General features: G+C 60.1%; 51 protein-coding genes (1 of these 51 running past the window's edge). 34 read left to right on the plus strand and 17 right to left on the minus strand.

The genetic code is table 11. The features are described 5' to 3' along the window. The coding region (locus tag E4K09_RS24395; protein WP_134497181.1) for a 4Fe-4S dicluster domain-containing protein at positions 1-130 on the plus strand (130 nt) is incomplete at its 5' end. On the opposite strand, the gene E4K09_RS29480 is transcribed toward E4K09_RS24395, so the two are convergent. Both E4K09_RS29480 and E4K09_RS24400 read right to left on the minus strand, forming a co-directional pair. Then, positions 120-272, minus strand: a complete 153-nt coding sequence (locus tag E4K09_RS29480) for a hypothetical protein (RefSeq protein WP_166802495.1) — start codon at positions 270-272, stop codon at positions 120-122. The genes E4K09_RS24395 and E4K09_RS29480 overlap by 11 nt on opposite strands. Before the next feature lie 762 nt (positions 273-1,034). Further along, positions 1,035-1,412, minus strand: a complete 378-nt coding sequence (locus E4K09_RS24400) for a hypothetical protein (RefSeq protein WP_134500241.1) — start codon at positions 1,410-1,412, stop codon at positions 1,035-1,037. Between the two features lie 585 nt (positions 1,413-1,997). Here E4K09_RS24400 and E4K09_RS24405 point away from each other — a divergent pair. Next, on the plus strand, positions 1,998-3,572 hold the full coding sequence (locus E4K09_RS24405) for a peroxidase family protein (protein WP_134500242.1): 1,575 nt from the start codon (positions 1,998-2,000) through the stop codon (positions 3,570-3,572). Positions 3,573-4,066: 494 nt separating this feature from the next. Here E4K09_RS24405 and E4K09_RS24410 read toward each other — a convergent pair whose 3' ends face one another. The 3 genes from E4K09_RS24410 to E4K09_RS24420 all read right to left on the minus strand — a co-directional run bounded on the left by E4K09_RS24410 (position 4,067) and on the right by E4K09_RS24420 (position 9,512). Then, entirely contained in the window at positions 4,067-4,369 is a 303-nt protein-coding gene (locus E4K09_RS24410; RefSeq protein ID WP_134500243.1) for a sensor histidine kinase, read from the minus strand. A 136-nt stretch (positions 4,370-4,505) separates the two neighbouring features. Continuing rightward, positions 4,506-7,727 carry a hybrid sensor histidine kinase/response regulator gene (locus E4K09_RS24415; RefSeq protein WP_134500244.1) on the minus strand — a complete coding sequence of 1,074 codons (3,222 nt, stop codon included), beginning with the start codon at positions 7,725-7,727 and terminating at the stop codon, positions 4,506-4,508. 381 nt (positions 7,728-8,108) lie between these two features. Next, positions 8,109-9,512, minus strand: coding sequence for an aminotransferase-like domain-containing protein (locus E4K09_RS24420; protein ID WP_134500245.1), 1,404 nt, complete (start codon positions 9,510-9,512; stop codon positions 8,109-8,111). Between the two features lie 116 nt (positions 9,513-9,628). On the opposite strand from E4K09_RS24420, the gene E4K09_RS24425 reads away from it, so the two are divergent. From E4K09_RS24425 to E4K09_RS24485, 13 genes are all read left to right on the plus strand, one after another. Next, the gene (locus E4K09_RS24425; RefSeq protein ID WP_134500246.1) at positions 9,629-10,489 is read left to right on the plus strand and encodes a DMT family transporter; all 861 of its coding nucleotides are present in this window, start codon (positions 9,629-9,631) and stop codon (positions 10,487-10,489) included. 405 nt (positions 10,490-10,894) lie between these two features. Continuing rightward, positions 10,895-11,911 (plus strand): ABC transporter substrate-binding protein, encoded by a 1,017-nt coding sequence (locus tag E4K09_RS24430; RefSeq protein WP_134500247.1) that lies wholly within the window; start codon positions 10,895-10,897, stop codon positions 11,909-11,911. A 64-nt stretch (positions 11,912-11,975) separates the two neighbouring features. Beyond that, positions 11,976-13,055 (plus strand): ABC transporter ATP-binding protein, encoded by a 1,080-nt coding sequence (locus tag E4K09_RS24435; RefSeq protein WP_134500248.1) that lies wholly within the window; start codon positions 11,976-11,978, stop codon positions 13,053-13,055. Between the two features lie 137 nt (positions 13,056-13,192). Next, a complete protein-coding gene (locus E4K09_RS24440) occupies positions 13,193-13,909 on the plus strand; it encodes an ABC transporter permease (protein WP_166802496.1) in 717 nt (238 codons plus the stop codon). A 2-nt stretch (positions 13,910-13,911) separates the two neighbouring features. Further along, positions 13,912-14,712, plus strand: a complete 801-nt coding sequence (locus E4K09_RS24445; RefSeq protein WP_166802497.1) for an ABC transporter permease — start codon at positions 13,912-13,914, stop codon at positions 14,710-14,712. A gap of 7 nt (positions 14,713-14,719) precedes the next feature. Beyond that, positions 14,720-16,063: an NAD(P)/FAD-dependent oxidoreductase gene (locus E4K09_RS24450; protein WP_204985786.1), complete on the plus strand. Its 1,344-nt coding sequence runs from the start codon at positions 14,720-14,722 to the stop codon at positions 16,061-16,063. 106 nt (positions 16,064-16,169) lie between these two features. Beyond that, entirely contained in the window at positions 16,170-16,529 is a 360-nt protein-coding gene (locus tag E4K09_RS30785) for a cupin domain-containing protein (RefSeq protein WP_134500250.1), read from the plus strand. A gap of 627 nt (positions 16,530-17,156) precedes the next feature. Next, entirely contained in the window at positions 17,157-18,251 is a 1,095-nt protein-coding gene (locus E4K09_RS24460) for a carbohydrate kinase family protein (RefSeq protein WP_134500251.1), read from the plus strand. Positions 18,252-18,255: 4 nt separating this feature from the next. Then, positions 18,256-19,113 (plus strand): amidohydrolase family protein, encoded by an 858-nt coding sequence (locus tag E4K09_RS24465; RefSeq protein ID WP_166802498.1) that lies wholly within the window; start codon positions 18,256-18,258, stop codon positions 19,111-19,113. Then, positions 19,110-19,541 carry a secondary thiamine-phosphate synthase enzyme YjbQ gene (locus E4K09_RS24470; RefSeq protein ID WP_134500253.1) on the plus strand — a complete coding sequence of 144 codons (432 nt, stop codon included), beginning with the start codon at positions 19,110-19,112 and terminating at the stop codon, positions 19,539-19,541. The genes E4K09_RS24465 and E4K09_RS24470 overlap by 4 nt, the downstream gene beginning before the upstream one ends. Before the next feature lie 40 nt (positions 19,542-19,581). Next, positions 19,582-20,358, plus strand: coding sequence for an ATP-binding cassette domain-containing protein (locus E4K09_RS24475; RefSeq protein ID WP_134500254.1), 777 nt, complete (start codon positions 19,582-19,584; stop codon positions 20,356-20,358). Continuing rightward, on the plus strand, positions 20,345-21,376 hold the full coding sequence (locus E4K09_RS24480) for an ABC transporter permease (protein ID WP_134500255.1): 1,032 nt from the start codon (positions 20,345-20,347) through the stop codon (positions 21,374-21,376). Before E4K09_RS24475 ends, E4K09_RS24480 begins: the two co-directional genes overlap by 14 nt. A gap of 86 nt (positions 21,377-21,462) precedes the next feature. Then, on the plus strand, positions 21,463-22,470 hold the full coding sequence (locus tag E4K09_RS24485; protein WP_166802499.1) for an ABC transporter substrate-binding protein: 1,008 nt from the start codon (positions 21,463-21,465) through the stop codon (positions 22,468-22,470). Between the two features lie 439 nt (positions 22,471-22,909). Here E4K09_RS24485 and E4K09_RS24490 read toward each other — a convergent pair whose 3' ends face one another. Then, a complete protein-coding gene (locus E4K09_RS24490; RefSeq protein WP_166802500.1) occupies positions 22,910-23,752 on the minus strand; it encodes a sugar phosphate isomerase/epimerase family protein in 843 nt (280 codons plus the stop codon). Positions 23,753-24,023: 271 nt separating this feature from the next. Continuing rightward, entirely contained in the window at positions 24,024-24,755 is a 732-nt protein-coding gene (locus E4K09_RS24495; protein WP_134500296.1) for a UTRA domain-containing protein, read from the minus strand. 286 nt (positions 24,756-25,041) lie between these two features. Here E4K09_RS24495 and E4K09_RS24500 point away from each other — a divergent pair, with 286 nt between their 5' ends. The 6 genes from E4K09_RS24500 (at position 25,042) to edd (ending at position 32,128) form a co-directional block, all read left to right on the plus strand. Continuing rightward, complete coding sequence (locus E4K09_RS24500) at positions 25,042-26,055, plus strand: SIS domain-containing protein (protein WP_134500258.1); 1,014 nt, start codon at positions 25,042-25,044, stop codon at positions 26,053-26,055. Positions 26,056-26,126: 71 nt separating this feature from the next. Beyond that, the gene (locus tag E4K09_RS24505) at positions 26,127-26,945 is read left to right on the plus strand and encodes a PfkB family carbohydrate kinase (protein WP_134500259.1); all 819 of its coding nucleotides are present in this window, start codon (positions 26,127-26,129) and stop codon (positions 26,943-26,945) included. A gap of 108 nt (positions 26,946-27,053) precedes the next feature. Next, a complete protein-coding gene (locus tag E4K09_RS24510; protein ID WP_134500260.1) occupies positions 27,054-27,911 on the plus strand; it encodes an SIS domain-containing protein in 858 nt (285 codons plus the stop codon). Positions 27,912-28,052: 141 nt separating this feature from the next. After that, positions 28,053-29,534 (plus strand): glucose-6-phosphate dehydrogenase, encoded by a 1,482-nt coding sequence (gene zwf / locus E4K09_RS24515; RefSeq protein ID WP_134500261.1) that lies wholly within the window; start codon positions 28,053-28,055, stop codon positions 29,532-29,534. Next, positions 29,527-30,216: a 6-phosphogluconolactonase gene (pgl, locus tag E4K09_RS24520; RefSeq protein ID WP_166802501.1), complete on the plus strand. Its 690-nt coding sequence runs from the start codon at positions 29,527-29,529 to the stop codon at positions 30,214-30,216. Before zwf ends, pgl begins: the two co-directional genes overlap by 8 nt. Before the next feature lie 79 nt (positions 30,217-30,295). Then, complete coding sequence (edd, locus tag E4K09_RS24525; RefSeq protein ID WP_134500263.1) at positions 30,296-32,128, plus strand: phosphogluconate dehydratase; 1,833 nt, start codon at positions 30,296-30,298, stop codon at positions 32,126-32,128. Between the two features lie 114 nt (positions 32,129-32,242). Here edd and E4K09_RS24530 read toward each other — a convergent pair whose 3' ends face one another. Beyond that, complete coding sequence (locus tag E4K09_RS24530; RefSeq protein WP_134500264.1) at positions 32,243-33,526, minus strand: extracellular solute-binding protein; 1,284 nt, start codon at positions 33,524-33,526, stop codon at positions 32,243-32,245. Positions 33,527-34,072: 546 nt separating this feature from the next. On the opposite strand from E4K09_RS24530, the gene E4K09_RS24535 reads away from it, so the two are divergent. After that, positions 34,073-34,918, plus strand: a complete 846-nt coding sequence (locus E4K09_RS24535; protein WP_134500265.1) for a sugar phosphate isomerase/epimerase family protein — start codon at positions 34,073-34,075, stop codon at positions 34,916-34,918. Between the two features lie 23 nt (positions 34,919-34,941). Here E4K09_RS24535 and E4K09_RS24540 read toward each other — a convergent pair whose 3' ends face one another. From E4K09_RS24540 to E4K09_RS24575, 8 genes are all read right to left on the minus strand, one after another. Next, a complete protein-coding gene (locus E4K09_RS24540; protein WP_166802502.1) occupies positions 34,942-35,823 on the minus strand; it encodes a DMT family transporter in 882 nt (293 codons plus the stop codon). Positions 35,824-35,878: 55 nt separating this feature from the next. Continuing rightward, on the minus strand, positions 35,879-36,976 hold the full coding sequence (locus E4K09_RS24545) for an ABC transporter ATP-binding protein (protein ID WP_134500267.1): 1,098 nt from the start codon (positions 36,974-36,976) through the stop codon (positions 35,879-35,881). 81 nt (positions 36,977-37,057) lie between these two features. After that, on the minus strand, positions 37,058-38,056 hold the full coding sequence (locus tag E4K09_RS24550; RefSeq protein ID WP_134500268.1) for a carbohydrate ABC transporter permease: 999 nt from the start codon (positions 38,054-38,056) through the stop codon (positions 37,058-37,060). Beyond that, on the minus strand, positions 38,053-38,850 hold the full coding sequence (locus tag E4K09_RS24555; protein ID WP_134500269.1) for a carbohydrate ABC transporter permease: 798 nt from the start codon (positions 38,848-38,850) through the stop codon (positions 38,053-38,055). Before E4K09_RS24555 ends, E4K09_RS24550 begins: the two co-directional genes overlap by 4 nt. Positions 38,851-38,959: 109 nt before the next feature. Further along, positions 38,960-39,610, minus strand: a complete 651-nt coding sequence (locus E4K09_RS24560; RefSeq protein WP_134500270.1) for an HAD family hydrolase — start codon at positions 39,608-39,610, stop codon at positions 38,960-38,962. Next, positions 39,607-41,100: an FGGY-family carbohydrate kinase gene (locus E4K09_RS24565; RefSeq protein ID WP_134500271.1), complete on the minus strand. Its 1,494-nt coding sequence runs from the start codon at positions 41,098-41,100 to the stop codon at positions 39,607-39,609. Before E4K09_RS24565 ends, E4K09_RS24560 begins: the two co-directional genes overlap by 4 nt. Positions 41,101-41,126: 26 nt before the next feature. Further along, positions 41,127-41,927 carry a BtpA/SgcQ family protein gene (locus E4K09_RS24570; protein ID WP_134500272.1) on the minus strand — a complete coding sequence of 267 codons (801 nt, stop codon included), beginning with the start codon at positions 41,925-41,927 and terminating at the stop codon, positions 41,127-41,129. 5 nt (positions 41,928-41,932) lie between these two features. Beyond that, a complete protein-coding gene (locus E4K09_RS24575) occupies positions 41,933-42,784 on the minus strand; it encodes a DeoR/GlpR family DNA-binding transcription regulator (RefSeq protein WP_134500273.1) in 852 nt (283 codons plus the stop codon). Between the two features lie 133 nt (positions 42,785-42,917). Between E4K09_RS24575 and E4K09_RS24580 the strand changes: the two genes are divergently transcribed. From E4K09_RS24580 to E4K09_RS24600, 5 genes are all read left to right on the plus strand, one after another. After that, positions 42,918-43,697, plus strand: coding sequence for an SDR family NAD(P)-dependent oxidoreductase (locus tag E4K09_RS24580; RefSeq protein ID WP_134500297.1), 780 nt, complete (start codon positions 42,918-42,920; stop codon positions 43,695-43,697). Between the two features lie 452 nt (positions 43,698-44,149). After that, positions 44,150-44,500 (plus strand): MerR family DNA-binding protein, encoded by a 351-nt coding sequence (locus E4K09_RS24585; RefSeq protein WP_342211371.1) that lies wholly within the window; start codon positions 44,150-44,152, stop codon positions 44,498-44,500. Positions 44,501-44,802: 302 nt separating this feature from the next. After that, the gene (locus E4K09_RS24590; protein WP_134500274.1) at positions 44,803-46,188 is read left to right on the plus strand and encodes a cytochrome c; all 1,386 of its coding nucleotides are present in this window, start codon (positions 44,803-44,805) and stop codon (positions 46,186-46,188) included. Then, positions 46,179-46,667 carry a (2Fe-2S)-binding protein gene (locus tag E4K09_RS24595; RefSeq protein WP_134500275.1) on the plus strand — a complete coding sequence of 163 codons (489 nt, stop codon included), beginning with the start codon at positions 46,179-46,181 and terminating at the stop codon, positions 46,665-46,667. Before E4K09_RS24590 ends, E4K09_RS24595 begins: the two co-directional genes overlap by 10 nt. After that, positions 46,667-48,919, plus strand: a complete 2,253-nt coding sequence (locus E4K09_RS24600; RefSeq protein ID WP_134500276.1) for a xanthine dehydrogenase family protein molybdopterin-binding subunit — start codon at positions 46,667-46,669, stop codon at positions 48,917-48,919. Before E4K09_RS24595 ends, E4K09_RS24600 begins: the two co-directional genes overlap by 1 nt. Before the next feature lie 185 nt (positions 48,920-49,104). On the opposite strand, the gene E4K09_RS24605 is transcribed toward E4K09_RS24600, so the two are convergent. Next, positions 49,105-50,097: a phasin family protein gene (locus tag E4K09_RS24605; RefSeq protein WP_134500277.1), complete on the minus strand. Its 993-nt coding sequence runs from the start codon at positions 50,095-50,097 to the stop codon at positions 49,105-49,107. Positions 50,098-50,559: 462 nt separating this feature from the next. Between E4K09_RS24605 and E4K09_RS24610 the strand changes: the two genes are divergently transcribed. From E4K09_RS24610 to xoxF5, 7 genes are all read left to right on the plus strand, one after another. Next, positions 50,560-51,066 carry a hypothetical protein gene (locus tag E4K09_RS24610; RefSeq protein ID WP_244610667.1) on the plus strand — a complete coding sequence of 169 codons (507 nt, stop codon included), beginning with the start codon at positions 50,560-50,562 and terminating at the stop codon, positions 51,064-51,066. A gap of 192 nt (positions 51,067-51,258) precedes the next feature. Beyond that, positions 51,259-51,765, plus strand: a complete 507-nt coding sequence (locus E4K09_RS24615; protein ID WP_166802503.1) for a DUF3280 domain-containing protein — start codon at positions 51,259-51,261, stop codon at positions 51,763-51,765. Between the two features lie 225 nt (positions 51,766-51,990). Further along, positions 51,991-52,962 (plus strand): ABC transporter substrate-binding protein, encoded by a 972-nt coding sequence (locus tag E4K09_RS24620; protein WP_134500279.1) that lies wholly within the window; start codon positions 51,991-51,993, stop codon positions 52,960-52,962. Beyond that, on the plus strand, positions 52,959-53,729 hold the full coding sequence (locus E4K09_RS24625) for an ABC transporter permease (RefSeq protein ID WP_425293883.1): 771 nt from the start codon (positions 52,959-52,961) through the stop codon (positions 53,727-53,729). The genes E4K09_RS24620 and E4K09_RS24625 overlap by 4 nt, the downstream gene beginning before the upstream one ends. Next, entirely contained in the window at positions 53,692-54,456 is a 765-nt protein-coding gene (locus E4K09_RS24630) for an ABC transporter ATP-binding protein (protein WP_134500280.1), read from the plus strand. The genes E4K09_RS24625 and E4K09_RS24630 overlap by 38 nt, the downstream gene beginning before the upstream one ends. A gap of 39 nt (positions 54,457-54,495) precedes the next feature. Continuing rightward, a complete protein-coding gene (locus tag E4K09_RS24635) occupies positions 54,496-55,452 on the plus strand; it encodes a quinoprotein relay system zinc metallohydrolase 2 (RefSeq protein WP_134500281.1) in 957 nt (318 codons plus the stop codon). Between the two features lie 446 nt (positions 55,453-55,898). Continuing rightward, positions 55,899-57,671, plus strand: partial view of a lanthanide-dependent methanol dehydrogenase XoxF5 gene (gene xoxF5, locus E4K09_RS24640; protein ID WP_425293884.1) — the 5' portion only. 12 nt of this gene lie beyond the right edge of the window; only the first 1,773 of its 1,785 coding nucleotides appear in the window; its start codon is at positions 55,899-55,901; its stop codon lies beyond the right edge, outside the window.

Consider the following 57,671-nt stretch of genomic DNA (forward strand, 5'->3'; position numbering starts at 1 on the left):
GGGCGTGCGCTTCCAGATCAACGCCCAGAACTGCGTGCACTGCAAGACCTGCGACATCAAGGATCCCAACCAGAACATCACCTGGACCACCCCCGAGGGCGGCGGCGGGCCAAACTACGTCAATATGTAATGGCCGGCGGCAGGGCGGACGTTCGCACGTTGTCGATGCTGTTGGTGTCCTCGCTGACGAGATTGGAAGCGATGGTGGAGCAGGTGGCAAAGCGCCCGTCGGCCGAGATCAAAGGGTTCGAGCCGGTGAGTATGCGGCTCATCGCTCCCGCTGCTTTCTCATCCGCTCTCTAAATGGCGGGCATAGCGGGGTGACGGATCGAGTTCATTCCTCACATATGGCAGCATCCGGTTGCCCCTGGGCCCAGGCGAGGATGTCGGTCAGGGGAACTCTGTAAGTGCTTCGGCCCATACGGTTTGACTCCAATACGGAGCTTAGCCAACGATCGAGCTGATTTCGGGGGTATGGGATGGTCGACTGGCGGCACGATTGACCTATCCAGCCATCTCTGACGCCGAAACAGCCGTGGCTAAAACTCTCTCACGCCACATAAATTCAGGACAAATCCGCTTGTTTGTTCTTTGCCGTCGGAGGCCTCGACTGACCCTTTCGCTTGCTGCCCGAGCGTTTGTGGACCAGCCAGCTCAGTCCCGAGACAAGAGCCGCAAGAACGACCCAACCCGTGCTGGGATAATCCCGAAAGCTGATGCGCTCTCTTATGCCAAGCTCGTCACCCTGAACAGGCTCGGGTTTGTCATCACTGTTGGACATTGAGGATCCCTCATCATGTAAGCCCTTATGTAGTGGCTCTCCCGCGATCTTAGGAGCGCGCAGCCAGCTCTGGACCGAAATGTCGGTGACACAGATAAAAATACTGAGTGGATCGTGCGGATAAATGTGGCCATCCTACCAGGCGACGGAACGGCATCATCGGCATTAGTGCCATGTCGGTGACGCAGCCCTTTTATGAGGCATGTTGCATTGCAAATAGGTCGAATGCGGCCGATATGAGCATTGGCTGATTTCAACGCGGCAGCGCTTTTCTTCCTCCCGGCGATGCCGTGTCGGCCGTTCCCTCTGGAAGGTTTTGACTCAATTGTCGGACCTCTACTTTAGCCGGGCCTTTGGCCCGGCTTTTTCTGTTCCGGTCCATCCCACCGGGGACTGCTTGTAATAGAATTAGGTTCAACATCATAGCGGTTTCAGCCACAGCTCTCGCATCTGTTGAAGCTCTTGACGGTACCGGATCTATCTCTACCAGGCCGCCCACGATCCAGCCGTTGCCGCCGCTGCCGTGCAGCGTGTCGTCGTCGGCACCGAGCACGATCGACTGATTGGCGCCGTCGCTATAGACAACCTGCGAACCTGCGCCTCCGGTGCTCGTCATCGGAATGTCCGGCATGTGCAGTCGATCACGATCGTAGCGCTGTCGGAGGCGGAACAGGTATTGCCAGTCCGGTCGATGGCTCTGGCGACGAATGTATGCGTGCCTTCGAGCAGCGTGCCGATGGTCACAGATCAGCTGCCGGCGCCGGCAGCCGTGGTGGTTGCGGTCACATTAGTGTTGCACAGCGGGATCGTTGCGCCCGGAGGAATGTGTTTCCGCGCCTAGCCCGGAGGAGGTATTTGCCCTCTCGGGTGAAACTCTATGGGGGTATATTCGCTCGCATCCCCTTCGCGAAATAGTCTATGAGCAAGCAGGGCTGGAAGGCGTTCATTGACGTAACAGGTTCCGCAATTCATACTTCTGCGATCGTCTAGCACGCTGTTAAATTGTAGATTGCTTTTGTTGGAGCGATACAGCTCTCGCGTAACCAAGACATGCCGACGTATCAAGCCGCTGGTACTCACCTGAGTTTTCTCAGGTCGATGTGTATGTGCATTTTCGCGCGTCGACGTACAGTTCATCACTGAAAATAGGGTGGTTCATAGCCACTACCCGCCTATGTCGGCGGCGGTCAGACGTGGCGAATCGAGAGGTTCAAACATGACAAAGCATGTGAAACCGGAAGTCATCGTCGACGTAAATATTCAGCCCGGCCACGGTAAAGCCGGTCGTCATCCAACCAAGGATTTTCTTGATACACTTTCGGGGCACAAGGATCCCGGCATGTTTGGCCGGATGTTCCCCAAGCTCAAGCCTCTTTCTGTGCCAGATAAGGCGCTTGAGGAGCTTGCCGACGCGATGATGGACGATGATGATCCTTCGATGGACAATCCAAATGTTCCAGCCGGTTTCACCTATCTGGGCCAATTCGTCGACCACGACATCACCCTCGACCTGACATCCCTTTCCGAGAAGGAGAAGGATCCTCTCGCCACTGAGAACTTCCGCACACCGAGCCTTGACCTGGACTGCATTTATGGACTGGGCCCGGATGGAAGTCCGCAACTCTACGCACGCAATCCCAAGGAGACCAGCAAGCACGGCCCCAAGTTCCTTCTCGGGAGGTGCATCGATATCGGCGGAGACCCGCCCGGAGAATTCCGGAATGACCTGCCGCGCAGTCCTGAAGGTTTCGCGCTGATCGGCGATCACAGGAACGATGAGAATCTGCTGGTCGCCCAAACCCATCTCGCATTCCTGAAGTTCCACAACAAGGTTGTAGACATGCTGTCGGAAGACTCTAATCCGCCAGCAGATCTTTTCGCTGAGGCACGCAAGATCGTGACGTGGCATTACCAGTGGATGGTGCTGCACGACTTTGTCGAGCGGCTCACCGAACCCGGCATCGTGGACCGAGTTCTCGAGGAGGGGCGCAAATTCTATCGATTCAAGCGGGTTCCATACATGCCTGTCGAGTTCTCCGCCGCTGCTTACCGACTCGGCCACAGCATGGTCCGGCAGAGATATAGCCACAACCGCATCTTCGACGACTTCCGGTTCCCGATCGGTTTCAAGCTGCTGTTCGACTTCTCGGGACTTTCGGGTGGCATCATCGGCGATCTGGCTCCCAATCCACACCCAGCAGGCGGGCCTCCGACTCCGGTATCGCACCTGCCGAACAACTGGATCATCGATTGGCGTCGGTTCTACGACTTCAAAACCGACGCGGCATCAATCCAGAATTTCCGCCTGAACCATGCGCGCCGTCTCGATCCTATGCTGGCGAAGGAGCTTCATGATCTTCCCGGTGGAGGTGGCAATCTGGCCGAGCGCAACCTGAAACGTGGCGTGAGGCTCGGCCTTCCCTCGGGCCAGGATATCGCTGAGGCGATGAGGATCAAGAATCCGCTCACGCCTGATGAGATCGCCACCGGGCCAGACGGCGATATCGCCAAAAAACATGGGCTGCACAAGAAAACGCCCCTTTGGTACTACATCCTCAAGGAAGCCCAGGTGCGCTGCAACGGCGAACGCCTTGGGCCCGTGGGCGCACGCATCGTGGCTGAGGTTTTCATCGGACTCGTTCACGGAGACCACCAGTCTTACCTGTGGATGGCCAAGGACTGGAAACCAACTCTTCCGTCCCGGAAAAAAGGCACTTTCTACATGACAGACCTGCTGAATCTTGTTGGGGAGGTGAGTCCGGTCGACAACATCAGCACAGTCAGTTCCTGATCGAGCCATAGATCGTGATGTGACCTGACTATGAACGGCGGTTCTGCCGTAAGCCATTTGTTTCGGGCCTCCATGGGCTCGGCTCGAAGTCTCAGTGGCGCAGGGTGCCACGTTCAACGGCAGGCCGCTTGATCGGCCCGTGATCCAGCCTGTCTCCTGAGACCGGATCAGGCTGCCCTTCGGAAGTGATCTACTGTGTACCGGGGGGCTGGATAAACGGCACATCCAAAGGCACAGCAGGAGGCTCTCCCTCTGGGGCATCACTCTCGGATGGATTCAAGGGATCAAGCGGCGGAATGTCAGGTGCAGGCTCAGGCGCAGGATTTTCCGTCGGAGGCAGCGGCGGAATGTCAGGCTCTGGCATATCGGACATGGATCATCTCATCCGTTGATCTGTCCTATGGCAAAGCATCGACAGGCACAAAGTGTTCCACATGCGTGGGTGGACGAGTTGCGGACCCATATCGGGAGGAGTGGCAGAAGCCTGTCGCCGTTCAGGCAGCCTGCCATTCGGCTGATCCGACCGGGACCGTGATGGTGCAGCACACCCCCTCACGCTTGAACCGGATGTCGAGGTACCCGCCGAACTCCTGGGTAATCGCCTGCCGCAGCAAGCGTGAGCCGAACCCAGGACGCGGCGATGCCTCCACCGGAGGTCCACCGAGCTCGGACCAGGCGATCGCCAGGGTGACATCATTGCCGTGTCCATTGATCGTCCAGTCAGTATGCACCCGACCGGAAGCGTATGACAGGGCGCCGTATTTGGTGTCATTGGTGGCGAGCTCGTGGAAAGCCATTCCCAACACCACTGCCGGCTTGGCGGTCAGATGGATTGTAGGTCCGCTTAACCGTCTTTGTGCGTGAACTGGCTCTCAGCATGACCATCAACCGTCTCAGAAACATCGTGACCGCGCGAGCAAGCCGCAGCCCCGATCAGGTTAGGCCGCCTCCCGTTGACCTTCGCTCCTCACTGATGATCGATCGGATCTTCTGCGCGAGCGCATCGACGGCGAAGGGCTTGGTGATCATCTGCATGCCAGCATCCAGAAAGCCTGCGGCCAAAGTCGCATTCTCCGCATAGCCCGTAATGAAGAGAACCTTGAGATCTGGACGCTTTTCGCGGGCCGCGTCCGCCAGTTGGCGACCGTTCAGTCCGGGGAGGCCCACATCGGTGACGAGGAGGTCGATCCGCCGTCTGGATTGCAGGAGCTTCAACCCTTCAGGGCCGTCAGCAGCCTCCAGGGTGCGGTATCCAAGATCTTCCAGTACTTCAATGATGAGGCTGCGCACAACGGGTTCATCCTCAACCACCAGGACCGTCTCGCCGGACTCCGCTCGCGGCGCCTCAGCCAATGTGGCAGCTTCGATTTCGGCTTCCGTGTCTCCGCGATAACGCGGCAGGTAGATCTTGATCGTCGTGCCCTGGTCTACCTCGCTGTAGATCTTAGCATGACCTTCCGATTGTTTCGCAAAACCGTACACCATGGACAGGCCCAGCCCGGTGCCTTGCCCGATCGGCTTGGTCGTGAAGAACGGGTCGAAGGCGCGCTCGATCACGTCGGGCGGCATGCCGGTTCCAGTGTCCGTCACGCAGATGCAGATGTATTGCCCAGGCTTCACATCCCGCTGAGCGGCGATATAGGCATCGTCCAAATGCGCGTTGCAGGTCTCGATCGTCAGTTTGCCGCCATCCGGCATCGCGTCGCGCGCGTTGATGACGAGGTTGAGCAGCGCGCTTTCCAGTTGGTTCGGGTCGCACAAGGTCGGCCAGAGGCCACCTGCCAGCACGACCTCAAGGGTGACGGTCTCGCCGACCGTGCGTCGGAAAAGATCCTCCAGGGAGGCCACCAACGCGTTGGCTTGGACAGGCCTGGGGTCGAGCGGCTGCCTGCGGGCAAAGGCCAGCAGGCGGTGCGTCAAGGCGGATGCACGATTGGCGGACGTCGTCGCCGCCGTCATGTAGCGGTCCACTGTATCCAGCCGCCCCTGAGAGAGTCGGGTCCGAAGCATGTCGAGGGAGCCCACGATCCCGGTCAGCAGATTGTTGAAGTCGTGGGCAATGCCGCCGGTGAGCTGTCCCACCGCTTCCATCTTCTGCGACTGACGCAGTGCTTCTTCGGTTTGGCGTAGGGCTTCCGCGGCTTCTCTCTCGGCGGTGATGTCCCGTCCGATGGCATAGAACAGTCCCTCCTTGGGGACGGCTGTCCAGGAGATCAGGCGGTAACTTCCGTCCTTTGCCCGGAAACGGTTTTCGAAGCGATATGTCCGAGTGCCTTCATCAAGTCTCGACAACTCTGCGATGGACGCCTCGACATCATCAGGGTGGATCAATCCGAGGAAGTTGCGCGAGAGCAGTTCCTCCTCGGTCCAGCCTAGCATCGTCGTCCAGGCCGGGTTGACGGCAACCAGCGTTCCGTCCGCTCGGCACACGTCCATCAAATCGGTGCTCAAATGCCAGATCTGGTCCCTCTCGCGGGTGCGCTCCTCGACCTGGGCTTCGAGGTTCTCGTTCAGCTTGCGGAGCAGTTCCTGCGCCCGCTTCTGCTCGTCGATGTCGACGATGACGAGAATCGCCCCGATGATCTTACCCTCCTGGTTCCGGAGAGGCACGCTGCTGAACCGCGTCCATGTTTCCCTGCCATTCTCCGCCCGGTGCAGGAATTCGATGTCGGGTACGGTTTCTCCCCGAAGAGCTCGTGGGGCGGGAAACTCGTGGGCGGATAGCTGTTTACCGTTTTCGTCCCAAGCGATCCACCTGTCCTCAGCATCGGGCAGGCGGGACGGAATGGTGCCGTCTGGAATGAACTCCCGAAATGCAGGATTTGAAAGGAGGGATTGGCCATCAGGGTCGATGAAGCACACACCGACAGGGAGGCTATCGATGAGTGTGACGAGGCGGGTGTGCTGGTCCCTGAGCAAAGCCTCATTTTCCTTGAGGCTCTGCTCGGCGACCTTGCGATCATGGATATCCTCAACGACGCCGTACCACCGGATGATTTCACCGTCTTCGCTTAGCCGCGGGTAGGCTCGCGCCCGCATCCAGCGATATTCACCCGTCGCGGCGATGCGGATGCGATACTCGACATCAAGGGCATCTCTTGAGGCGAGACTGCTGGAAAAGACCCCAAGTGCTGGCGCCACATCATCCGGGTGCATGGCATCGACCCAGCCGCTGCCATAAGGTTCGTCCGGGCCTTGTCCGGTCATCTCGAGCCAGCGGGTGGAGAAGGAGGTGATGTTCCCCTGCGGATCGCAGGTCCAGGGCACCTGCGGATTGAGCTCGACCGTATGGCGGTAGTGATCCTCGGCCTCCCGGATCCGCGCTTCGGCCTGCCTGCGCTCGGTGATGTCACGATAGAACACGGCCAGACCATCGGGAGCGGGATAGGCGCGGATCTCGATCCAAGCCTCATGGCCATCAGGCCAAGCATACCTGTTCTCGAACGTGACGGGCACCCGCTCGGCCATGGCCTTCTTGTATAACTGCCCGACGGGCGAGTTCTCCGTGTCCGGCCAGACCTCCCAGTGCGTCCGTCCGATGATCTCCTTCTCCAGGCGCGTCTCAAGCCGCAGTCCTGCCGTGTTGATCTGAAGAACGCGGAAATCCCGGTCGAGCAAGACAAACGCTTCATCCATCCCATCGAGCACGCCTTGTGCGCGCTCTTCGCTCTGACGCAAAGCCCGTTGGCCGAGAATTTTGTCTGTGGTTTCCGTGCAGGCGCAGAACATCCCGGCAATCACGCCGCTCTCGTTCCAGACCGGGTTGTAGGAGAAGCTGAACCAAGCCTCCTCCCGGTACCCGTTCCGTTCCATGGGAATCAGGAGGTCCTCGTGCCAACTCGACCGACCTGCGAGGGTCTCGTCGACGAGTGGTTTGATCTGCTCCCAGATGTCGGACCACACCTCTGCGAAGGGACGCCCGAGCGCACCCGGATGTTTGGCGCCGAAGATCGGAGCGTAGTCATCATTATAAAGGAAAGCGAGTTCCTGCCCCCAGGCGATGAACATCGCCTGCTTGGCGTTCAGCATCAGCCTCACCAAGGTGCGGAGGGATCCAGGCCAGGTCTCCGGCTGCCCCAAGGGGGAGGTTGACCAGTCGTGGGCGCGCATCCTGGCACCCATCTCTCCCCCACCGGAGAGGAAGTCGCGATCCATGGGTGCGGCTGCGCGCGTATCTCTATCGTGCATCGGGGTTCCGGGCATTAATCGGCTTGTTCGACCCATAGCCTGCGCCCATGAAGCGGCTGGCATGCAAAACTTTTAGGATGACCCCAGGGGCGAACAGAATAGACGTCATTGCTGGTCAGACTTGGCCGCAGGGGCCTTGGGACGGCGCGATCGGGGCATTCTGGCGTGTCGAATGAGAGCGGCAATAAACATGGGGTGGGTGACCGGCAGGCGATCTAGGGCAGAGGTCCGGCAATCTCAACGTGTATTTTGTCGCTGCTGGATTCCGGGCGAACAACGTTCTCGGCTGGATATTGATCCGCTGGCGCTGAATGGACCCTCCTGGTGGCTTATAGTCTCGGGGGGCCTTCACTCGGCCTGACGGGAAGCCATCGCTTGCCGAAGAACGGCCAAGATACGGGGATCATGCGACTGCGCCACGTTGAAGCGGAGGAACGACGTGGCCGTCTGAGAGACGCTGAATACGTTGCCAGGAGCAAGAACGACGTTGTCCTTCACGGCTCTGCGAGCAAGCGCAGCGGAGTCTTGTCCCTCCGGCAGGCGGCACCAGAGATAAAAGCCGCCGCGCGGCATGAGCCAGGGCCGGATGCCCAGGGGCTCCAGCCGCGTTGCCATTTCGTGGCGGGCTCGCGCAAGGCGCTGGCGCAATCCCTCCATGTGCTTGCGATAACCGCCCGAAGCGAGAACGTTGGCGATCAGCTCGGTCGTGACCGGGCTCGGTCCACCGAAACAAGTGGCAACCTGGAGATCAGCCAAGCCCTCGATCCAATCCGCTCGTGTGGCGATGTAGCCGCAGCGGATCGAGGCAGACAGCGTCTTCGAGAAGCTTCCGATCCGGATGACACGGTCGAGCCCGTCTAGCACCGCAAGGCGCGGCGAGGGTTCTGGCTCGAAATCGGCGAAGATGTCGTCCTCGACGATTGTCAGATTATGAGCCGAGGCCGCGTTCAAGAGCCTGTAGGCGGTCTGCGGCGAGAGAGTGGCGCCGGTCGGGTTATTGAGCGCGGAGTTGGTGATGTAAAGGCGCGGTCGCTCTGCAGTCAGGATCGTCTCGAAGGCGGCTACATCGGGACCGGATTGGGTATATGGCACGCCGACGATCCTGGCTTGATGCGCTCGAAGCAGCGCCTGAAAGTTGAAGTACCCCGGATCATCCACCACCACCGTGTCGCCGGGCCTCAGCAGGAAGCGGCAGACCAGGTCGATCGCCTGCGTCCCCGAACTTGTGAGTATGATCTGGTCGGGTGAAGCCTCGAGGCCTTCTTCGGCAAACCGGCGCAAGAGCAACCGACGCAGGAGAGGCGAGCCATGCGTGCTGCCGTAGTCGGAGAGAATTGCATCCTCGCCCCGTGCAACCGTCCGCAAAGCCTGGCGGAGCGCGGCATTCGGCATCCAATCCGCCGGGAGCCAGCCACACCCGGGCTTCATCACCATGGGATCGGCATCGAGCGACTGGCGCGAGATCCAGAACGGGTCAACGGCCCGCTCGCGTCTCGGCTCGGTCTCCGATACCATCAGCGGTGGCAAACTCCTGGCCGCGACATAGAAGCCGGAACCACGTCGGGCATAGATCAGGCCCTCGGCAGCAAGACGGTCATAGGCCTCAACGACCGTGGACGGCGATACGTCCATGGTCACGGCAAAGCTCCGGATCGAGGGCAGGCGATCGCCGGAAACGAGAGCTCGGCTTGAGATCCGCGTTCGAATCGCCGTCATGACCTCACCAATGCGCGTCTGTGCTTCGTTCCTCATTCCTGTTCCACCGATTGTATGGCAGCGCGTGCCCATACAGTTTCTAACAATTGTACTATACTGTCTCTGTTCGAGTCAGAAGTGGAATCCTAGGATGCCTTAGAAAGAGGGGTTCCATGGACCGAACAATGCGCGGGTGGGGCAGTGGCCTCGTGGGTGTCATCATCTTCAGCGGCTCGTTGCCGGCGACGCGGGTCGCCGTCGGGGACTTCTCGCCCTTGTTTCTGACGTCGGCGCGCGCGGTGATCGCCGCGCTGCTTGGAGCAGCCTTCCTTGTTCTCCTTCGTCAGGCGAAGCCGGGGCGTAGGGATCTCGCCTCGCTTGCGATGGTCGCGCTCGGTGTTGTCGTTGGTTTCCCGCTGCTGACGGCGCTCGCGCTTCAGCACATCACGTCGGCGCATTCCATCGTTTTCATTGGCCTCCTGCCGCTCGCGACCGCCATCTTCGGCGTCTTGCGCGGCGGCGAGCGGCCGAAATCTGTCTTCTGGCTGTTTTCGGGCTTCGGGGCGGCAACGGTTGCCGGATTTGCCCTTTTCAACAGTGGCTTAGGTTCTCTCACGGGCGATCTGCTGATGGTGGCCGCCGTCCTGCTTTGCGGTTTCGGCTATGCCGAGGGAGCTGCGCTCTCGCGAAGGGTCGGCGGCTGGCAGGTCATCTCTTGGGCCCTGCTCCTGTCGCTGCCCATGATGGCCACAGTCGCGTTGGTCACGATGCCCGAATCCTGGAGCGGGATCGGTGCTCCGGCTTGGCTCGGGCTCGCCTATGTTTCGGTTTTCAGCATGTTGATCGGCTTCGTTTTCTGGTATCGCGGCCTCGCGCTCGGTGGCATCGCAGGCGTCGGGCAGCTGCAACTGCTTCAGCCGTTCTTCGGCTTGGCGCTGGCAGGCCTGCTGCTCCATGAGCCGGTAGCCTGGACGATGATCGCGGCGACAGGCCTTGTTGTTCTTTTCGTGGCTGGAGCCAAGCGGTTCGCCTGAAGTTCCTGCCGGACTGCAGGTCATCTTCTTTCTTGCCATCCGGTTGAGCGTGTGCCCGAGCTTGGCCATCGAACCGGGGCAGGCCCCTGCCAGAGCCGTTTGAGTCAAGGGACAGCGCAGACGGTGTGCGCAAGTCGCGAGACTTCATCGAGGCAGGTAGCTGTCCTTGGACCCCTCTGCTGTGCCCTAGCTCGCTCACGGCACAGCCGCCCATCGGCATGCCCACAAGCCCCATGTCGTCTGACGACGCGAGTGGCTCACCCAAATATCAAACTGGCTGAAAACCGTAGAACGATCGTCTGAGCCTTTTGACGCTTGACACCGCATCCCGCTTTGCCCAGTCTATCCTGGCAGACGTCATACAACTACAATCCAGAGACACCGGTCAGCAAATGGGAGACCAGCATGCGTGTATCACCGATCCTCATCGCTCTTGCGATCGCAACCGCAGGCAGCACCGCTAACGGTGCTGAGTTGCTGGTCGCTACGGGTGGGGGCATCATTGCCCACGCAGAGCGTGAAGCGCTATTCAGTCCGGCCGAGAAGGAGCTCGGCATCAAGATCAAGGAAACGACGATTGACGGATTGCAGGACGTACGAGTCCAAGTGCAAAGCAACTCCGTGACCTGGGACATCTCACAGATGTCTCTCGAAGAATGCATGATGGCCTCCAAGGAAGGTCTTCTAGAGAAAATCGACACATCGATTGTGTCGACTGAAGGATTCGACAAGAATGTCGTGACCGAATATTGTATCCCGGCCTATTATTACTCGACAGTGATCGCCTCCGCCTCAAACCTGAAGCAGGCGAAGAGCTGGGCCGACTTCTTCGATGCTGAGAACTTCCCGGGTGACCGATCGATCTACAACTCCCCTCGGTATAATCTCGAAGCTGCCCTTCTTGCGGACGGCGTTCCCGCCGACAAGCTCTATCCCCTCGATCTCGACCGGGCATTTCGCAAGCTGGAGGCTCTCAAGCCGCACATCACGGTGTGGTGGCAGTCAGGCGCCCAGTCGGCTCAGCTTCTGAAGGATGGCGAGGTTGACTACATCGGCATGTGGAATGGTCGCGCTGCTGCCGCGATCAAGGATGGCGCAAAGGCCACGTTCACATTCAACCAGGCGATTCTGAGCGCGGATTGCTTCGTCATTCTGAAAGGTGCCCCGAACAAGGAGCTCGCTCAGAAAGCTCTCGCCATTTTCTTCGCGCCAGGTCCTCAGGCTCACCTTCCGCTCTATGTCGATTACGGTCCGGCCAACGCAAAGGCCTTCAGCGTCGCCGGCGTCCTCTCCGATGCGGACAAGGCGCGTGTGAATACGTCCCCCGAGAACAAGAAGACCCAGGTTGTCCAGAGTGAGGCTTGGTGGGGCGAGCACGGGCAAGAGGCGGTAGAGCGTTGGGAGAACTTCCGCCAGCGGTAAGTCCAGAGGCTGCAAAAGCGGCCTCTCCACCTTCCTCCCTCGTTGAAAGGACTCGCTGCGCACAATGCCGTCTTCCATTGAAATTTCTGATCTAACGAAGCGCTATGGCCAGTTCGTGTCGCTGGACAACGTCTCCCTTAGCGTCAGCGCGGGCGAGTTCTTGACGCTCCTGGGACCCTCCGGCTCGGGAAAAACAACGCTGCTCATGAGCATTGCGGGTTTCACCCGACCGGATGCCGGAAGTATCCGCATCGACAATAAAGAAATCGTGGCGCTCCCCCCGCACAAGCGGAACATCGGCATGGTCTTCCAAAACTATGCTCTGTTCCCCCACATGACGGTCGCCGAAAACGTTGGATACCCGCTGAAGCTGCGCGGCGTCGGCAAAGCAGAGCGGGATCAACGCATTACGGCTGCGCTCGCGGCCGTTCAGATGGACAGGTTCGCCTCGCGAAACGTTGCTCAGCTCTCGGGTGGTCAGCGGCAGCGCGTAGCCGTCGCCCGCGCCATCGTATTCGAGCCGAACATCATTCTCATGGATGAGCCCCTGTCTGCACTCGACAAGAAGCTGAGGGAGGAGATGCAGGTCGAGCTGAAGCACCTGCAGGTGCGCCTCGGAAGGACGGTGGTCTACGTCACGCACGACCAGAAAGAGGCGCTGACGATGTCGGACCGTATTGCTGTAATGCGTGCGGGCAAGATAGAGCAGATCGCCACGCCCAAGGATATCTACGAGGCTCCCGCCTCCAAGTTCGTGGCGGATTTCATCGGTGACTCCGACTTTGTTCCGGCATCCGTCGTGCTCTCCACCGGCGACCATGCGCTTGCGCGAAACTTTCTTCAAGCAAAGTTGGGGAGCCTTCGCGACCCGATCTTCGTTCTTAGGCCCGAAAAGATCGAGATCGACACAGGAGCCGATGTGAGCCATGGCGCTCTCAGGCTATCGGGAACTGTGCAGGAGGTCTTGTACCAGGGCAACGCCCTGGTGGCCTATATCGCGCTCGAAAGCGGTCAAGTTATCCGGCTGCAGCGTGGCACTCGCACCAGCATCATGGAGTCTTTCCCTCAGGCGGGAAGCCCGGTCAGGATCCTGGTCCACGAGAAGGATATCTGCATCGTCGAGCAGGAGGAACTCGCGCGATGACGGCCGGTGTCAACAGTGCAATTCTCGCGAGTGTCGATGCTTCGGAGAAGCGTCAGTCTCACCTGCTGCTGTTTCCCGCGATTGCCGTCGTAAGCCTTGCGATTGCGCCGTTTCTCTGGCTCGGGGCTCTGTCGTTCGTGGCCGACGGCCAGATCTCCCTTGAGCATTATGCCCGAATGCTCGCGAATCCGAGCTATATCACCACATTCGTAACAACCCTTCAGATGAGCGCTGTTGTTACCGCCTTCGTGGTGCTTCTCGGATTTCCGGCAGCTTACGCGATTTCATTGCTTCCGCACCGACTAGCGACAGCGGCTCTCACGCTGGTGGCAATTCCGTTCTGGACCTCGCTTCTGGTTCGCACCTATGCCTGGATGGTTCTGCTGCAGCGAAATGGCCTGATCAATACCTGGGCCATCGAGCTTGGTCTCGTCGAGCGGCCGATGCGGCTGGCCAACAGCTTTCTTGGAACGTCCATCGGTATGATCCATATCATGCTGCCGCTCTTCATTTTCACACTCTACGGAACGGTCAAGGCGATTGACCGCACGCTCCTTCGGGCGGCCGCGAACCTCGGCGCATCGCCGATCCGGACCTTCATGACCGTCTTCTTGCCGTTATCGCTGCCGGGCGTCGTCACCGGCGCGATGCTGACCTTCATCATCTGTCTCGGCTTCTACGTGACCCCACAGTTGCTGGGCGGCGGCAACGTCACGACGATTCCGATGCGCGTACAGCAGAATATCCTGATCTATAGCGACTGGGGAGCTGCGAGCGCGTTGGGTGTCGTGCTGATCGTTATCGTCGCGCTCGTGATGCTGACGTTGAGAGCTGTCGTCGGAAAACGGGGGTAGACGTGAGCGAGACCGAATTCATTCCCACAACTCGGCGGATCTGGCTGTTCGTTCTGCTCGGCCTGATCTTGGTTTTTCTATTCATTCCGGTTTTGATTGTCGTCCCTATGAGCTTCTCGGCGTCAAACTATCTGCAGTTTCCGCCATCCGAACTGTCGCTGAGGTGGTATAGCAGCTTCTTCAACTCTACGGAGTGGATGTCCGCGACACGAACCTCCATGATCGCTGCAATCGGAACGACGATCCTGGCCACTCCGGTCGGCGTAGCGGCGGCAGTCTCTCTGCGTAATCGGACAGGGATGTCTGCCGGAATGACCTACGGCTACCTGTTGTCCACGCAGATCGTTCCCGTCATCCTGATTGGCATCGGGATCTTCTTTGTCTACTCCAAGATCGGAATTGTGAATTCCCTTCTCGGTATCATCCTTGCTCACTCGACGCTTGCCGTTCCATTCGTCGTGGCCACATGTCTCTCTGGACTTCGGCAGTTCGACAGAACGCAGGAACAGGCCGCGCAGAACCTCGGTGCTCATCCTTTTCGTGCCTTCTGGGACATTACGCTTCCGCAGATTCGGATTCCGGTTGCCGCCGGCGCTCTCTTCGCGTTCATCACTTCCCTCGACGAGGTCGTCATAGGGTTGTTTATCTCCGGCGGTGACAACACAGTTCTGACCAAGCGGATGTTCATGCAATTGCGAGACCAACTTGATCCGACGATCGCGGCCATTTCCTCGCTTCTGATTGCTATGAGCCTCGTTGCCGTCGGGTTCTTCCTTCTGTCACAGCGCGGGGAAAAACCCTAGGGACCGGATGATCTCCGTAGCACGTACCGGCTCCCACTTATGCATTGAAAGTACTCTCATGTCCGTTCTCGCTGCTGATATGCGTACCACTTCCTACTGGCTGGATGGAATCCCTGAGGAGCCGTTACTCCAGGGCGAAACGCCGAACCGTGTGGACGTGGCAATCGTCGGGGCGGGCTATACAGGTCTGAGTGCCGCTCTCGAACTGGCCCGATCCGGACGTTCCGTAGCGGTCTTCGACTCCGAGCGTCCCGGTTATGGATGCAGCACACGGAACGGCGGCCAGGTATCGCCTCATATGAAGCCAAGCATGGTCGCTCTCGCGCGCCGGGCCGGCGACAAGAAAGCATTCGCCGTCCGCAAGACCGGCTACGATGCCTATGAGTACCTAGGCGAATTCATCCGCGCGGAGGGGCTTGAGTGCGACTTCGAAAGGTCCGGGCATTTCCTCGGCGCGCACACACCGGGAGCATACGAGGCGATCGCTCGCAGCGAACCTGAGGACGTTCGTCAGTTCGGCTACGAAGCCTACGCGATCCCACGGTCGGATCAGCACTCTGAGGTTGGGACTGACGCCTTCTTTGGCGGAGTCGTCTATCCGCAATGGGCGAAGATCGACCCAGCACGGTATCATCATGGCCTCCTGACAAGAGCGAACGATGCCGGCGCTCTCGTTTTCGGAAACAGCCATGTCGAATCCATTCAAAGGGACGGTAAGGGCTTCCATCTGCGGATCGGATCGGCGCAAGTCCACGCGCGCGACGTTCTGGTCGCGACAAACGGCTATACCGGGCCTTCAACCCCCTGGATGCGCAGACGAGTCATCCCAATCGGGAGCTTCATCATCGCCACGGAACCGCAGCCCGAGTCGCTGATCCGTCGATTGTCGCCAAAGGATCGAATGATCTCTGAGACCCGCAAGGTCGTCTATTACTATCGTGCGTCGCCGGATCGCCGGCGGATCCTTTTCGGAGGCCGCGTTTCCATCGGCGACGCGACGAGCGAGTATAGCGCTCCCCGTCTGCACGCCGCGATGACGCGCGTATTTCCTGAGCTTTCCGGGGCAAAAGTGAGCCACTGCTGGTACGGTTTTGTCGCCTATACCTTCGATGAGCTTCCTCACATTGGATCACATGACGACGTCCATTATGCAATGGGGTACTGCGGCACCGGCATCGCGATGGCCACCTATCTTGGCATGAAATCGGCGTTGAAGATCCTTGGAAGGCCGCAAGGAGCAACGGCACTGGATGATCTGCCGTTTCAAACCCGGCCAGGCTACTTCGGAAAACCCTGGTTCCTGGCTCCCTCCATCCTCTACTACAAGATGCGTGACGCCATGATGCGATGAATGGCCCAAGGAACGAGAAGCTGCCCGGCTCCGCATGCTTGGCAGGTCACAGGTCGCAACTCGCAAGTCTCAACGGCAAATCGTTGAGCTCAGGAAAGGCATTTCGATGTTCCCAAGTCTCAACGGACCCGAGCTGTTAGCCCGTGATCTTGGAGATTTCAGCCCCAAGCCCACGACGGTCACGCCGGGACAGGTTGAGGCGAGCGCACTTCTCTGGCGTTCAGCCGACGGTCAGGTGTCGATGGGACTATGGGAGTGCACCGAAGGGCGATTCACCGCACGCAGGGACGAGGGAAACGAGATCTGCCATATTCTGCGCGGGCGGGTGACCCTCATCCATCCTGATAGTCGTGAGACGGATCATGGTCCCGGAGACCTATTTGTCCTGCCACAGGGATGGGTAGGGTCTTGGGTGATCCACGAGAGGACACGTAAGATTTATACGTTCCAAACCGTCACCGCTTGATACGAGGGCCTTTTGCGGCGCGATCCGCAAGGCCGATTGGCGTCACGATCATGCGACATGACCGTCGCGACGATTGATCCTCCAGCACTGAATACGACAGGAGGGCGGTCGATCTCCCAAGAGGAACGGCCGAAACAGTCGTAGATTCATAGCAGAAGGAAAAGGCCGTCCTGCGTGCATTGTGGTGCTCGGCACGACCGGCTCGTGCCAAGCTCCTGGGTGACATGCTTTCTCTCCTTGCAAAACAGGGCCCGCAGTTGCAATCGACGTGCATATCGTAAGAGCGGTCTGCCCAGCGACCGCTCCCCATCGTCCGAAGGCAGTCGCGTCTTCTTTCGAGACGCAACGCATCCGAACGTACCTGCATAAGAAATCGAATCCGCATCAAGCGCTCCCATGAACGGATGCCCTGATACCTCTGCACCATCATGAAAGCTGCGCGTGTTCGAATAATACACAGGATGTGTCTCAGACTCACGATTGACAGAAGACCGCGCATATCGTCTGCTGTCAGTTGTCAGATGACATATTCGGTCTGTAAGCACGAGGGCTCCTCATGATCACCGATCTTCGTCTTTCGCACTGTGCAGCCTCCCACGTGCACTATCCGTTCAGGTGTCTCGTTGCGTGGCATTCCTCCTGCAGGCTGGGAAGCAAGGCGTCGGTCACTCACCCGACCGATGCGGATCGAGGTGCCCATTACGAACAGCGTCCGGACATGGAGGGGGGATTCTGAGCATGGAGCTACCTGCGCTTAGAAAGCGTGAGATCTGCGTCATCGGCAACCTAAACGTCGATCTGTTGATCCGCGGGATGACATCCCTGCCCGAGTGGGGCCGTGAGGTTGTCGGAACCAGCCATCACGCCTTTCCGTCCGGGCAAGCCGGGTATCTCGCACTTGGTCTTGCGGCGTTGGAAGTGCCGGTGTCGGTGGTTGGGGTGGTCGGAGACGACGAAGCGGGCACCGGGATTGTTCGTGCATTGACCGACGCCCATGTGGATGCGACTGGAATCTCCAAGCTGAATGGGGAGCAGACGGGTCTGACGATTGCTCTCGTCAGGCCTGACGGTGAGCGCGCCTTCGTGTCGAACATCGGCTGCTCTGGATCTTTTTCTCCTGAGTTGGTGCAGCGGTCGGCTCATGTGATCGCCAGGGCCGGGCTCGTCGCCGTCGTTGGACTGTTCATGATCCCGAACCTCCCGATCACCCGTGTCCGCGAACTCTTTGCACAATGTCGACGTCGCGGCCAGCAAACCATGCTCGATACCGGGTGGGACCCCAAGGATTGGGGATCCCAAACACTTGACGATGTAAAAGCTCTTCTCTCCGAGGTGGATCTCTTCCTTCCCAACCTCGATGAGGCTCAGGCGATCACCGGCGAACACGATCCTGACGCTGCGCTGCGCGCCTTGTCGTCTCTCTGCGCCGGTTCCGTTATCATCAAATGCGGATCTGAAGGGAGTATTGCTCAACACGACGATGCAATCCTGAGACATCCGGCGTACGCCGTCACAGTGATTGACGCGGTCGGGGCAGGGGACTCGTTCGATGCAGGTCTCCTGGCAGCTCTTGCTGATGGCGGGACAATGGACGGGGCGATCCGACGTGCCCATGCATTCGCGGCTCTTTATGTTTCGAGAGAGTCCAACCGTTACGCCTGCCGAGCTGAGGTCGATACGTTTCTCGCAGACCAGCATCGTTCATTCGTGGAATCGGAGTAGAGGAATGACAGTCATTGATTTCCGCACATATCCTGTGCAGGTGAGGGAGCTGTACGAGCAGTCTCCCGGACTACGTGAGCCAGTCCGCAATATATTCGGATTCTATTGTTCGGCGCAGCCACTCTCTACTTTGATAAGGCAGCTTGATGAGGCGGGTGTCGACAAAGCTGTCCTTTCGACACTCGACTGCACAACGGCCCACGGCGCATCTGTCATACCCAACGAAAACATCGCGCGACTTGTCAGGACATCGGACCGCCTCATCGGCTTTGGATCGGTGGACCCGTCTGATTCCAACGCTTCGTCTGAACTCCGGGACGTAGTCAGGCAGTTCGACCTGAAGGGCCTCAATCTCGATCCTGCCCTTCAGCGTTTCTCCGTGAGGGACGAGAAAGTCTTTCCTGTTTACGCGGCAGCCGAGGATCTCGGCATTCCTGTCACGTTCCAAATGGGGCTAAACTGGGCGCCGCTGGCCCGCACGGGAGACGCTCGCCCGATAGACATCGAGGTCGTGGCGGACACCTTCCCCACGCTGCCAATCCTGATTGCTCACTGCGGTTGGCCCTGGGTGTATGAGGCGCTCGCCTTGGCCATCAAGTATCCAAATGTGCACCTCGACACCGCGGTACTCTACGGGGGGCGCCCGGAGTCAACTGTCAGAACGGTATTTGCCGAGCAGATCGGGCTCGACGTCGTTGAATCAAGCCTGAGGGAGAAGGTGATCTTCGCATCGGATTATCCGCGCGTGGATCCCAAGCGCGTCGTTCGCGCCGTGAAGATGCTGGGTTTGAGACCCGTGACGGAGAAGAAGATCCTCGGCGGAAATGCTGCTTCCCTGCTGAACTGGAAAGGCAAGCCATGAAATCGGTTGTTACACGTCTCGGGATTGAAACCAATCGCGACACTGAGGTGATCAATATCACGGACCGCGTAAGGGAGGCAGTGCAATCGAGCGGGGTCGTCAACGGTGTTGTGTACATCACCACGATGCACACGACCTCTGGAATCATCGTCAATGAAGGCTTGCCGGATGTTGAGGATGATCTCGTCGAAATGCTGCAGCGGCTGACACCGGAAATCGGCGACTATCGCCACCAACGGTTTCTGCCAAGCGACGGCCAGATGGCTGTCAACTCCGTATCCCACCAGCGGAGCCTCCTTGCGGGTATGCAGGTCTGCTTCCCCATTCAGGACGCCGCGATGGTGATGGGATCCCGGCAGACCATCTACTTCGCTGAGTTTGACGGCCCGCTCTATCGTGAGTTCGTGGTTCACACCTTCGGCGAATGAGCCGATCGGCAGGTCTTCTCCCAGCGTGAGGTGAGGAAGGATGACGGAAGCACTGCTCGAGGCCAAGGGGCTCGTGAAGCAATATGGACAAATCCGAGCCCTGCGCGGTGCGGACTTTTCCGTGTACTCCGGAGAAGTCGTCGCTCTCGTGGGAGACAACGGAGCCGGGAAGAGCACTCTTGTGAAGACCCTCTCGGGGGTCATAACACCAGACAGCGGCACCATCAAAATCGAGGGCGCGGCGGTCCAGGCGCTCACGCCGATCATGGCCCGGCAACTCGGGATAGAGACCGTCTATCAGGACCTGGCGCTGGCTCCGACGCTCGATCCGGTGGCCAATCTCTTCCTAGGGCGGGAGCTCCTGCGGAAGGGACTTGGCGGCCGTCTCGGGTTTCTGGACAAGCGGGCCATGCGCATGCAGGGCGAAGTCAAGTTTCGAGAGCTCGGAATTCGAATCCAGGACATGGCGTCACCTGTAAGCTCCATGTCCGGTGGACAACGCCAGGGCATTGCCGTCAGTCGCGCAGCAGCGTGGGCGAGCAAGATCATTTTTCTTGACGAGCCCACGGCGGCCCTCGGTGTCGTCCAAACCCGCAGTGTCCTCGACCTGATCCGGCGGGTCCGTGACACTGGTATCGGGGTCGTGTTGATCAGTCACAGTATGCCTGACGTGTTAGCTGTCTCCGACCGCATCGAGGTGTTGCGGCTGGGCCGGCGAGTTGCCCGCTTCAAGACCAGTAAGGTGACGACCGAGGATATAGTGGCTGCAATGACGGGCGCAACCGTACAGATGAGTGGCGACAATGACGAGCTATAATCCTCCCGGTGGATCTGCCGACGCGATAGAACCCCACGACCTGAGCACGCCTTCATCATTGTGGGATCGGCTTTCTCGCGGCCAGCTGACCTGGATTACCTTGATCCTCGTCATGATGGTAGGTCTGTTCTCCATTGTCGCGGGCCGGCCGTTCAGTTCGGTCGCGAATGTTCGCAATATTGCGACCGATGCGTGCATCTTGATGGTGATGGCGCTCGGAGAGTTGTTCGTCATCATAGCCGGCGGAATCGATCTATCCGTTGGCGCCGTGCTAGTCTTTTCAGGCGTCGTAGGGTGCGCGGTGATGAACGCCGTCGGCGGTGGTGGCGTAGGCGCGATTCTGGCTGGGGCCGTCGCGTCCGTCGCGGCAGGCAGCACATGGGGCTTAGTGAATGGACTGCTCGTCACGCGAGCCAAGATCTCGCCGTTGATTGCAACGCTCGGGACGTATGGAATGGCAATGGGCCTAGCCCTTGTCATATCCAATGGGATCGATCTTTCGGCGCCCGTCACGCTCGTGAAGACCCTCGGTGTTGGGCGAGTGTTCGGGGTGATCCCCTGGCTCGTGGTGGTTGCGACACTCGCGGCTGTCGCAATGGCCATACTCCTTAACCAGACCCGATTTGGCCGCCATGCCCTTGCTATCGGCGCAAGTGCGGCTGCGGCCGAGCGATCGGGCGTGAACGTCAGTCGCCACTTGATGAAGGTCTATACGTTATCCGGGACCCTCGCGGGGGTCGCTGCAATCATGTCACTTGCTCGGTTTGGCACCACGACCATCGGTGGTCATCTTGAAGACAACCTCAAAGTCATCACTGCAGTCGTTCTGGGCGGCGCGAGCCTTCTGGGTGGAATAGGAACCGTTCGTGGAACAGTCATCGGAACCTTGATCCCGGTCGTCTTGCTCAACGGCTTTGTCATCACTGGCATTCAGGCGTTCTGGCAGCAATTCGCGATCGGACTTGTCTTGATAGCAGCGGTCTATCTCGATCGGCGCAAGCAGGCGGGCCGGGATTAGCGGCTCGCCTTCTCGACGATTTCAGTTCCAGGAGGCGAGGGAACCTCCGGAAGGCACGGAAGTGCAACACAGGAAGGAAGATGACAATGCACAAGGTGGACCAAACCAGTAAGCTCATCTCGATGCTCTCTGCAAGCTCGATCGCCCTTGCCCTCGCTCTGGGCGGAGATAGTATTCATGCAGCTTCACAGGCGGCAGGAGCGGAGACGAAGCCGCTGAGGATTACCATGGTAGCGGGCGTCAAAGGCGATCCCTTTTACATCACGATGATGTGCGGCGCGAAGAAAGAGGCCGCCAAGGTAGGAGCCGTGCTCAACTTTCAGGCGCCGGAGTCATTCAGCCCGACCGACCAGATTCCAATCGTCAATGCGGTCGCGGCAGCACAGCCGGATATCATGCTTATCGCCCCGACACATGATACGGCGATGTATATTCCCATCCAGCAGGTGGCTGAAACGGGAACGAAGGTTGTGCTCGTGGACACGACCCTGCAGGACACCACTTCAACGGTCGCGCAAGTTTCAACTGACGATTACCAGGCTGGCGTTGCAGCTGCCAGGATCCTGCGGGATCTTACCGGAGGCAAGGGGCCGGTCCTTCTGCTCAACTTCCAGCCAGGCGTTTCAACGACGGAGGCCAGAGGCAAGGGCTTCCTCGAAGAGTCGAAGAAGCTGGGAGTGGATGTTCTTGGGGAGCAGTTCGGCGGAACGGACATCCAAAAGGGTTCCTCAATCGTGTCGGCTGTGCTTCAGCAGGCGCCAAATTTAGCTGGCATCTTCACGACAACAGACTTCGGCGCACAGGGAACTATCGCAGCCCTCCGTGCGGCACAGAAGCTCGGCGACGTGAAGGTTGTCGGGTTCGATGCCTCACCGATCATGGTGGAACAGCTTCAGGCGGGCGAAATCCAGGCGATTGTATCGCAGGAGGCTCAAAAGATCGGCGTCCTCGGGATCCAGCAAGGCATTAAAGCCGCGAAAGGGGAGGCAACGGAGGCGGGTCCGATTAAGGTGGGAACGATCACGCTCACCAAAGCCTCCATTGGATCGCCCGAAATTGCATCGGCGCTTCAGCAGACAAGCTGCCGCGACTAGCGACCAAGATTGGAACTCCGCTCAAACGAATGAAGCGTGTCGTCCGATTCCTTTGATCGAGCAACGGAGATTCGATCCCTGGCGAGGATCTCCGTTCACTTTGATCACATCGGATGAGGCGAAAGCGAGCGCCGGCCGCGTCTGAGCTGATAAACTTTCGGAGAGCGCACGGACGTGCCGCCGCAGCGTGGCATCTGTCCTATCCAGACGTAAGACTGCCACCTCACGACTGCAACCTGCCTTCCGTGGACGACAGGTTGCAGTCGCGAGGTAGGGAACCTGCGTTCTCCCCGGCAGGAGATCGACGCTGGCGATAAGGTTCCCCAGCGTCGGCGAGAATAAGCTGGGGAGGATTTGACCTGATCGATGAAGCTCAGCCAAGGGCGGCGCCTGATCGCCTATCCCTTGCCTCGCAAGCCTCTGCCGAGCACCGGTAGGGTCACCTGTGTTGAATCAGGGATTTGATCAATTCCAGGCTCTTTTGCATGGGAGGCAGCGGATCCAGCCAGTATTTCGGGCTTGTGAACTCAAGTGAGAGGCACCCCTTGTAGTCTGCCTTCTCCAGCGCCTGGAGATAGTCTTCCAACGGGAGAGTCCCATCACCCCAAGCAAGATGGCTGCCGTCCATGTCGCCGTCGATGAGATGAACATGGGCAAGTTTCTCACCGACAGCGGCGACGTAATCCGCAACTGTTTCACCGGCGACCGCCATTGCAACGGTATCCAGGATGGCCTTGACGGCGGGAGAGTTGATTTCGTCCATCATTCGCCGCAGGTCGCTGGCTGTGTTGATGATGTTCGACTCTGTGAGGGTCAAGGGCTCGAGAAGGAGATCGACGCCAAGGCCTTCAGCTCTCCTGGCTATGAGCGCTAGAGCGTCCGAAGAACGCTGCCAGGCAGGATCGGCATCCTCGTTCGCATAACCCCAGCCCGGTGTGACGAGCAGGTAGGGACTTTCGATCTCCACGCAAACGTTCAGACAATCTAGGAAGTATTTGATGCTGCGGTCCCGAAGGGTCTCTTCCTCAGATGCGATGTTGATCGGGTAGATACATTGCTCGGGCGTAAAGCAGACAACCTCAAGGCTGCGCTCGCGAACGGCTTTCTTCATGCGACGGGCCGCTTCGAGCGACTTGTCCTCAACATAAAAGTGCGGCGACGCCCCCCAAATTTCGATCTTCGTCAATCCCAGCGCAGCCGCGTCATTAAGAAACTGCGTAAGTGGGTGGCGGAAGTAATGAAAGTTCATTCCGCAAACGCGGGACGTATCGAGCGAAGCCATATTGGAATCCTTGGGATGCACGGGTGAAAAGGCACCCGACGTCGACGTTCGGCGCAGGGAACCGGATAAGGCTGGGGTTCGGAGTTCCAGCCCACAGCTCAAGGAGATCATAACTTGGTAGTATTACGTCAGACAAGTCCGGTTTGTTGAGAACAGCGGGCAGCGACGACGTCTGGTCGCAAAGGTTTGCAGGATCGCTCATTGGCTGCCGGCGAGAGCTGTGGATTGGTGCTCTCCGGCAGAGCACCTAGGCGGCGTTGCGAGGAGTGTTCTATTTGCGAACGAAACTAAAGGTGAAGCTGCTGCCCCGATGGTAGTCCTTGGCGAACACCACAGGAGCTCCATCCTGAGTGTAGGCTGTCTCGGTGATCAGGAATGCCGGGCCGAAGTCTTCGAGGTCGTTGCGCTCGCTGACGTCGGTTGGAAGCATCACCGAAGCAGCAGTGGCTGTGGACATCACCGGGCGGTGTCCATAGCTTTCAAGAACGTCGAACAATGATCCACCCCAGTCCACGTCATAGAGACGGTCGGGAATGAGAGAACGCGGCACGAAATCGAGGCAGTAAACAAGAACCTCTTCGCCCTGCATTCTCAGGCGTTCAAGTCTGATAACGCGTGTATCTGCATTGAGGCGCAATGCTTCCTGCACCTGACCCGCTGCTGTCTCTTCGGAAATTGACAAGACCTTGTTGGTTGGCTTGTAGCCATATCGACGCACCATATCGGTGACGCTTTCAAAGCACGTAATCGGGCGTTCGACAGCCAGTGTCGCCATGGCCGAAACGAAACGGCCCTTACCGTGAATCACATAGATGCTGCCATCCTGTTCAAGGAGTTTCAGCGCCTCACGGAGTGCTGGCCGCGAAATGTTGAACATCTGGGTGAATTCAGCCTCTGTCGGAAGGCGATCACCCGGTTTAAGTTCCTGTTCGCCGATATAGCTGATGATAGCGTCCCGCAGTTGGAGGACCAGCGTCCGCTCATCGCGCATAGGTGAGGTCAAAGACATTGAGGATTCAGTCTCCTGGCTAAGGGAGTTGTCAGGCAACTTACCAGATCAGACAACTTAACAGCAATTAAATATTTGCACACATCGATCGGAGCACCAGAGGACTTCCGATCGAGGTCCCGCGACCGCAGCGTTAGGTTGCAGAATCAGGCGGTCGTTGGAATGTGGAAGGCTTTCAGGGTGCTTGACAGGAATCTCGAAATAAGGTCAGTTGTCAGACGACTGGTGTGCCCGGTCAAGTTTCCTGTCCCTAGATGCCCACCTGTCTTAGAGGCTCCTCATGCTGAATTTTGACGAAGCGCGCTTTGTGCGTATCCAATCCGGCGCAGTAGCGCATGCCAACGGCATCCGCAGCGCCCTTGCCGCCTGCCTGGACCAGGGCGCAAAGAACCTCTTCTTTCTCGGCACGGGCGGTGCCGGCATCCTGATGATGCCTGCGGCCCAGCTCCTGCAGCGCAGCTCCACGTTTCCAACTTACCTGGAAATGCCGGCTGAACTCGTTCTGACCGGCCATCAGGCACTTGGACCGAATTCAATCGTGGTCATTCCCTCTCTCTCCGGCACTACCAAGGAAAGCGTGGAGGTGATGGAGTACTGCAAGGCCAAGGGCGCGAAAGTTATCAGCCTGATTGGTCACGCGGAGGCACCGCTGGCCAAGGGAGCCGATTATCCCTTCGTCAATTTCGCCGAAGACGATACCTCCTGCGAGTCCTTCTACCTGCAGTCGCTTCTGATTGCGCTCACAATCATGGACCTGCGCGGCGAGTATCCGGAGTATGTGAATACCGTCCAGGAGCTCGTGCGCCTGCCTCATGCATTGCTGGAGGTCAAGCGAGGTGTCGAAGAGCGCGCCGAGCGCTTTGCCGAGGAAATCAAGAATGAGCCCTACCACATCGTCACCGGAGCCGGGACAACGTGGCCCGAGGCGTTCTACTACGGCATGTGCATTCTTGAAGAAATGCAGTGGATCCGCACCCGTCCGGTGCATGCCTCCGACTTCTTCCACGGCACTCTGGAGCTGGTGGAAAAGGGCGTGAGCGTGCTGCTGTTCAAGGGCGAGGATGCTTCACGTCCGCTGGTCGAACGGGTGGAGCGCTTCCTGCCCGAGTATACGGACAAGATCCGAGTGCTCGATACAGCCGAGTTCGCGCTGCCGGGGATCTCGGAGAAGGTGCGGGCGCTGATCTCGCCCGTCGTGCTGGCTACGATCCTTGAACGGATCAGCGCACACTTGGAAGTAAAGCGCAATCACCCGCTTACGACCCGCCGATACTATAAGCGTGTCGCCTACTAAGGACAGATCCTCCAAAGACTGCGCCGGCGCCTTGCTCAATTGGCGCCGGCATTTTTCGGGAGACGGACACGATGAATGGTCTTGAGTTCGCAACCGTTGGAGACAATTGCATCGACCGGTTCATGCCGCCGGTGGGTCTCTCTCTCATCGGAGGAAATGCCGTCAATGTCGGAATTCAACTGAGCCGGCTCGGCCACCAGGTCGCCTACTTCGGCGCCGTGGGCGAGGATGAAGACGGCAGGCGTATGGTTGCTTGCTTCCGGGACAACCGCCTTGTGATCGATCACCTCCAGGTTCTGGATGGCATCACCGCCTATACGAATATCGACGTCGATGAGACTGGTGACCGCATTCTCAGCTTCGAGGAGTTCGGCGTCTGCAAAAAGTATCGGCCCAGCGAGTCCGATCTGCAGGTGCTTCTTAAGATTCGCCATGTCCACATAGGCTGGCTTAATGACGGCGGCGCGCTGCGACGGACTTTGAATGCCGCCGGCGTGAGCGCATCCCAGGATATTTCCGTGAATGCAGATCCGAACAACCTGAGTGTCGAGGGGCTTGAGGTTGCCTTCGCGTCAGCGGGGGCCAATCGCGAGCGAGCCGAGACTCTGCTCGGGGCGTTGCTCAATGGTGGCGCCAAACTCGCCGTCGTAACGTGCGGTTCCCTCGGCAGCATTGCGTCCGATGGGGTGCATCGGGCGGAAGCCGGCATTCGAGCGGTCGAGGTGGTGGACACCACGGGAGCCGGAGACAGCTTCATTGCCGGCTTCCTGTCCGGACGGGCCCGCGGAATGGATTTGCGTGGGTGTCTGGAGCTGGGACGCGACGTCGCTGCGCAGACCTGCACTCATGTAGGCGGATTTCCGCAGGAAACGCCGGGTCTCGTCCTCTGAGGTTCCATTCCGGCCCTCATGCCGAGCACCGATCCACTTGGACTTGTGACCGGACAGGAGGACTCTGTAGATGTAGGGTTCCGGAACAGCCTGTCGGAACACTGCCCTATGATCCATCAGCCCAACACCCTGCTGACGCAGATTGAAGCGACCCGGGACCACCTGAGCCGGTCCGAGGCTCGGGTGGCCGATTATGTCCTAAGCTTTCCGGCCAGCGTGCTGGAATTGTCCATCGAGGCGCTAAGCAAGGAGGCTGGTGTCAGCGAACCCACAGTGGCGCGGTTCTGCAAGTCGATCGGCTTCTCAGGCTTGAAGCAGTTCAAGATCCAGCTCGCCCGCAGCCTGGGCGGAGGCGTGCCCTTTGTTCATCAGGATGTGTCCGCCGATGATACGGTGGGGGCGGCGGCCGCCAAGGTCATTGATCGGTCCGTGAATGCCCTCATTGGCCTGCGGGATCGTCTCGACAGCAAGATCCTGAACTCCGCCGTGAAGACCTTGGCGCGCGCAAAACGGATTGAATTCTATGGTCAAGGCAACTCCGGGATCGTGGCGCTCGATGCGCAGCACAAGTTCTTCCGGCTCGGCATTCCGACAGTTGCCTATTCCGACCCTCATGTTCACGCCATGGCCGCATCGCTCCTGGGTCCCTCTGATGTGGTCGTAGCCATCTCCGCAGGTGGGCGGACGCTCGACCTGATCCGCTCGGTCGAGATCGCCCAGTCCGCCGGCGCGAAGATTATCGGGATTACGACCGGGGGCTCGCCGCTGAGTCAGCACTGCACCCTGACTCTAGCGACGGATGTTCAGGAGGATCCCAACATTTACTCGCCCATGACGTCGCGCCTGGTTCATCTGGCCATCATCGACATCCTGGCCGTTCTCGTGGCCCTCGAGCGTGGTCCCGAGCAGATCCGTTCCCTTGAGCGCGGCAAGAAAAGCGTGCGCGAGAAACGTTCTGTCACGTAAGGTTTTTGGTTGAAAGCTACATCGATATGTAGCAAAGCTAGATGAGTGTTCGCCTTGGTGTGTTGCGATGCTGGAGGAGAGGGCACATCGTGATGATGCGCATTTTCTAGAGGTTCGGGTCTGATGATACCAAAGCCATCGATGCTGCCCCTGCCGGAGCGAACTCCCGTTCCCATCTTCGATCTCGTGATCATCGGAGCGAGCGGGGATCTTGCGATCAGGAAGCTATTCCCGGCGCTTGTACGGCGTATTGCCGAGGGTGTCATTCCTCCAGAGAGCAGGATCATCGGTGTCGTGCGCTCAGGGGAAAGTGAAGAGGACCTCAGGTACAGCGTCGGATCGCGTCTCAGGGAGCAGGGACTCGCAGAGGACGAGGTCGCTCAATTCCTGCAGCACCTCTCCTTCGTGCAGGCCGACATTGCGGATCCGTCGACACTGTCGACCTTGTCTGCTCGTCTTGATGATCCCGAGCGCGTCCGCGCCTTCTATCTCGCGACACCTCCAAATCTTTTCATTCCGGCGAGCCGCGCTCTCAAGCAGGCGGGGCTGCTTGATGGTGATAGTCGCCTAATTCTCGAGAAACCGCTCGGCCACGACCTCGCTTCGGCAAAAGCCATCAATGATGCCGTGGCCGAAGTACTGCCGGAAAGCCGCACTTACCGCATCGATCATTATCTGGGCAAAGAAACCGTTCAGAACCTGCTGGTGCTGCGTTTCGCCAACAGTCTGTTCGAGCGCTCATGGTCCCAGCGGGATATCGACCATGTGCAGATCACTGCGGCAGAGACGGTCGGCCTTGAACAGCGGGCGGGCTACTATGATCATGTTGGTGCGCTGCGTGACATGGTACAGAATCATGTGCTCCAACTCCTGTGCTTGTTTGCGATGGAGCCGCCGAACACCCTCGATGCAGATGCCGTGCGCGACGAAAAGGTGCGCGTCCTGCGCGCCCTGCGCCCCATTGTGGGGCCGGAGGTCCTTCGACGGACGGTGCGCGGGCAGTACGTCGCCGGCTCCGTCGAGGGACGATCCGTACCGGGATATACCGATGAGCTGGGACGCGACAGCGGCACTGAGACGTTCACGGCCTTGCGGTGCGAACTTGATACCTGGCGGTGGGGAGGAGTTCCGATCTACCTTCGTTCCGGCAAACGGATGGGTGCACGGTTCTCAGAGATCGTGGTGACGTTCAAAGCGGTCCCCCATTCGATCTTCAAGGCCAACGATCTACGCACTCACCCTGAGCCGAACCGGCTCGTCATTCGCGTGCAGCCGAATGATGGTGTCCAGCTTCAGTTCATGATGAAAGTTCCTGGCAGCGGACGACTCAAGCTCGTGCCGCGCACCCTCGATCTGCGGTACGAGACGGCTTTTGGGGAGCGGACCCCTGATGCTTATGAGCGCCTGCTGACCGATGTCATTAGGGGCGATCAAACCCTTTTCATGCGCCGTGACGAGGTCGAGGCAGCCTGGAGCTTCGTCGATCCGATCATCGAAGGATGGAAAGAATACTATCCCGTTCCTCATCGCTATGTCGCCGGAACATCGGGTCCCTCGCAGGCCGTTGGCCTCATCGAACGTGATGGCCGCAGCTGGGTGGAGCCGGAGCTGCACTTTGGGTAACAGCTTTCTTGATCTCGTCCGTAAACCATCTCTGGCCTCCTTGTCCGATGCTCTTGCGGGCGACGTGGCAGCGATGCTCAGGCAGGCTGTGGAGGAGCGAGGGCGTGCGACCCTCGCGGTCCCGGGAGGCACGACACCGCGTGCTTTTCTGGCGTCCTTAAGCCATCACGATCTGCCTTGGGACCGGATCGCGGTGTTGCCGACCGATGAGCGTGACGTTGCCGCCGATGACCTGCGGTCGAACGAGCGCATGATCCTCGAGAACCTCCCGGGCGCCACCAAATCTTTAATCCCCCTGCGGAGGAACGACATGGCGCTCGAAGCGGCAGCCGTCGAACTGTCGCGACACATCAAGCCTTTCTGCCCACTTGATGTCGTCGTGATCGGCATGGGAAGCGATGCCCACGTCGCGTCTCTGTTTCCCGGGGATGACAGGCTAGCCGGAGGATCGGCTGAAAGAGGGCAGGCGGTCCTTGCCGCTCGACCAACTCAGCTGGAGCCCAGGCTTTCCCTCGGGCCCACAGCATTGATGGAGGCGCGATGGAAGGCTCTCCTCATTGCGGGTGAGGAGAAGGAGGCGGTGCTATCGCGTGCGTTGCAAACGTTGGACCCCGTCAGCCAACCGGTTACGCTTCTCTTCCTGGAGGGAACAGTGCCGAGAATCTATTGGGCACCGGGATAACCGTAATCAAATCACATCCTCCCCGGGTTATTCTGCATGGCTCATCGGGCTTGAGTCGCTGATCTTCATAGGTAGCAGCATGTCATTTGTGCAAACATCAAAGGCGCTCCAAGACGTGGCAGCTCGGATCCGCGAGCGATCGGCCGATCTCAGGGCCGAGTATCTTCATCACATCGAAGAGGTGCGTCGCACCGCTCCGCCGAGGCGCAAGCTCTCTTGTGGCAACATCGCCCATGTCGCGGCAGCCTGCCCGGCTGGGGACAAGATAGCGATAGCCCAGGGAATGGCTCCCAACCTGGGAATCGTGACCGCCTACAACGACATGCTCTCCGCGCATCAGCCCTTCAAGACCTATCCCGATCTCATCAAGGATGCGGCGCGTGCGCTAGGGGCGACGGCTCAGGTAGCAGGCGGAGTGCCGGCCATGTGCGACGGCGTGACACAAGGCCAGCCCGGTATGGAGCTGTCCCTGTTCTCTCGCGACGTGATCGCGATGGCTACCGCGATTTCGCTGTCCCACAATGTCTTCGACGGGTCGCTCATGCTGGGCGTCTGCGACAAGATCGTTCCTGGACTCGTGATCGGGGCACTCTCGTTCGGACATCTACCAACAGTGTTCGTGCCTGCAGGACCCATGCCCACCGGGGCGTCGAACGACGAGAAGACTAGGGTCCGTCAGGCCTATGCCGCCGGCGAAGTTGGCCGTGAGGCGCTACTCGCTTCTGAAATGAAGAGCTACCATTCGCCTGGAACCTGCACCTTCTACGGCACGGCCAACTCCAATCAAATGATCATGGAGATCATGGGCCTCCATGTGCCGGGCGCCGCGTTCGTTCAGCCTGGAACGCCGCTGCGCGATGCGCTGACGCGCGCGGCTGTGCGGTATGTGATCAATGCGGTCAATGCGCCATCAGAAGCAAGGGGCATCGGCGAGATTCTCGACGAGAGATCCTTCGTGAATGCCATCGTGGGCCTGCATGCGACGGGGGGCTCCACAAACCATCTCCTTCATCTTGTCGCCATGGCGCGTGCCGCCGGCATCGTCATCACCTGGGAAGACTTTTCCGATCTGTCTGCCGTCGTGCCGCTACTAGCCCGGATATATCCCAATGGCCCGGCCGACGTGAACCAGTTCCACGTGGCCGGCGGTATCGCTTTCGTGGTGCGTGAACTGCTTCGTGGTGGGCTTCTGTTCCGCGATGTGACGACCATCTCCGGCGATGACCTGACCGCTTACACGAGAGAGCCTTTCTTAATGGATGGAGAGCTTGCTTATCGCGATCTGCCCAACGAGGTGCTCGCTCCCTCGATCATTCGCTCCATCGACGATCCCTTCCAGCCGACAGGCGGATTGGCGGTGCTGGACGGAAATCTTGGCCGAGCCGTCGTGAAGACGTCCGCCCTGCGCCAGGACAATCTGTCCCTGAGGGCGCCTGCTCGCGTATTCGACGACCAGGATGACTTCCTCGCAGCCTTCAAGGCAGGTGAGTTTCAGCAGGATGTAGTCGTCGTCGTGCGCGGGCAGGGACCGAAGGCTAATGGCATGCCTGAGCTGCACGGCATGATGCCCGCATTCGGCGCCCTGGAGAGCAGGGGGCTGCGTGTGGCGCTCGTCACCGATGGGCGTCTCTCCGGCGCTTCCGGCAAGATCCTCAGCGCCCTGCATGTCACGCCTGAAGCCGCCGATGGCGGGGCAATCGGCCTCATTCAGGACGGTGATCTTGTAACCATCGACACGGCCCAGGGCTCCCTCGACGTGGCTGTTGATCCGGCCGTGCTGGCAACCCGCGCGCCGGCCCGGGCCAATGCCGCTGCGCCACTGACCCTCGGTCGAGACCTGTTCTCGATCTTCCGTGCCTCGGTCGGCCGGGCCGATCAAGGAGCGGCCTCGCTCTGGGCCGAAACCACCTGACGGCATCTCCATCAAGGAGCCTCTAACGATCATAAGAAAACTCCCCGGCTTCACGCCGGGGAGTTTTTCTCTGCGGTTCGAAGGAGTGACGCGGGCAAGCCGCAGCCCCTGAGCTTACTTCGCCTTGTCCATGAGTTCCTGCAGGCCCCTCGCGGCCGCGGCAATCGCCTGCTCCGGACTGGCTTGGCCCGCGCTGGCGAGCGACACCTGCGTGCCCAGCACGTCCTCGTACTGCGCGGAGTAGAGGAAGATTGGAAAGCTAATGCCCGTGTTGATCAAGGCCTGGACATCCTTGTAGTGCGGGTATTTCGCAAGCACGTCCTTGTTCAGGAAGATTTCCTTGCGGGTCGGAGCATGGCCCATCATGGTAAGCCTGAGCTCGGTCTCGGGGCTCTGGATCCAGGAAATAAACGTCCAGGCGGCTTCCTGCTCCTCAGGCGTCGTGGCCTTCGGGATCGACCAGCCCCAAGCGCCTGTGAGGCCGACGCCGCCGGGCATCTTCGTGAGCTTCATCTTGCCCTTCACGGCCGGGCAGCGCTCGTCCAGCTGCGGCTGGAAATACCAGAAGGTCACCATGCTGAAGGTCTTACCTTCGCACATGAGGCGCATAGTGTCGTCGAGATTGGCAGTCAGAGCGCCCTGCTGCGCCGCGTTCTGCACCATGTCGGCATAGAGCTTCAAGGCCTTGCGGGCCTCGGGGCTGTCGAGCACGACCTTGCCGTTGTCGTCGAGGTACCGGCCGCCGGTAGCGAAGAGATAGCTTGAGAATTCCATGCTGTTTGGATCGCCGCGCTGAGCCTGCATGGCGGCTCCCTCCATGCCGGCATTCTTCTTCATCCACTTGGCGAGCTCAACGTACTCTTCGAGGTTCGCCGGGAAGGTCAGATCCTTGCCGGTGCTGGACTTGTACTTGGTCTTGATATCGGGGTTGTCGAGAATGTCGGTCCGGTACACGAAACCCATCGTGTAGCTGTATTGGGGAATGACGCGAACCTTCTCTCGTTGATCTCCGAAAGCCTGCATCATCGAGGGCTCGAAAGTGGAGAGATCAAACTTGGTCTTGGCCGCGAAGGGCTTGAGATCGATCGTCCAGTCGGCCTTGGAAAACTCGCCAGCCCAGAGGTAATCCACGGCAAGGACGTTGTAGTAGCTCTGTGGGGACGTGAGCTGTGTCACGAGCTTGTCGTGCATCTCGGGGTAGGAGATCTTCTCCAGCTCGACTGTGATCCCCGTCTGCATTTTGAAGTCAGGAAGAACGGATTCGATGAACCCAGCCTCGGCGACATCCTCGATCAGGAGGCGCAGGGTAGGCTTCTCCTCAGCAAGAGCGGGAGTCATCGCGGACGCGAGCGCCGCGAGTGCAACTCCTCCTGCGAGCAAAGTTGTCTTCAATGTCATGAGATTGTCCTCTGGGTTTTTGAAGCTGTCATTCGCTTCTGTGGTATCTGCCTGGCTCTGCGGAGCCGTGCGGATTCATTGGGCTGCCGGTGCAGCCGGCGATATAGGAACGAAGCAGGAAATCGGACCACGGGCGCGACGCGGGAGCAGGCCCGCCGGACAGGCGAGACGGAACGTCAGCACGGGCGAGTCGCGTTCCAAACACCATCAAGACCCTGAAATAAGCATCAGACGTCAGATAACATAGGGTTCCCTAGAGTTATCAAACTGTCAAGCACGAGAGTGGGGCAAAACGCTCAAATGATGTGCTGGCGCAGCAGGATGTCAGTATTCAACGGAGAATAAGATCCAGATTTGGTGGCTTCTTGTCGACATACGATCGGGCGAGGCGCCATCTTGGTTGACGTCTCGGCAAGATCTATGAAACAATCGAGAAGTCAGACGTCTATCCGTTAGCCTGCTGAAATGTCATGAAGGCATTTACGGCGTGGCCTCCGTCCTGGCCTTTTAATCTGCCGCTTCACGTCCTGCCATCTGAGTAAGAACATGAGCTCCCTGAACGCCTCCAAGATCTGTGCAAGCAATTTCAGCTATTTCCGCTTCCCGCTCACGCGCTTCCTCGACGACGTGGTTTCGCTCGACGTGAACGTGGTCGAACTTTGGGGAGCGGCTCCTCACCTCTATGTCGATGACGCAACATCCGCGGATCTAAGAGCAATCAAGAACGAGATCGCGCAGCGAGGGTTGAAGCTCGCGTGCTTCACACCCGAGCAGTGCATCTACCCTATCAATATCGCCGCCATCGAAAACGTCATCCGTGAACGCAGCGTCGACTATTTTTACAAGTGTCTCGACGTCACGGCAGAGCTCGATGCGCCTTACCTCTTCTTGACGTCAGGGTGGGGTTATGCGGATGAGGATCCTGCTGAGAGCTGGAAGCGCTCTGTCGATTCGATTGCCAGAATCGCCCGCCATGCGGAAGAGCGGGGCGTCGTGATGGTGCTGGAGGCGCTCCAGCCCTGCGAGTCGAATATCGTCATCGACTCCGATGGGGTGAAACGCATGATCGACACGATCAACTCCCCCAGCCTGAAAGCCGCCCTGGACACCGTCGGCATGGCGGTGGCCGGTGAGACGCCGAAGGACTATACAGCGAAGTTCGGACGTGACTTACTGCACGCGCATTTCATCGACGGCGAGCCAGCTGGCCATTCGGCGTGGGGCGAAGGTAACCTGCCCTTGAAGCAGTATCTGCAGGAACTCATTGAGGGTGATTATCAGGGTTATTTGTCGTTCGAGTTCCTTGGTCCACGCTATTGGCTCGATCCCATTGCCCCCGTGCGCAAGAGCGTGGATGCCATTCGCTCCGCTCTCAAGGAACTCGGCCGCTGAGCAGGGGGTACTGCGATTGACGATCAGCCGCTTCTCCGTGCCAGCAGAGGAGCGGCAAATCCGCTGGCGATGATGAGCGCCGATCCCACCAGCACCCCGAGATCGGGTCTGCCTGCAAACAGCAGCGTGTCGAAGCAGATGGCAATCGGCATCTGAATGTAATTCGCCGGAGCGACGAAAACGATCGGCGCCATACGAAAGGCGCGCACCAGCATGAAGTGGCCAACGCCAAGGCTCAGGCCTCCAGCGACCACGACCAGCAGCGCGGTTATACTGAACTCGGCCAGAGCAGGAATTCCGCTTTTCAAGCTGGCAACGATCACGATCAGCAGAATGCTGGCCACTAGAGCCGAATCACTCTCGTTTTGAGGCATGCGCCGTAGCACCACCACCGATGCCGAATACATAAGGGCAGACAGGACGACGGCCGCGTGCCCTATATCCAATGCCTTGAAGCCGGGACGGAGGACCAGCAGAACTCCCAGAAAGCCGAAAACCACCATGGCCCAGCCCGACAGCCGGACCTTCTCCTTCAGGAAGAGAGCGCCGAGCAGCGTGATCAGCATGGGAGACAGGAAGACCAGCGAATACACCTCCGACAACGGCAGCCGGGCATAGGCGTCGTAAAGCAGGAGGAGCTCGCCTGCCATGAGGGCGGCACGGATGAAGGAGGCCACCGGATAGCGCGGCAGGATCGTCCTGAGACCACCGGTGGTGATCGCAAGCCAGATGATCGGCAGCATGGCCACCAATGCCATGAGCAAGGAGACGCCCGGCACCGGTACGGTCTGCGAGGCGAGCTTCACGGCGATGTCCGAGAGCGAGAAGAAAACGAAGGCCCCAAGCCCTGTTAGGGCGCCTCGCTGCACTGTGCCTCCCGAAGCGGCTTCTTGGATGATGCTCACGATTCTGGGTCCTGTCAGGGAAGGCAGCCCCTCCCTGACGGGACTGCAGGGGGCTTCAGACGACGAGGCTTGTTTCCGGGTCGATCAAGTGCATGTGGTTCATGTCGGCCACGAGCTTGATCGGCTTGCCGGGTGACGCCTGGGTCGAGGGCTCGAGGCAGGCGATCACCGTCGTGCCATCGAGATTGCAGTGGACGAGGGTCTCCGCACCCATAGGCTCGACGACGTCAACGGGAAGCTCCAGGGGCGCCATTCCGGACTGCGGTTCGCCGGATGGTTCGCTGATGTGCTCCGGTCGGATACCAAAGGTCATCATCCTGCCGACGAATGGTCCGTAGCGGTCGGTGCGCGCCAGCGGAACCGCCAGCCGACAGCGATTGCCGATGGACAGATACAGGGAACCGTTGCTCTCCTCGACCCGTGCAGGAACGAAATTCATGCCGGGGCTACCCACGAAGCCTGCAACGAACAGGCTCTTTGGCGCGTGATAGAGCTCCTGCGGAGGCCCGATCTGCTCGATGCGGCCGCCGTTCATCACCACCACGCGGTCCGCAAGCGTCATCGCCTCCACCTGATCATGCGTCACATAGATGGTCGTGGTGTTCACGCGCTGGTGCAGTTTCTTGATCTCCGTCCGCATTTGCACACGCAGTTTGGCGTCCAGATTCGACAGCGGCTCGTCAAAGAGGAAGACCTTGGGATCGCGCACGAGGGCGCGCCCCATGGCGACCCGCTGGCGCTGCCCGCCTGACAGGGCCTTGGGGCGCCGATCGAGAAGATTTGTGATGCCGAGGATGTCCGCTGCGTGTTTGACTCGGGCCTGGATCTCCGATTTCGGTACATGCCGCAGCTTGAGACCAAAGCCCATGTTCTCGGCAACCGTCATGTGGGGATAGAGCGCATAGTTCTGGAACACCATCGCGATGTCACGGTTCCAGGGCGGCACGCTGCTCACCGGCCGGCTGTCGATGTAGATTTCGCCTGACGAGATCTCCTCCAACCCTGCGAGCATGCGAAGGGTCGTGGATTTCCCGCAACCTGATGGCCCGACGAGCACCACGAATTCGTGGTCGGCGATCTCCAGGTTGATATTGTGCACCACCTGAACCAGCTCGTATCGTTTGACCACGTTGCGGAGCGAAACCTGCGCCATGTTGCTTCCCTGCTTGGATGAGGCGGCGAATGCCGGTTGAGATGTCCGCTCTAGCGGCGGATTTGGCTAGATGCTTCGAAGTTACTGCTTGTTGCGCGAGATGAGAACGAAAGAGAGAACGCTCAGCAGCATCGTTGCCGCCAGGAGCACGAAGGCGCTGGCGGCTCCTTCGTTCACCGCCAGTCCGGTGAAGGCCTTCTTATAGGTGAGAAAGCTCAGGAGCTCAGTTTCGACGCCGGGGCCTCCCTTCGTCAGAACATAGATCAGATCGTAGGTCCGGATCTCGTTGATCATCTGAATGATGAGCACGATCGCCGCCACAGGTCGCAGCATGGGCAGAGTGATGTAGATGAATTGTTGCCACGAGCGCGCGCCGTCGATCGCCGCTGCCTCGTAGGGCTCCTTCGGCAAAGCAGCGAGACCTGCGGTAAGGATCAAGGCGACGAACGAAACCTGCTGCCACACATCAATGAACGCAACGGTCCAGAAAGCGTAGTCCGGAGATCCCAGCCAGTCCACGCCGGTGCCGCCGAGGCTGCGGATGACCTCGTTCACGATACCGAGATTGGGCTGAAGCAGAAGCCTCCAGATCAACCCGACGCTGACCGGCGAGATCGCAAGGGGAACGGCCAGGATCATGAAGTAAATGGAGCGGCCCGTGTAGACGCGGTTCAACAGCAGGGCGACCCCGAGACCCAGCAGGAACTCGGCGAGCACCGTCACGGCCGTGTATTGCAGGGTCAAGATCAGCGAATGCCAGACATAGGGATCATTGAGAACCCTGACGTAGTTCGCCAGTCCAACGAGAGGAAGGACCTTTTGGTTGACGAGGGTATAGGGTGAGAAGGAAAGAACGAACGAGTAGATCAGCGGGATGCCGATGGTCAGCCCAAGTAGAAGAAGGCCCGGGAGTGCAAATAGCCAGCCAATCAGGCGCCAGCGATCCACCCGTTTGAAGTCTCCGTTCCGTGGCTTTCGATGATGCTGTTGGATGGAGGTACTGGGGGTTTCCGGCGCGGTGCTGTCGAGGTCCCCCGTCACCGCTACCCGTTCGATGGCATGGGAAAGATCAGTCTTCATTTCACAGCCCCGAAGGTTAGACCGCTCACGATGAAGCGCTGGGCATAGCGAGCGATGATGGCGAGGGGAATGACGGCGAGCACCACCCCCGCCGAAACATCCGCAATGCGAATGCCGTTCTGCGTCTGAAGGGCGGCGAGGGATACCGGCACGGTCGCCGTGGCGGGGCCCGTCAGGATCAGTGCGAAGATGAATTCGTTCCATGCCATGATGAAACCGAGAATGCCGGCCGATGCGAGTCCGGGCAGCGAGACGGGGATCACGACACGCCAGAAGGCTGTCCAGGGATTGGCCCCGTCGATCATGGCTGCCCACTCCAGTTCGACTGGGATGCCCTCGAAGAAGCCCATCAGGATCCATGTCAGGAATGGCAGGTTGAGCGCTGCGTATACGATCATGAGACCGAAGATCGAGTTCGTCAGACCCAGTGATCGAAAGATGGTGAAGGTGGGCAGCACCAGCACGATTGCCGGAAGCATCTGTGTCGCAAGAACGAGGAATCGCCCCAGATTTCCGCCTGTGCGATAGCGGGCGAAGGCAAAGCCCGTCGCGGCCGCGAAAGGAAGGGCAATCAAGGTTGCGCCCAGCGAGACGATCAAGCTGCGGAGAAGGGAGTTGCCGAAATTTCGACGGTTCAGGAGAGCGGCGAAATTGTCGAGTGTGAAGCCCGGCATCAGGCTTGAGCTGTAGGACATCGACTCGGGCACGAAGCTGGTGCGGATGATCCACAGGATAGGCAACAGGATATAGGCCGAGAACGCGATCAGTCCGACGTGAACCCAGACGCGCTTCATGCAGTGATCCTCTTCTCGTTGAGAGAGCTGCCCGGCCAGAAGAGCAACAGGCTAACCGAGTCATCTGACGTCTGATCAGAAAAAGCCGACAGCCCTTTCTTGTCAAGCGCTACCCTGTTGCGATCTTGGCACTTTCTATCGAGCATCCGGCGAGTAGAGTGTCGACCGCTTTTCGGCGCGTATCCAGATTATTCTCATGATCAGCGATGAAGGTAACCTGCAGCCCCGCCGCCATGGCCGACATCAGCCCGCTTTGGCTGTCCTCTACAGCCATGACGGCGGTGGGTTTAAGTCCAAGGCGAAGGCAGGCTTCACGATAAGGCGTCGGATCGGGTTTGCCGACGGGAACATCGTCGCGGCTGATGGAGAATTCGAGCAGTTGCGCGACGCCTAGCGCCGCGAGATTGGCGTCGACGACGCGGCGTTCGGAATTCGACACGCAGACTTGACGGATTCCGGCTTGGTGAAGTCTGTGCATCGCCTCGATCACGAAGGGTCGCGGAACCAGAGTCGAGGCGGATTCCACGTAAGCATCGAGAATCTCGGCAAGCCATGTCTCGAATGTGAGCGCAGCCGGGAAGCGAGGCCTCAGGGTATCCCAGACCCAATGCATGTCACGTCCCAGGAACCTATCCCCGGGATCCTGGCTGAGATCGACCCCGTAGCGGGCGGATACCGCGATGAGGCAGACGAGATGCAGAGGCTCACTGTCGATCAGCGTGCCATCGATATCCCACGCCACGGCCTTGATCTCGGTCATGAGCGGTTCCTCGCAAAGAATGGTTTCAGTGTTCGATAGAGTTCGCGGAAATTGTCATAGGCTCGGTCGTAGATCGGACCGTTCGCAGGATTCGGCAGGATCTCAGGGCCGAGCGGGATGAGGCGTCCGATCTCGCTCCAGCCGTAGGGCAGACCGGCCCCCATGCCTGCCACCCAGGCGGCTCCGAGGCATGAGCCGTGGCTTGCCTGCAGGGTCTGGACCGGCTTCTGGATGACGTCGGCCATGATCTGCATCCACACCCGGCTCGTGCTGCCGCCATCGGAGACCATGACGCGGCGTGAGGAGAGGCCGATCTCTTCAAGCACCTCCAGATGATGACGGAAGCCGAAGGCGACGCTTTCGAGCAGCGCGCGCCAAAAGTGCCCCTGGCCATGTCCGAGGCTGACGCCGGTGAAAGTGCCGCGCGCGAGCGGATCATGAATGGGGGTCTTCTCGCCAAGGAAATAGGGCAGGCAGAGAATGCCGTCGCTCCCTGCGGGAATCTGCGCTGCCAGCGTGTCGAGCTCGGCATGCGGCCTTACAACTGTGCCGGGGCGCAGAAGATCCGCAAGCCAGTTCAGTGCCGACCCCGAGGCCGCCATACACCCGTTGGGAGCATAAAGCCCAGGCACCAGATGATAGTCCAGGAACAGCCGTGGATCAGGGTGGAGTTGATCCGCCACGACGACGATGTCGCCTGCGCCTCCGAATTTCAGCAGCACATCGCCCGGTGCAGAGAGTCCACTGGCGAGGGCCGAAGCGATGTGGTCCGCGGCACCCCCGAAGACCGGCAGCCCCTCTGGCAATCCCGTTGCGGCTGCAGCCTCGCGTGTCACTGGGCCGAGACGAGCATGCGAGACGGTCTTCGGCGGGATGGCGCAGCGGGGAATGTGGCCCAGCGCCACGAGATCATCCTCGATTTCGTGGCTGGCGAGATCAACGAAGCCGGCCTCGAGCGCCCAGTTCTGCTCGACGGCACGGATGCCGGTGAGTTTCCAGTTTATGTAGTCGTACGAACCGAACACCGTCGCGATGCGACGGAAGACGTCCGGCTCATGGCGCTCGATCCAACGAAGCTTCGTGGCGACGAGCTGCTGATTGATGCCGTTCCCGGTGCGACGGGTGAAAGCCAGGGCATCCACTTCCGACGCGAGCTCGTCGACCTCCGCGCTGCAGCGTCCGTCACTCTGCTGAATGCTCGGACGCAGAACGTTGCCGGAATCGTCGAGCAGAACCACAGCGGGCAGCATGCCGGTGACGCAGATTCCCACTAGCGAATGACGGGCATGAGGAACCGTCTCCATCACCTCCCGCAGCACAGCGCAGGCATTGTCCCACCACTCCGCCGGGTTCTCCTCGGCCCAGCCCGGATGTGGGGAGCTGAGATGGGTGAGCCGGGAAGCCGTTGACACGATCCGATCCGGCATCTCGATGACGGCCGCAATCGTCGATGTTGTGCCGATATCGAGACCTATGACATGCGCGGTCATCGAACACGCTCCCCGTTTCGCCAGGATCAGCTCAGGCTCTCGACGACATCCATGAAGCGCTTGACCCTGTCGCCGTCGACGGGGTTCCAGGTGATGCCATCGATCTTGAAGTGAGTGCCGATAATGCAGCCGTCCGCGACGCTCATCACGTTGCGCACGTTGTCGATGCGTACACCCGTGTTGGCAAAGAGCGGCACGTCGGGCAGAGCTTCGCGCACTTTGTGCAGATCGGAGGCATCCGCGGGCTGTCCCGTCAGAGGACCGGAGACGAGGATGGCGTCTGCGATGCTGGAGAAGACCGCGCTCTTGGCGCGCAGCTCAATCGGACGGGTGTCGAGAGAGGCCGCAAATTCCGCATTGATGTTGTAGAGAAGCTTCAGATCCGGCCGTCCGAGATTGCGGCGCAGACGGACGGCTTCGGCTCCCTTCGGCTCCCAGAGGCCCATATCGGAAGCGAACAGGCCCGTGAAGATTTCGCGCACGAAGGATGCGCCTGTGGTGCAGCCGATGGCGACGCTGGCGCACGGATCCCATAGATAATTGACCCCGAACGGGACCTTGAGCATCGGCTTGATGGCCGCAACGACCGCAGTCATCGCTGCTACGCCTTCAGGCGGAGCCTTGAACTGATAGGGCCGGTCATTCTCGTTACCGAACATGATGGCATGCACGCCACCGGCTTGGAGCTTCTCGACATCCTTGGCGACATTCTCGATCAGCCGGTCCATGCCGCCTTCCGCGTCGTAGAGAGGCGTGCCGGGCAGCGCACCGATATGCGCCATGGCAATGACGGCCTTCTTGCGGGAGGCGAAGAAGTCAAACGGCATGGTAGTTATCCTTGTTGTGAGGCGGAACCGCCGGAAGAGGAGGGAGCGTCGACGATCACCACTTCGACTTTCGCGGCGTGAAGAGCATCGAGAAGGTTGGGCTGAGGAGCCCGGTCGGTAACGAGAGCGTCGATGGCGGAAAGATCGCAGATGCGCGCGAGCGAGCGGCGCTCGAACTTGGAGCTATCGCACAGCACCACGATCCGCTCTGCGCAATTCATCAGAGCGAGCTTCACCTGAGTGTCTTCGGGGGAGTAATCGTAGAGACCTGAGGGCGATAGACCCGACACGCCGATGAATGCGCAGTCGAGCCCGAAATGCCGGAGCTGCTCGACCGCGCTCGGCCCGATTGCAGACATCTCCGGGCCACGTACCAGGCCACCGATTACATAGACCGCATTGCCGCCACTGCCGAGCCGCAAGGCGGCGCGCAGGTTGTTGGTGACGATCCGCAGATCGCTGCGATCGGCGATCTTTTCAGCCAGAGCGAGTGTCGAGCTGCCGACATCGAGGCCGATGGTCTCATTGGGACTGATCAGCCCTGCCGCCGCCGCTGCGATCGATGCCTTTGCGTCCGCGTTGCGAGAGCGCCGGTGATCGAAGCTCGGCTCCTCGGCATCGAAGGCTTCTTGCGAGGCATCGCTAGGCGCGACAGCACCGCCATGGGTGCGGATCAGCAATCCACGCTTCTCAAGATCGAGCAGATCCCGCCGGATCGTCATATCCGAGACACCAAGCTCGGATGCGATGCTGCTGACAGACATGTAGCCCGTCCGCTGGACGGCTTTCGCAATCTTGTCCCGACGGATGGTGCTCGGGACGCGGGAATCGCTCTCATGCATGCGCGAGGTCGCCATGGCTTTCTGTCACTGGATTTGTTTGATCGAATTCAACCATCGATCCCGGGTTAGATCAACATAAAAGTTGATTTATGTTCGATGCTGTTTAACATTGAACATAGTAATGCAGGATCAGCTTGTGGGGTGTAACATGGCTTCTGTTTTCGACCTCGATGGTCGGCGCGCGCTGGTGACCGGAGGCGCCTCCGGGATCGGGGCAGCGATCTGCAAGGCCTTGTCGCGGGCCGGTGTCCAGGTGGCGGTTTCGGATCTGGACGCGGGTAGGGCGCAGGCGCTCGCCGAGACGCTGCCCGGACAGGCGTTCGGAATCGGTATGGACGTCCGCAGCCGCTCCTCCGTGGAGGAGGGGTTTCAGGCCGCTCTGGAGGCGCTTGGCGGCATCGACATTCTGGTGGCGAATGCCGGTGTGTCCTCGATGCGCGCTGCCGTCGACCTCACGGATCAGGACTGGGACTACAATTTCGATGTGAACGCTCGAGGAGTGTTTCTGACCAATCAGATTGCCTGTCGATATTTCGTAGAACGTAAACGCGGCGTGATCGTCAATACGGCATCGATGGCGGCCAAGATCGGCGCTCCCCTCCTGGCACACTACTCTGCCAGCAAGTTTGCGGTGCTCGGCTGGACTCAAGCACTCGCGCGGGAGATGGCACCGCACGGCATCCGCGTGAACGCCGTCTGCCCTGGCTTTGTCCGCACCTCCATGCAGGAGCGGGAGATCGCCTGGGAGGCATCCTTGCGCAACATGACCTCAGAGGCGGTTCTTGCTGAATATGTGTCGCTGACACCACTGGGGCGCATCGAAGAACCTGAAGATGTTGCGGATGTCGTGTTGTTCCTCGCATCCGATGCGTCGCGCTTCATGACAGGCCAGGGAGTCAATGTGACGGGCGGCGCCCGCATGGACTAGACATCGGCAAAGGTCATGCTGGAGGAGCGGGTGCTGAGAGTGTTGGCACGGGTCATAATCGCCAAGCACCTCGATGATCCCGGGGGTTGCCGCAGGCGACCGCGGTCTCCGTTTCATCGCGCAGGGCAGCCAAGCGGGTGATCTTGTCCTTCTCCTCGTCGAGATGCGCCTTGATGATGTCGTGCGCCCCGCCGCAGTACCGGCCGGGGCATTCCTTTCCTTCAGGAGATCGAGTGCTGTGCCGGGAAGCATCCGCATCTCTTTTCCGTTGCAGGGACGTAAGAGACCTGACCTCTACGAATTCAAGTGAAGTTGAGGTCAAGCATGGTGGATGTGGGATATTGCCGAGCTCTCGCAGCGCGCTCCAGGGTTCCGGCATCGACTCTGCAGTTTCACGGTTTTACGAGGAAAATGGCCTGATCCGCTCCATCGGCTGTCGAGGGCTGCGGCGGATGTTCGATCCAGGCGTTCTGGTCCAGTTGTCGCTGATCACACTTGGACGCATAGCCGGGTTTCCCCTGGACGAGATCAAACGCATGTTCGGCCCTGACGGCCGCCCCACCATGGATCGGGGACAGCTTTCTGCCAAAGCCGATGAACTCGACCGCACGGTCAAGCACTTGTCTACACTCCGTGATGGCTTGCGTCATGCTGGCGTCTGTCCCGCATCAACCATATGGAGCGCCCGACATTGCAGCGGTTGCTCGACGTGGCCGCTGCCCGCGGCAGCCGGCCTTCGCGGAGGCGATCCGTCACAGCATCTTCTCGGGACGGACGACCGGACGTTCGTAGCGGGCATGTGACTTTCCAGCTTGGCTGAGGCCGTCCGCGAACAAGATTGCACGACGGGATGTGGTGGCGCGTATCTGACCGTTCGGCAGCAAGGGCTTGAGCGGGAAGACGCCATCACCCGCTTCATTTTGAGGGTCGGTGCATCCTGACTTGCCTCGGGTTTGATCTTTTTTTCTTGTCCGGAGCCATTTCGGACCCAGATTCATCCTTGATCGCGGCCGTCAGCCGATGAGAGCAGTCGCATGATGATGGATCGACGCAATCTCTCCAGCCAGTGGGCCTTGTCTTGCTGCCCCCGATGGGTCCGGCAGCCATGAGGGTCCTGAAGATCCTCGCGGCCTTCGCGATCCTCCTCGTCCTGGGCGCAGGGATCTTCGTTGCTTATGCATGGCGCTCGGCGATCGACCCTGTCGATCCGCCGGCCCAGACAAGCTTCGATCGAGCACTCGTGGCGCGGGGCGCCGATCTGGCCGCCATCGGCAACTGCAATGTCTGCCATACGGCTCCCGGCAGAGAGCCCTTTGGCGGCGGGCTGGGCATTCAGACACCGTTCGGCACCATTTATTCGACCAACATCACGCCCGATCCCGAGACGGGCATCGGCCGCTGGTCGGAAGCGGCCTTCATCCGGTCCATGCGCGAGGGCGTGGATCGCGAAGGCCGGCATCTCTATCCTGCCTTTCCCTACGATCATTACACCCTCGTGTCCGATGAGGATAACCGGGCCCTCTATGCGTTTTTGATGACGCGGACAGCCGCTTCGTCGACACCGCCCGAGAATGAGCTGCCATTCCCGTTCAACCTGCGGATGCTCCTCGCAGGCTGGAAGGCGCTGTACTTCCGGGAAGGACCGTTCCAGCCCGATCCCATCCGGTCCGAGGAGTGGAACCGAGGGAATTACCTGACGGAGGGCTTGAGCCATTGCGGCGCCTGCCACACGCCGCGCAACCGGCTGGGCGCGGAGAAGAAGGACGAGTATTTCGCGGGGGCTGAGGTCGAGAACTGGACCGTCTATCCGATCAACGGGAACTCGCCGGCTCCGGTGCCCTGGAATGCGGATAGCCTCACATTTTATCTGCGCCATGGATGGCATGAGCACCATGGTGCGTCCCGCGGCTCGATGGCACCCGTGACTGCCAATCTCGGCTCGATTCCCGAGGCCGATGTGAAAGCCATCGCGGTCTATGTGAGCGACGTCATGGGCCGTCCGAGCCAGGAGCGGATCGCCCGAGGCGAGGCTGCATCGGCGGCCGCCCGCAAGGAAAGCGAGGCGCCTCTCACGGTGCGAGCAACCTCCACCGGAAACAGGGTCGGCGAGGCGATCTTTCTCAGCGCCTGCCAGGGCTGCCACGACGGGCGGCGCCCTGTGCCGTTTGGAGGCCTCAATCTCCATCTCAGCTCTGCGGTCAACGCATCCAATGCGCAGAACATCATCAATGTCACCCTCTTCGGCCTGCCGGCGGCCAGGGGTGAGCCGAGTGCCATCATGCCGGCCTATCGCGGTGTCCTGAATCAGGATCAGCTTGTGTCCCTGCTCGACTACATGCGCGAACGCTTCAGTGACCAACCGGCCTGGACCGACACGCGAGAGCGCGTCGCAGCGACGATGAACGGCGAACGCGAGGTGCCGATCTACCGTATGGACGGCACGACGCAGGCTCCACCGGAAACCAGCATGAGGACCACATCATGGCCGTGACCCTGACTGTCAACGGCACGACCCGACAGGTCGATGCCGATCCCGAAACGCCGCTGCTCTACGTGCTGCGCGACCATCTCGAGCTCAACGGGGCGAAGTATGGCTGCGGCATCGGACAATGCGGGGCCTGCACCGTCATGGTCGGCAATGAGGCCGTGCTATCCTGCGTCACCCCGGTTCTGCTGCTGGAGGGGCGCAGCATCACCACCGTGGAAGGTCTAGGCACATTGGAGAAGCCCGGACCCTTGCAGCAGGCCTTCATCGAGGAGCAGGCGGCTCAGTGCGGCTACTGCATCCCCGGCATGATGATGCGCGCACAGGCCCTTCTGCAGGCGGATCCCGCCGTCGATGAAGCGGCAATCCGCGCCCATCTCGAGCCTAATCTCTGCCGCTGCGGCACGCACATGCGGATCATCAAGGCCGTGATGCGGGCGGGCGAACTGATGCGGCAAAAGTCTCAAAGCGGAGGTGCCTCCTGATGACCCGCACTGATGCGAAGAATCCAACGCGCCGCGGCGTACTGGCCGCAGGCGGCTCCTTGGCCGTCAGCTTCTCCCTCCTGTCCCGTGCCCTTGCCCAGGAAGGCGAGGTGCAGGGAGCAGCGCCTCCTGCCCAGCCCAAGCCGAAACTGCCAGGAAGCCTGTCGGGCGATCCTTTCCTCGACGCCTGGATCCGGATCGATGCGAACGGCGACATTTCCGTTTTCACAGGCAAGGCGGAGCTGGGTCAGGGCGTCAAAACCGCGATCCTCCAGATCGCCGCAGAGGAACTGGAGGTCGATCCGGCCACGATCCGCCTCATCACGGCCGATACCGGTCAGACTCCGAACGAGGGTTATACGGCGGGCAGCCAATCCATTCAGAACAGCGGCACAGCCATCCGGCATGCGGCGGCTCAGGTGCGAGAGATCCTCATCGGTCAGGCTGCGGCGCGGTGGCAGGTTCCTGTTGACCAGCTGCGCGCCGAGAACGGCAAGGTGATCAGGGCCGACGGGCAGGCGCTCGACTACGGCTCACTCGTCTCTGCCGAGATCCTTCATGTCGAAGCGATACCGCAATCGCGCCTCAAACCGGCGAGCCGTTTCCGGGTCATGGGCAAGCCGATGCACCGCGTGGACATTCCCGCCAAGGTGACCGGAACGCCGATCTACGTGCAGGATCTGCGCATGCCCGGCATGGTTCATGCACGGGTGGTGCGTCCGCCGCGTCCCGGGGCGACGCTCACGGAACTGGACGCGTCTGCCGTCGAGCGAATGCCTGGTGTCGTCGCCGTGGTTCGCAACGGCAGCTTTCTGGCGGTTGCGGCCGAGCGGGAGTTCCAGGCGATCCAGGCGATGCGCGTGCTCGAGGTGTCGGCGCGTTGGTCGGAAGGTACAAGATTGCCGAATCCGGCCAACTTCATCCCATCGCTGAAGAGCCTGCCGTCGCAACAGGGAGTGGTGGCGGAGCGCAGCCAAGGAGACGCTGCTGCAGCGCAGACCTTCCAGGCCACCTTCACACGACCCTATCAGATCCACGGCTCGATCGGCCCCTCCTGCGCGGTGGCGCTGCTCGAGAACGGCACCACGACCGTTTGGAGCCATACCCAGGGCGTCTATCCGGATCGTTCCGCCATTTCGGAAATGCTCAAGGTGCCGCCGGAGCAGGTCCGTGTGATCCACATGGAGGGATCGGGCTGTTACGGCCACAATGGTGCTGATGATGCGGCGGCTGATGCGGCCCTCATCGCTCAGGCGGTGCCGGGGCGGCCGGTTCGCCTGCAATGGATGCGCGAGCAGGAGCATGTCTGGGAGCCCTTCGGCCCCGCGATGCTGACCGAGGTGCGCGCCTCCCTCGACCAAGCCGGAAAAATCGTGGCGTGGAACTACGATCTGTGGAGCAACACTCATACGACGCGCCCGGGACCTGCCGGGTCGCTCATCGCGGCGCATTCCTTGCCGACGCCGTTCCAGCCTCCGCCGGCCAAACTCAGCATCACGCCCTCCGGGAACGGCGACCGTAATGCGGTGCCGCTCTACGCGATCCCGAACATGCGCGTGATCTGGCATTTTCTGCCCGAGATGCCGCTGCGCGTCTCCGCCTTGAGGGCGCTTGGCGCTTATACCAACGTATTTGCGATCGAAAGCACGATGGATGAGCTTGCCCTGATGGCAAATACCGACCCGGTCGAGTTCCGCCTGCGACACATGGAGGATCCGCGCGGACGTGCGGTCATCGAGGCTGCCGCCGCCGACTTCGGCTGGTCCAAAGATCCGCTGCCGGAAGGGCGGGGGCGGGGCTTCGCTTTCGCTCGCTACAAGAACCTCGCAGCCTATCTGGCCATGGCGCTTGAGCTGGAGGTGGAGCGGGAGACCGGGCGCACCCGTATCATCCGGGTGACGGCGGCCATCGACAGCGGCGAGGTGGTCAATCCCGACGGCATCCGCAACCAGACCGAGGGCGGCATCATTCAGGCCGCGAGCTGGACGCTCTATGAAGCCGTCACCTTCGAAGAGACCGGCATCACCAGTATCGACTGGTCGAGCTATCCGATTATGCGGTTCGGCTCGGTGCCGGAGAGGATCGACGTGCGGATTATGGACCGGCCGGGCGAGCCTTTCCTTGGAACGGGAGAGGCCGCCCAGGGACCGACTCCGGCTGCCATCGCCAACGCCATCAGGCATGCGACGGGAAAACGGCTCTATGACATTCCGTTCCGGGCCGAGATCGTGAAGGCGGCCATCGGCGTATGAGAATGAAGTGAAGGGCAGCCGGGCGTCCGAGAGCATGGGCCTGTCTGGGAGAATGCCGCGGATGCCCACGTTCGACCGCAGACGATAAGGAGCGCTTCAAGGGCGCTCCTCATGCCTGTTCATGTCAAGTCGCCAGCCGGATCGTCTGCGGGCAATGGCTGCAAGAGGAGCCGCGGTCCTGGCGCTCAGGCCGCTCGGCTGACCCGCTCGGTCGTTTTCTCGACCTGAACCGTGACGGTTCGTGTGGCTTCCTCGGCCATCTGGAGGGTCAGCTCGGCGATGCGCCGGCTGTTCTCGACCGTCTGCTCCAGGTTATCGCGGAGAAGCGAGCTCTGCACCTCGAGAAGATCCGTCATGGACCGGCAGCGGGCGAGGGCGTTCAGACCATCGAGATTGCGCTGCAGGCGCTTCTGGCTGCGGTCGGCCACCTCGCGGGAGACGTCCTGCAGGCCACGCACAAGGGCAGAGCTGGATTGAGCCACGGCTCGCAGATTCTGCGCGGCCTCTTCGCTCAACCCAAGCGCAACCCCATCGGGTTGGCCTGCCATTCTCAGGCCCTGGCCGGTTGAGCGGCGAGTCAGTTCAGAGAATACGCCGAAGCTGTTCCCCACCGCCTCCTGCATGGCCTGCGCCATGGTCTGGGCGCCTTCCACGCTGGCCCGCAGCGTGTCGGCCACGTTCTCCGTCACCCGCTGCACGGCCTCGACCTGCTCACGGGATCGCCGAGCTTCAGCGCGCTTGGTATCGTCCATACTTGCCATCTCATCCTCCACAGTTTCGACCATAGCGTTGGCTTCCTCGTCGCTCAGCACCTTGAGCACGGCGGGAAGAAGCTGTTTCTTGTCATCACGGATATGCTGCTGAAACATGCGCCGGAGCTCAGCCACCTTGTCGAGGAACTCGGCGGTGTTCTTCGGCATGCCCTCCAGCTCGCTCAAGAGGGCGCTCGTTTCCTGATTGTCGTTGGTCGACTCCAGCACAAGATCCTGCATTCCGTGCCGCCGCAGCACAGGAAACAGGTGCTCCTCCTGGAGGCTGGCGAGAAGCTCCAACTCTTCCTTCAAATCCGCAAGCAGGCGCTCGCGGGTTTTGAGCGCAGTGTTGGAGGTCGTGAGGAGCCTCTCGAAGAGCTCGTTGGCTCTATCTGGTGGTACTCGGCTGAACCGTCCGTTCGTCATAATCCCTCGCAAGACATAAAAAGAGACGGTCTCATGCTCTGCAGCTTGGACCGCATCGTGTGACACCCGTATGTCGACTAAACCGGAAGCTGTTACGCGCAACTGGACAGGCAATATTCCGCGCCCGCCGACAGACTCGTCTGACGCCAACTTGCTACTGAACGTTCTGGGCGTATATCCCTAAGCCCGCCGCTTGCAGGGCGAGCCATTCTTGATCTTATCCTATGTTAATCCGTCAGTGGCATATGGGTTCCAGCTTCATCGCATGGACCCGCTGCGACAATTGCTCCGCGCCGTCGTCCGGCGACCTTGATGGCGCAATCGTTTTGCCGATTCCGCGCCTAATCCGTCGGGAGAGGGCTTCCTACCCCATAAGGGCAGGATGGAACCCGATCCTGCGAGCCGGGTTCCTCAGAAAAAACAAAGCCTTCGAATAGGATCCATGTCGAGGAGGAAACGACAATGAAGATGGGATTGTTGATTTCAGCGGTCGGAACGGTCCTGGTGTTCGCTCCAGCGGAAGGTTGGGCGGGCCCATGCACCGATGAGATCGGCGCGCTGCAGAAGGTCGTCTCCAGCAGTGATGCAGGTTCGGGCCCGACCATGAGAACCGGGTCTACGACGGGCCTCACGACGGGATCGACCCAGCCGCAGCCCGGTGGCACCGATGCTCCGGTCTCCGCGACGCCGCGCCAGGTGCCAGCCGCCGGACAGGCACCTGACACGAATGCGACGACAGCCATGAACACGGCAACGGAGAACCGGGCCACCTCACCCCAGGACGTTCGTTCCCAGATCCAGGGTCAGCCGACAAGCTCGCAGGTCGCATCAGGTGCAGCTTCTGCCCCAGACAGGGCAAAGCAGCTGGAGGCGGCCCTCGGTCGTGCGCGGGCGGCTGATGAAAGGGGCGACGCGAGTGGATGCATGAGCGCCGTCAACGAAGCCAAGAATCTTGTCGGCACCAAATAGACAGGGCAAAGTGCCGAATGCTTGCCCTTCCCGAACCGATCGCATCTAAAGCCTCGATCCCGCGTGAGCGAAGGCTTTAGATGCGTCTGCTTGTGCTTCGATCCGTTGCCGATGAGCATGCAGCGCAGGGGCCGACCCATAAGACGATGCGGACGAGAAGCATTCCATGACCTGTCGGAAGGAACGCCTGCGATGCGCGCCGTGATGGCTTTGATCGTCCTGATGTTGGCATCCCCGGCGGTTGCTGCCGAGCCGTTCAGAACCGTGGTGTTCGACCTTGAACTCATCGACATGAGCCAAGAAGCAGACGCCGGGATCAGGGACGACCAGACCCGTCGCTTGCAGCGTGTCAGCGATGAATTGCGCGAGCTTCTTCGATCGTCGCCGCAAATCCAGCTGATCGACTGGACGGACAAGATCGATGAAGTCCGTCAAAAGTCCCCGCTTCATAACTGTAATGGTTGCGCGGAGGATCTCGCCAAGGAACTCGGCGCGGACCTTCTTGTCTCCGGGATCGTGCAGAAGACCTCCAATCTGATCCTGAGCTTTGCCATTACAATCAAGGATGTACGCTCAGGCAAGCCGATCCGTGGAGGGCAGGCCGATATTCGCGGAAACACGGACGATAGTTGGCTGCGGGGTATCAGGTGGGTTGCGAAGAATCGCCTTCTCTCCGAGCCGCTTTCGGTCCAGCCCTGACGCCCAGAGGCGTCGAGGAGACGGAAGATCCAGGCTTGCCGCAATTCTGTTCGAAGGCCTGGGATTCCAGGTCCATCACTAAAGGGCGAGGAGCCCGCAACGCGGAGGGCGTTGCAGGGCTGAACGAATTCATGGCGGGAAAGGGGCAGGCTTCTGCCCTATAATAAAGCGGAGCGGGATGAAGCACGGGGTGCCCTGTGCGACGATGCGGTGAGGAAAGACCCCATGGTATCGAGGCGCGATATTCTTCTGGCGGCGAGTCTTTTCCCGGTGTGGCCTCGGGCCGCCGAGAACCGGGACATCAAGGTCGGGGTCCTTCCCTTCGGTACGGTGCTTTGGGAGGTCGAGACCATCCGCAGATCCGGTCTCGACACGGCCAACGGCCTCAATCTCCGGCCTGTCCAACTGGCGACGAATGACGCGGCGCGGATTGCCTTCATGGGCGAGCAGGTCGACACGATCGTCACGGATCTCCTGCTGGCAGCCCGCCTGCGGAATGAAGGACGGAAAGTGAAGTTCCTCCCCTTTTCCGCGACGGAGGGGGGAGTGATGGTGCCCGACGGCTCTCCCATCCGGAATGTGGCCGATCTCATCGGCAAGAGGGTCGGGGTTGCCGGGGGTGCCCTCGACAAGAGCTGGCTGCTCCTGAAGGCGGACATCCGGAACAAGACCGGCGTCGATCTGAGCACGGGGGCGGCCCTGGCCTACGGCGCCCCGCCGCTCCTGATGAACAAGCTCGAAGCGGGCGAACTCGATGCCGCCCTGCTGTACTGGAATTTCTGTGCCCGTCTGGAGGCGAAAGGCTATCGCCGTCTCGTCAGCGCGGGGGACATCGCGAAATCCTTCGGCGTCAAAGGCGAGATTGCCCTGCTGGGCTATATCTTCAGGGAGACGACCGATCCAGGGATCCTGAACAGTTTCGCGCAGGCGTCGTCTGGCGCCAAACGGATCCTGGCGGAGAGCAACGAGGCATGGGCGCAGGTGCGCCCTCTCATGAGTGCCGAGGACGAGAAAACCTTCCAGACGTTGCGGCGATACTTCGTGGAAGGAAACCCCCGGCGAAGCATCGAAGACGAAAGAGCCGATGCGGAAAGGATTTTCAGCGTTCTTGCAAGCATTGGCGGTGAGAAACTGGTTGGTGCCGTTCAGACATTCCCGGACGGGCTCTATTGGGATGGTGAGCGCAGTCCCCCATGAACATGCTTGTGCCACACGGCCTTCTTCCGCGTCTCCTGTCGCTGCTCCTGCTTTTCCTTCTCTGGCAACTGGTGACCATGGCCGTGAGTGGGGACACCCTCCCATCCCCTGCCAGGGTCTTCGCCTTCGTTGTCGATGAGGCCCAGTCGGGCGACCTCGTCCACAATGTCACGGCGACACTGAGCCGAGTCTTTGTCGCTTTTTCCCTCGCCATGCTGATCGGAGGGACGATCGGCCTGACTTTGGGGCGGTTCCCGGCTGCCGACAGGCTCCTCGATTCCTGGCTGATGATCCTGCTGAACACCCCGGCTCTCGTGATTATCATTCTGTGTTACGTCTGGCTCGGTTTGTCCGAAACGGCGGCCATTACGGCGGTCACGCTCAATAAGATCCCGAATGTGGCCGTGATCATGCGCGAGGGAGCCCGTTCCCTCGATCCTCAGATCGAGGAAATGAGCCGAGCATTCCGGTTCCAGCGGCGGACATGGGTCCGGCATGTTCTGCTTCCGCAGATCGAGCCGTATACGGTCGCGTCGGCCCGTTCCGGCCTCGCCCTCGTCTGGAAGATCGTCCTCGTGGTCGAACTGCTGGGACGTCCCGATGGCGTTGGATATGCGCTGTCCTACTATTTTCAGCTGTTCAACGTCGCGGCGCTCTTAGGTTACAGTCTGGTGTTTACGACCGTCGTCCTCATCATAGACACCGTTGTCCTTCAACCTCTGGAAGCTTATGGAAGACGCTGGCGTCCTGTTTCCTCTGCGGCTTGATGTCGATCGGAAAACCTACCGACGCAGGGGAATGCCGCCCCTTGAGGTTCTTCGAGATTTCCATCTGACCATCAAGGACGGTGAGACCCTGTGCCTGATCGGTCCCTCCGGTATCGGGAAGACCACGATCCTGCGGATCGTCATGGGATTGGACCGAGACTTCGAAGGCGGAATTCGTCCATCTCTCCACAAGCTAAGAATAGGACCGGTTTTCCAGGAGCCTCGCCTGCTCCCGTGGCGCACGGTCGAGGAGAATGTCCGCCTGGCGTTGCCGATCGGTGAGCGTCATCGATCTCTCGATGATCTGTTCGGAAATTTGCGCTTGAGCGAATGGAGGCGGAGGTACCCAGGCGAACTCTCCGGCGGTCTGGCCCGGCGCGTCGCGCTGGCGCGAGCCCTGGTGATTGATCCGGCCCTGCTGGTGTTCGACGAACCATTCGTGTCCTTGGACGAGCATGCTGCAGCGGATCTGCGTGCCACGATCTTCGATGTGGTCGCCCAGAAGCGGCTCAGCGTCCTGATGGTGACCCACAATATTCGCGAGGCGCTGGCTGTCGCCGATCGTCTTGTTCTTCTGGCGTCCAGACCTGCAACAGTGATCGCTGACATCATGATTCCGACGCCCCGCAATCTCCGGAGCGAGAGCTGGGTCGAGACGATGCTGACAAAGCTTGCCGCGGCTCATCCGCAAACCATATCGACAGGACGCGCGGAGGCTCAACGCTGATCGGATAAGGCAATGACCCATTACCTTGGACTTTCTCGGATGCTTCGTCTGTCAGTTCAGATCGTGCGCCCTTACACGCTGGCTGTCGTGCTTCTGGTGAGCGGATTGGCCACGCAGTATCCGGCCATAGCCAGCGAGGATGCTCCGCTTGCCGTGAGGGAAATCGCACCAGGCGTCTTCGCCCACGAGGCTCCCATTGCCCTGGCCGATGAGGGAAATCTCGGTGCGATTGCAAACCTTGGGTTCATCATCGGTCAAGATGGAGTTGCCGTTATCGATACCGGGGGGAGCGCGGCCGCGGGCCGACGTCTTCTCAGGGCGATCCGCCAGCGGACCGATCGGCCGATCCTCTATGTCATCAACACCCACATGCACCCTGACCATGTTCTGGGCAACACGGCATTCCACGGGAGCGGAGCGACCTTTGTCGGGCACCGTAATCTTCCCCGGGCGCTGGCCGAGCGTGAGAAGGCCTATCTTGACGCCAACAGCGCCCTGATCGGGGCCTCGTTCGAAGGGACGACGGTCATCCGGCCTTCACTTCTTGTCGACCATGTCGTCGAACTCGATATTGGAAATCGCAGACTGCGGGTCGAAGCCTGGCGCACCGCACATACCAACACGGATGTGACCGTTCTCGATCTGACGACCGGGACCTGGTTTCTCGGCGATCTTGTCTTCGTTGGTCACGTGCCTGCGCTCGATGGCAGCCTCGCGGGGTGGATCGGAATCCTGGGTGACCTGCGCTCACGCTCGGCGGAGCGTGTCGTGCCGGGACACGGGCCCATCTCCGCGCCGTGGCCGAGTGCTGCCGCGCCCCTGGAGCGCTATCTGACGCGCCTTGAAGCCGACATTCGGTCGTCCATTCGTCAGGGGCAGACCATCCGTGAAGCCACTCGGGAGGCTGCGCAGAGCGAAGCCGGCGCCTGGATGCTGTTTGACGCGTTCAATGCTCGCAATGCGACCACCGCCTTTCACGAACTCGAGTGGGAGTAGGTGAGACTGGGTAACGTGACCGATTCAGCACTTGCGAATGTCATCGGCGCGCTCGCCGGCAGAGGCTCATCGAAATTAGGTTTTTTTAAGTTCTTGGCATTCAAGCAGACGAATATTTCCGGATATTTAGAGATGAACAGTAGCACAAAAGTATAGTGCTTTCATTTGCTGGCAATCTCGAAGTCGTGTCGTTGCTAAAGGCGCATTTGCACTCTATGATTTGAATTGGCTTCGGTTTTTAACGGCTTCGCTTAGGGAGGCGAGGCTCTTCGCAGACTCCGTAGCTTCTTCCCGGGCCCTTGCGGACCGGGCGTGGTTGCCGGTCGCGATGTGGTGCCGAGGCTCTCGAGTCCCCCAAACTCTAAATAGAGGGTGCTCAATGTGCTGCTTGTGCAAGCAGCCGCATGAGTATCCCGGGAGGAAATCTAATGAGAGCGTTGCGCCTAGTGTCTGCGTTGTCTGTGCTCGCCGGCATTGCTCCAGCCAGTGCCAATGACGAGCTCCAAAAACTCATCCAAGATCCCAACCAGTGGGTGATCCAGACCGGCGATTATGCCAATACCCGGTTCTCCAAGCTCGATCAGATCAATGCGTCCAACGTGAACAAGCTCCAGGTCTCCTGGACGTTCTCGACAGGCGTTCTGCGAGGACACGAAGGATCCCCGCTCGTGATCGGCGACGTGATGTATGTTCACACGCCGTTCCCCAACACCGTCTTTGCTCTCGATCTCAACAGCGACGGCAAGATCCTGTGGAAGTACGAGCCCAAGCAGGATCCGAATGTCATCCCCGTCATGTGCTGCGACACGGTCAATCGCGGCGTGGCCTACGCAGACGGCAAGATCTTCCTGCACCAAGCCGATACGACGCTCGTGGCCCTCGACGCCAAGACAGGCAAGCCCGTCTGGACCGTGGTGAATGGCGATCCCAAGAAGGGCGAGACCAACACGGCGACCGTCTTGCCCGTCAAGGACAAGGTCATCGTCGGCATATCCGGCGGTGAGTTCGGCGTGCGTTGCCATGTCACCGCCTATGACATGAAGACGGGAAAACAGGTCTGGCGGGCCTATTCCATGGGACCGGACAACGAAATGTTGATCGATCCCGAGAAGACGATGGAGCATGGCAAGCCCGTCGGCAAGGATTCCAGTCTCAAGACTTGGCAGGGCGATCAATGGAAGACGGGAGGCGGCTGCACCTGGGGCTGGTTCTCCTACGACCCGCAGCAGAACGCCTTCTACTACGGGACCGGCAATCCCTCGACCTGGAACCCGAAGCAGCGCCCCGGCGACAACAAGTGGTCGATGACCCTTTTCTCGCGCGACATCGATACCGGCATGGCGAAGTGGGTCTACCAGATGACCCCGCACGACGAGTGGGACTATGATGGCGTCAATGAAATGATCCTCGCGGATCAGGACATCAGGGGGCAGCGTCGGCCCGTTGTCGTTCATTTCGACCGCAATGGTTTCGCTTACACGCTCGATCGGGTCACCGGTGAATTGCTCGTGGCCGAGAAGTACGATCCGGCTGTGAACTGGGCCACCAAGGTCGATATGGACAAGAACAGCAAGACCTACGGCCGGCCCATGGTGGTCTCGCAGTACTCGACCGAGCAGAACGGCGAGGACGTGAACACGAAAGGGGTCTGCCCGGCCGCTCTCGGCACCAAGGACCAGCAGCCGGCGACCTATTCTCCGCGGACCAACCTGTTCTATGTCCCGACCAACCATGTCTGCATGGATTACGAGCCTTACCGGGTGAACTACACCCCGGGCCAACCCTATGTGGGCGCAACCCTGTCGATGTATCCCGCGCCGAACAGCCATGGCGGCATGGGCAACTTCATCGCCTGGGATGCCCGTGAAGGAAAGATCGTCTGGTCGCTCCCCGAGCTGTTCTCGGTATGGTCGGGCGCTCTCGCGACGGCCGGCGATGTGGTGTTCTACGGCACGCTGGAAGGATATCTGAAGGCGGTCGACGCGAAGACCGGCAAGGAGCTCTACAAGTTCAAGACTCCCTCCGGCATCATCGGAAACGTGATGACCTATACGCATAGAGGCAAGCAGTACGTGGCCGTTCTCTCCGGCGTTGGCGGCTGGGCCGGAATCGGTCTGGCGGCCGGGCTGACGGATCCGCAGGCGGGTCTGGGTGCTGTTGGCGGCTATGCCGGCCTGAGCAACTACACTGCCCTCGGAGGCCAGCTGACTGTCTTCACT

Source organism: Microvirga pakistanensis (assembly GCF_004458765.1).
GTDB classification, from domain to species: domain Bacteria; phylum Pseudomonadota; class Alphaproteobacteria; order Rhizobiales; family Beijerinckiaceae; genus Microvirga; species Microvirga pakistanensis.

What these genes read in the sequence shown, in the direction of transcription:
- E4K09_RS24505 (WP_134500259.1), top strand. Translation starts at nt 26,127, where the DNA reads ATGAATGGTCTTGAGTTCGCAACCGTTGGAGACAATTGCATCGACCGG.
- E4K09_RS24590 (WP_134500274.1), top strand. Translation starts at nt 44,803, where the DNA reads ATGAGGGTCCTGAAGATCCTCGCGGCCTTCGCGATCCTCCTCGTCCTG.
- E4K09_RS24565 (WP_134500271.1), bottom strand. Translation starts at nt 41,100, where the DNA reads ATGACCGCGCATGTCATAGGTCTCGATATCGGCACAACATCGACGATT.
- E4K09_RS24475 (WP_134500254.1), top strand. Translation starts at nt 19,582, where the DNA reads ATGACGGAAGCACTGCTCGAGGCCAAGGGGCTCGTGAAGCAATATGGA.
- E4K09_RS24410 (WP_134500243.1), bottom strand. Translation starts at nt 4,369, where the DNA reads ATGGCTTTCCACGAGCTCGCCACCAATGACACCAAATACGGCGCCCTG.
- E4K09_RS24405 (WP_134500242.1), top strand. Translation starts at nt 1,998, where the DNA reads ATGACAAAGCATGTGAAACCGGAAGTCATCGTCGACGTAAATATTCAG.
- E4K09_RS24580 (WP_134500297.1), top strand. Translation starts at nt 42,918, where the DNA reads ATGGCTTCTGTTTTCGACCTCGATGGTCGGCGCGCGCTGGTGACCGGA.
- E4K09_RS24420 (WP_134500245.1), bottom strand. Translation starts at nt 9,512, where the DNA reads ATGAGGAACGAAGCACAGACGCGCATTGGTGAGGTCATGACGGCGATT.
- E4K09_RS30785 (WP_134500250.1), top strand. Translation starts at nt 16,170, where the DNA reads ATGTTCCCAAGTCTCAACGGACCCGAGCTGTTAGCCCGTGATCTTGGA.
- E4K09_RS24490 (WP_166802500.1), bottom strand. Translation starts at nt 23,752, where the DNA reads ATGGCTTCGCTCGATACGTCCCGCGTTTGCGGAATGAACTTTCATTAC.
- E4K09_RS24530 (WP_134500264.1), bottom strand. Translation starts at nt 33,526, where the DNA reads ATGACATTGAAGACAACTTTGCTCGCAGGAGGAGTTGCACTCGCGGCG.
- E4K09_RS24560 (WP_134500270.1), bottom strand. Translation starts at nt 39,610, where the DNA reads ATGACCGAGATCAAGGCCGTGGCGTGGGATATCGATGGCACGCTGATC.
- E4K09_RS24400 (WP_134500241.1), bottom strand. Translation starts at nt 1,412, where the DNA reads ATGCCGGACATTCCGATGACGAGCACCGGAGGCGCAGGTTCGCAGGTT.
- E4K09_RS24620 (WP_134500279.1), top strand. Translation starts at nt 51,991, where the DNA reads ATGGTATCGAGGCGCGATATTCTTCTGGCGGCGAGTCTTTTCCCGGTG.
- E4K09_RS24615 (WP_166802503.1), top strand. Translation starts at nt 51,259, where the DNA reads ATGCGCGCCGTGATGGCTTTGATCGTCCTGATGTTGGCATCCCCGGCG.
- E4K09_RS24535 (WP_134500265.1), top strand. Translation starts at nt 34,073, where the DNA reads ATGAGCTCCCTGAACGCCTCCAAGATCTGTGCAAGCAATTTCAGCTAT.
- E4K09_RS24610 (WP_244610667.1), top strand. Translation starts at nt 50,560, where the DNA reads ATGAAGATGGGATTGTTGATTTCAGCGGTCGGAACGGTCCTGGTGTTC.
- E4K09_RS24465 (WP_166802498.1), top strand. Translation starts at nt 18,256, where the DNA reads ATGACAGTCATTGATTTCCGCACATATCCTGTGCAGGTGAGGGAGCTG.
- E4K09_RS24585 (WP_342211371.1), top strand. Translation starts at nt 44,150, where the DNA reads ATGTTCGATCCAGGCGTTCTGGTCCAGTTGTCGCTGATCACACTTGGA.
- E4K09_RS24500 (WP_134500258.1), top strand. Translation starts at nt 25,042, where the DNA reads ATGCTGAATTTTGACGAAGCGCGCTTTGTGCGTATCCAATCCGGCGCA.
- E4K09_RS24555 (WP_134500269.1), bottom strand. Translation starts at nt 38,850, where the DNA reads ATGAAGCGCGTCTGGGTTCACGTCGGACTGATCGCGTTCTCGGCCTAT.
- E4K09_RS24425 (WP_134500246.1), top strand. Translation starts at nt 9,629, where the DNA reads ATGGACCGAACAATGCGCGGGTGGGGCAGTGGCCTCGTGGGTGTCATC.
- E4K09_RS24575 (WP_134500273.1), bottom strand. Translation starts at nt 42,784, where the DNA reads ATGGCGACCTCGCGCATGCATGAGAGCGATTCCCGCGTCCCGAGCACC.
- E4K09_RS24625 (WP_425293883.1), top strand. Translation starts at nt 52,959, where the DNA reads ATGAACATGCTTGTGCCACACGGCCTTCTTCCGCGTCTCCTGTCGCTG.
- E4K09_RS24470 (WP_134500253.1), top strand. Translation starts at nt 19,110, where the DNA reads ATGAAATCGGTTGTTACACGTCTCGGGATTGAAACCAATCGCGACACT.
- E4K09_RS24550 (WP_134500268.1), bottom strand. Translation starts at nt 38,056, where the DNA reads ATGAAGACTGATCTTTCCCATGCCATCGAACGGGTAGCGGTGACGGGG.
- zwf (WP_134500261.1), top strand. Translation starts at nt 28,053, where the DNA reads ATGCTGCCCCTGCCGGAGCGAACTCCCGTTCCCATCTTCGATCTCGTG.
- edd (WP_134500263.1), top strand. Translation starts at nt 30,296, where the DNA reads ATGTCATTTGTGCAAACATCAAAGGCGCTCCAAGACGTGGCAGCTCGG.
- E4K09_RS24435 (WP_134500248.1), top strand. Translation starts at nt 11,976, where the DNA reads ATGCCGTCTTCCATTGAAATTTCTGATCTAACGAAGCGCTATGGCCAG.
- E4K09_RS24600 (WP_134500276.1), top strand. Translation starts at nt 46,667, where the DNA reads ATGACCCGCACTGATGCGAAGAATCCAACGCGCCGCGGCGTACTGGCC.
- E4K09_RS24635 (WP_134500281.1), top strand. Translation starts at nt 54,496, where the DNA reads ATGCTTCGTCTGTCAGTTCAGATCGTGCGCCCTTACACGCTGGCTGTC.
- E4K09_RS24605 (WP_134500277.1), bottom strand. Translation starts at nt 50,097, where the DNA reads ATGACGAACGGACGGTTCAGCCGAGTACCACCAGATAGAGCCAACGAG.
- E4K09_RS24545 (WP_134500267.1), bottom strand. Translation starts at nt 36,976, where the DNA reads ATGGCGCAGGTTTCGCTCCGCAACGTGGTCAAACGATACGAGCTGGTT.
- E4K09_RS24595 (WP_134500275.1), top strand. Translation starts at nt 46,179, where the DNA reads ATGGCCGTGACCCTGACTGTCAACGGCACGACCCGACAGGTCGATGCC.
- E4K09_RS24415 (WP_134500244.1), bottom strand. Translation starts at nt 7,727, where the DNA reads ATGGATCGCGACTTCCTCTCCGGTGGGGGAGAGATGGGTGCCAGGATG.
- E4K09_RS24485 (WP_166802499.1), top strand. Translation starts at nt 21,463, where the DNA reads ATGCACAAGGTGGACCAAACCAGTAAGCTCATCTCGATGCTCTCTGCA.
- E4K09_RS24430 (WP_134500247.1), top strand. Translation starts at nt 10,895, where the DNA reads ATGCGTGTATCACCGATCCTCATCGCTCTTGCGATCGCAACCGCAGGC.
- E4K09_RS24510 (WP_134500260.1), top strand. Translation starts at nt 27,054, where the DNA reads ATGATCCATCAGCCCAACACCCTGCTGACGCAGATTGAAGCGACCCGG.
- E4K09_RS29480 (WP_166802495.1), bottom strand. Translation starts at nt 272, where the DNA reads ATGAGCCGCATACTCACCGGCTCGAACCCTTTGATCTCGGCCGACGGG.
- E4K09_RS24450 (WP_204985786.1), top strand. Translation starts at nt 14,720, where the DNA reads ATGATCTCCGTAGCACGTACCGGCTCCCACTTATGCATTGAAAGTACT.
- E4K09_RS24570 (WP_134500272.1), bottom strand. Translation starts at nt 41,927, where the DNA reads ATGCCGTTTGACTTCTTCGCCTCCCGCAAGAAGGCCGTCATTGCCATG.
- E4K09_RS24630 (WP_134500280.1), top strand. Translation starts at nt 53,692, where the DNA reads ATGGAAGACGCTGGCGTCCTGTTTCCTCTGCGGCTTGATGTCGATCGG.
- E4K09_RS24480 (WP_134500255.1), top strand. Translation starts at nt 20,345, where the DNA reads ATGACGAGCTATAATCCTCCCGGTGGATCTGCCGACGCGATAGAACCC.